Origin of the sequence: Actinomyces haliotis (genome assembly GCF_015355765.1) — a bacterium.
In the GTDB taxonomy this organism is placed as follows: domain Bacteria; phylum Actinomycetota; class Actinomycetes; order Actinomycetales; family Actinomycetaceae; genus Actinomyces; species Actinomyces haliotis.
The window spans coordinates 57,672-105,363 of record NZ_JACWNA010000013.1 but is presented as its reverse complement, the minus strand read 5'-3'; the positions used below and the strand labels follow the sequence as shown (position 1 = coordinate 105,363).

At 72.6% G+C, this 47,692-nt stretch carries 37 protein-coding genes and 1 tRNA gene; 28 read left to right on the top strand and 10 right to left on the bottom strand.

What is annotated here, in order from left to right; translation table 11 throughout:
• Window positions 1-469: 469 nt before the first annotated feature.
• Window positions 470-1,366, bottom strand: a complete 897-nt coding sequence (locus tag IXW69_RS07535) for a RecB family exonuclease (protein WP_323745230.1) — start codon at window positions 1,364-1,366, stop codon at window positions 470-472.
• Window positions 1,367-1,468: 102 nt separating this feature from the next.
• Between IXW69_RS07535 and IXW69_RS07530 the strand changes: the two genes are divergently transcribed.
• The 9 genes from IXW69_RS07530 to IXW69_RS07495 all read left to right on the top strand — a co-directional run bounded on the left by IXW69_RS07530 (window position 1,469) and on the right by IXW69_RS07495 (window position 10,915).
• On the top strand, window positions 1,469-2,575 hold the full coding sequence (locus IXW69_RS07530; RefSeq protein ID WP_194785729.1) for a site-2 protease family protein: 1,107 nt from the start codon (window positions 1,469-1,471) through the stop codon (window positions 2,573-2,575).
• Between the two features lie 180 nt (window positions 2,576-2,755).
• Window positions 2,756-3,124, top strand: a complete 369-nt coding sequence (locus IXW69_RS11660) for an MFS transporter (RefSeq protein WP_228525064.1) — start codon at window positions 2,756-2,758, stop codon at window positions 3,122-3,124.
• Window positions 3,040-3,597, top strand: a complete 558-nt coding sequence (locus IXW69_RS07525) for an MFS transporter (protein WP_228525031.1) — start codon at window positions 3,040-3,042, stop codon at window positions 3,595-3,597. The genes IXW69_RS11660 and IXW69_RS07525 overlap by 85 nt, the downstream gene beginning before the upstream one ends.
• Before the next feature lie 67 nt (window positions 3,598-3,664).
• Entirely contained in the window at window positions 3,665-4,582 is a 918-nt protein-coding gene (locus IXW69_RS07520) for a polysaccharide deacetylase family protein (protein WP_323745229.1), read from the top strand.
• Between the two features lie 45 nt (window positions 4,583-4,627).
• Window positions 4,628-6,412, top strand: coding sequence for an ATP-binding cassette domain-containing protein (locus tag IXW69_RS07515; protein WP_194785728.1), 1,785 nt, complete (start codon window positions 4,628-4,630; stop codon window positions 6,410-6,412).
• A 68-nt stretch (window positions 6,413-6,480) separates the two neighbouring features.
• Window positions 6,481-6,864 (top strand): hypothetical protein, encoded by a 384-nt coding sequence (locus IXW69_RS07510; protein ID WP_194785727.1) that lies wholly within the window; start codon window positions 6,481-6,483, stop codon window positions 6,862-6,864.
• A gap of 806 nt (window positions 6,865-7,670) precedes the next feature.
• Window positions 7,671-7,961, top strand: a complete 291-nt coding sequence (locus tag IXW69_RS07505; RefSeq protein ID WP_194785726.1) for a hypothetical protein — start codon at window positions 7,671-7,673, stop codon at window positions 7,959-7,961.
• Between the two features lie 3 nt (window positions 7,962-7,964).
• Window positions 7,965-9,236, top strand: a complete 1,272-nt coding sequence (locus tag IXW69_RS07500; protein WP_194785725.1) for an ATP-binding cassette domain-containing protein — start codon at window positions 7,965-7,967, stop codon at window positions 9,234-9,236.
• A complete protein-coding gene (locus tag IXW69_RS07495; RefSeq protein ID WP_194785724.1) occupies window positions 9,233-10,915 on the top strand; it encodes an ATP-binding cassette domain-containing protein in 1,683 nt (560 codons plus the stop codon). Before IXW69_RS07500 ends, IXW69_RS07495 begins: the two co-directional genes overlap by 4 nt.
• On the opposite strand, the gene IXW69_RS07490 is transcribed toward IXW69_RS07495, so the two are convergent.
• The 4 genes from IXW69_RS07490 to IXW69_RS07475 all read right to left on the bottom strand — a co-directional run bounded on the left by IXW69_RS07490 (window position 10,851) and on the right by IXW69_RS07475 (window position 13,722).
• Window positions 10,851-11,822 (bottom strand): GNAT family N-acetyltransferase, encoded by a 972-nt coding sequence (locus tag IXW69_RS07490; RefSeq protein ID WP_194785723.1) that lies wholly within the window; start codon window positions 11,820-11,822, stop codon window positions 10,851-10,853. The two genes, IXW69_RS07495 and IXW69_RS07490, sit on opposite strands and share 65 nt — an antisense overlap.
• A 344-nt stretch (window positions 11,823-12,166) precedes the next feature.
• Entirely contained in the window at window positions 12,167-13,219 is a 1,053-nt protein-coding gene (locus tag IXW69_RS07485; protein ID WP_194785722.1) for a GNAT family N-acetyltransferase, read from the bottom strand.
• A 20-nt stretch (window positions 13,220-13,239) separates the two neighbouring features.
• Complete coding sequence (locus IXW69_RS07480) at window positions 13,240-13,461, bottom strand: hypothetical protein (RefSeq protein WP_194785721.1); 222 nt, start codon at window positions 13,459-13,461, stop codon at window positions 13,240-13,242.
• 111 nt (window positions 13,462-13,572) lie between these two features.
• Window positions 13,573-13,722, bottom strand: coding sequence for a hypothetical protein (locus IXW69_RS07475; RefSeq protein ID WP_194785720.1), 150 nt, complete (start codon window positions 13,720-13,722; stop codon window positions 13,573-13,575).
• 77 nt (window positions 13,723-13,799) lie between these two features.
• Here IXW69_RS07475 and IXW69_RS07470 point away from each other — a divergent pair, with 77 nt between their 5' ends.
• The 6 genes from IXW69_RS07470 to IXW69_RS07445 all read left to right on the top strand — a co-directional run bounded on the left by IXW69_RS07470 (window position 13,800) and on the right by IXW69_RS07445 (window position 21,685).
• Window positions 13,800-14,978: a tRNA (adenine-N1)-methyltransferase gene (locus IXW69_RS07470; RefSeq protein ID WP_407646550.1), complete on the top strand. Its 1,179-nt coding sequence runs from the start codon at window positions 13,800-13,802 to the stop codon at window positions 14,976-14,978.
• Window positions 14,971-16,812 (top strand): proteasome ATPase, encoded by a 1,842-nt coding sequence (gene arc, locus IXW69_RS07465; RefSeq protein ID WP_194785719.1) that lies wholly within the window; start codon window positions 14,971-14,973, stop codon window positions 16,810-16,812. The genes IXW69_RS07470 and arc overlap by 8 nt, the downstream gene beginning before the upstream one ends.
• Entirely contained in the window at window positions 16,809-18,710 is a 1,902-nt protein-coding gene (locus IXW69_RS07460) for a proteasome accessory factor PafA2 family protein (protein WP_194785718.1), read from the top strand. The genes arc and IXW69_RS07460 overlap by 4 nt, the downstream gene beginning before the upstream one ends.
• 4 nt (window positions 18,711-18,714) lie before the next feature.
• A complete protein-coding gene (locus IXW69_RS07455; RefSeq protein ID WP_194785717.1) occupies window positions 18,715-18,903 on the top strand; it encodes a ubiquitin-like protein Pup in 189 nt (62 codons plus the stop codon).
• A 1-nt stretch (window position 18,904) separates the two neighbouring features.
• Window positions 18,905-20,365: a Pup--protein ligase gene (gene pafA / locus IXW69_RS07450; RefSeq protein WP_194785716.1), complete on the top strand. Its 1,461-nt coding sequence runs from the start codon at window positions 18,905-18,907 to the stop codon at window positions 20,363-20,365.
• A gap of 81 nt (window positions 20,366-20,446) precedes the next feature.
• On the top strand, window positions 20,447-21,685 hold the full coding sequence (locus tag IXW69_RS07445) for an FKBP-type peptidyl-prolyl cis-trans isomerase (RefSeq protein ID WP_194785715.1): 1,239 nt from the start codon (window positions 20,447-20,449) through the stop codon (window positions 21,683-21,685).
• A 10-nt stretch (window positions 21,686-21,695) separates the two neighbouring features.
• Here the strand turns inward: IXW69_RS07445 and IXW69_RS07440 are convergent, their stop codons facing one another.
• From IXW69_RS07440 to IXW69_RS07430, 3 genes are all read right to left on the bottom strand, one after another.
• The gene (locus IXW69_RS07440) at window positions 21,696-22,199 is read right to left on the bottom strand and encodes a nucleoside/nucleotide kinase family protein (RefSeq protein ID WP_194785714.1); all 504 of its coding nucleotides are present in this window, start codon (window positions 22,197-22,199) and stop codon (window positions 21,696-21,698) included.
• 128 nt (window positions 22,200-22,327) lie between these two features.
• Window positions 22,328-23,650, bottom strand: a complete 1,323-nt coding sequence (locus IXW69_RS07435; protein ID WP_194785713.1) for an NAD(P)/FAD-dependent oxidoreductase — start codon at window positions 23,648-23,650, stop codon at window positions 22,328-22,330.
• A gap of 50 nt (window positions 23,651-23,700) precedes the next feature.
• On the bottom strand, window positions 23,701-24,201 hold the full coding sequence (locus IXW69_RS07430) for a pyridoxamine 5'-phosphate oxidase family protein (protein WP_228525029.1): 501 nt from the start codon (window positions 24,199-24,201) through the stop codon (window positions 23,701-23,703).
• A gap of 225 nt (window positions 24,202-24,426) precedes the next feature.
• Between IXW69_RS07430 and hisF the strand changes: the two genes are divergently transcribed.
• From hisF to pyk, 8 genes are all read left to right on the top strand, one after another.
• The gene (hisF, locus tag IXW69_RS07425) at window positions 24,427-25,197 is read left to right on the top strand and encodes an imidazole glycerol phosphate synthase subunit HisF (protein WP_194785711.1); all 771 of its coding nucleotides are present in this window, start codon (window positions 24,427-24,429) and stop codon (window positions 25,195-25,197) included.
• Window positions 25,198-25,413: 216 nt separating this feature from the next.
• The gene (gene hisI, locus IXW69_RS07420; RefSeq protein ID WP_194785710.1) at window positions 25,414-25,824 is read left to right on the top strand and encodes a phosphoribosyl-AMP cyclohydrolase; all 411 of its coding nucleotides are present in this window, start codon (window positions 25,414-25,416) and stop codon (window positions 25,822-25,824) included.
• A 166-nt stretch (window positions 25,825-25,990) separates the two neighbouring features.
• The gene (locus IXW69_RS07415) at window positions 25,991-27,997 is read left to right on the top strand and encodes an OPT family oligopeptide transporter (RefSeq protein ID WP_194785709.1); all 2,007 of its coding nucleotides are present in this window, start codon (window positions 25,991-25,993) and stop codon (window positions 27,995-27,997) included.
• Window positions 27,998-28,205: 208 nt separating this feature from the next.
• Window positions 28,206-29,030: an indole-3-glycerol phosphate synthase TrpC gene (locus IXW69_RS07410; RefSeq protein WP_194785708.1), complete on the top strand. Its 825-nt coding sequence runs from the start codon at window positions 28,206-28,208 to the stop codon at window positions 29,028-29,030.
• The gene (lgt, locus tag IXW69_RS07405) at window positions 29,031-29,957 is read left to right on the top strand and encodes a prolipoprotein diacylglyceryl transferase (RefSeq protein ID WP_194785707.1); all 927 of its coding nucleotides are present in this window, start codon (window positions 29,031-29,033) and stop codon (window positions 29,955-29,957) included.
• 92 nt (window positions 29,958-30,049) lie between these two features.
• On the top strand, window positions 30,050-34,621 hold the full coding sequence (gene gltB, locus IXW69_RS07400; protein WP_194785706.1) for a glutamate synthase large subunit: 4,572 nt from the start codon (window positions 30,050-30,052) through the stop codon (window positions 34,619-34,621).
• Complete coding sequence (locus tag IXW69_RS07395) at window positions 34,614-36,074, top strand: glutamate synthase subunit beta (protein ID WP_194785705.1); 1,461 nt, start codon at window positions 34,614-34,616, stop codon at window positions 36,072-36,074. The genes gltB and IXW69_RS07395 overlap by 8 nt, the downstream gene beginning before the upstream one ends.
• 256 nt (window positions 36,075-36,330) lie before the next feature.
• Complete coding sequence (pyk, locus tag IXW69_RS07390) at window positions 36,331-37,770, top strand: pyruvate kinase (RefSeq protein ID WP_194785704.1); 1,440 nt, start codon at window positions 36,331-36,333, stop codon at window positions 37,768-37,770.
• A 139-nt stretch (window positions 37,771-37,909) separates the two neighbouring features.
• Here the strand turns inward: pyk and IXW69_RS07385 are convergent.
• A tRNA-Leu gene (locus IXW69_RS07385) sits at window positions 37,910-37,983 on the bottom strand.
• A gap of 82 nt (window positions 37,984-38,065) precedes the next feature.
• Here IXW69_RS07385 and IXW69_RS07380 point away from each other — a divergent pair.
• Complete coding sequence (locus IXW69_RS07380) at window positions 38,066-38,674, top strand: ANTAR domain-containing response regulator (RefSeq protein WP_194785703.1); 609 nt, start codon at window positions 38,066-38,068, stop codon at window positions 38,672-38,674.
• 68 nt (window positions 38,675-38,742) lie between these two features.
• Here IXW69_RS07380 and IXW69_RS07375 read toward each other — a convergent pair whose 3' ends face one another.
• The gene (locus tag IXW69_RS07375; RefSeq protein WP_194785702.1) at window positions 38,743-39,300 is read right to left on the bottom strand and encodes a thioesterase, FlK family; all 558 of its coding nucleotides are present in this window, start codon (window positions 39,298-39,300) and stop codon (window positions 38,743-38,745) included.
• Between the two features lie 17 nt (window positions 39,301-39,317).
• Between IXW69_RS07375 and polA the strand changes: the two genes are divergently transcribed.
• The 4 genes from polA to uvrB all read left to right on the top strand — a co-directional run bounded on the left by polA (window position 39,318) and on the right by uvrB (window position 47,673).
• Entirely contained in the window at window positions 39,318-42,170 is a 2,853-nt protein-coding gene (gene polA, locus IXW69_RS07370) for a DNA polymerase I (RefSeq protein WP_194785701.1), read from the top strand.
• 340 nt (window positions 42,171-42,510) lie between these two features.
• Window positions 42,511-43,962, top strand: coding sequence for a 30S ribosomal protein S1 (gene rpsA, locus IXW69_RS07365; RefSeq protein ID WP_194785700.1), 1,452 nt, complete (start codon window positions 42,511-42,513; stop codon window positions 43,960-43,962).
• A gap of 303 nt (window positions 43,963-44,265) precedes the next feature.
• The gene (coaE, locus tag IXW69_RS12060) at window positions 44,266-45,513 is read left to right on the top strand and encodes a dephospho-CoA kinase (protein ID WP_323745228.1); all 1,248 of its coding nucleotides are present in this window, start codon (window positions 44,266-44,268) and stop codon (window positions 45,511-45,513) included.
• A gap of 63 nt (window positions 45,514-45,576) precedes the next feature.
• Window positions 45,577-47,673, top strand: coding sequence for an excinuclease ABC subunit UvrB (gene uvrB, locus IXW69_RS07355; RefSeq protein ID WP_194785698.1), 2,097 nt, complete (start codon window positions 45,577-45,579; stop codon window positions 47,671-47,673).
• Window positions 47,674-47,692: the final 19 nt, after the last annotated feature.

Below are 47,692 nucleotides of genomic sequence, written 5' to 3'. Positions count from 1 at the left end.
GGGCGCGCCGCCGGCGGGCCCCGCCCCTCCCCGGCGCGAACGGGGTGGGGTGGGGATTCGCCTGGCCGGGCGTGGACGTGCGGCGTCGTCGACCCGTGCGGGTCGACGCCGACGTCCGGGGGGGGGAGCTGCTCTGTCTCGCTCCGCCTCAGATCGCCCGGACCAGGCGGCGCATACAGCGACACGCTCCGCGCGGTGCGCGCTGCGTGGCGGTGCCGGCCTGGTACGAGGTCATGAGGTGCTCTCCGTGGTGGGGGCGACGGCGGTGCTGCCGTCAGCTGTGCGGCTCGTGAGCCGCTGGGTGCTCGTAACCTAACCGTGACCGGTTGGCGGTGGCGAGAGGCGCTCTCGCGGTGAGACGAGCCTCACGACCTCGCCGTTGACGTCGGCGTGGGCATCGGCCGCGGGATCGCGCTCCTGCCCGGGGGATGCGCGCTGCGCGACCAGCGAGGCGGCCGGTCCTGCGTCCCTACGCCGTCGGCGTCTGACGGGCCGTGAGGAGCTGCTCGAGCCCGTCGGCCGGGATCTCCGGCGTCGTGCCGCCGAAGATGGGGCACTGCGCCTGGAAGGCGCACCAGTCGCACAGGCGCGTGCGGTGCGGCGCGAAGTCACCAGAGGCCGCGCAGTCCTCCACCTCGTCCCAGATCCGCTCGAGCTTCGTCTCCACGGTCTCGAGCTCGGGCAGGCGCGGGTCGTGCGTGAGCGTGCGACCGTCCTTGAGGTAGACGAGCTGGAGACGGCGCGGAGCCTCGCCGCGCAGGCGCCACAGGACCAGCCCGTAGAAGCGCATCTGGAACAGGGCGTCCTCGACGAAGCGAGGGCTCGGCGACCGCCCCGTCTTGTAGTCGACGACCCGCATCGCGCCGTCCGGAGCGACGTCGAGGCGGTCCACGAAGCCGCGCAGGAGCAGCCCGCCGGCCGTCTCCGTCTGCACGAAGAGCTCGCGCTCGGCGGGCTCGAGGCGCATGGGGTTCTCCATCTGGAAGTACGCCTTGATGAGCTCGCGGGCCTCGTCAAGCCAGGGCTCGATGCGGGACTCGTCCTCGAACAGTGTGAGCACCTCCGGGCTCTTGGCCTGGTGCGCCTCCCACTGGGCGGGGAGCATCGCGATAGCGGCCTCCCTCGTCCGCTCGCGCGCCGGTAGGTCGTAGAGGCGCTCGAGGACACCGTGGACGATCGTTCCCTTGTGCGTGGCGAGGGAGCCCGGCTCCGGCAGGTGGTCCACGGTGCGCAGCCGGAAGAGCAGCGGGCACTGCTGGAAGTCCTTCGCGCGCGACGGCGAGAGCGCCGCCCGCTTGCGCGAGCCCTTGCGACGTGGCGTGCTCGCGCCGGGGCCGGTGGGCCGGATGGTCTCGTTCTCACTCACGTGCCGGAACCTATCGCGGGGGTACGACACCGTGCCGAAGGTCTCCACAGGGGAGGCGCCCCGGCACAGGGGACGGACAGCGGCGCCGGATAGGCTCCCCGCATGCCATCGAGGAACGCGCAGCAGGGCTGGGTCCTGGGGAGGATCGGCGGGGCTCCCGTCGTCGTCGCGCCCACGTCCGCCGTCCTGGGCCTCATCATCGCCGCGAGCTGGTTCCCTCTCGTCCGCTCCAGCCTCATCGGCGCCGGGATGGTCACCATCCTGATCGTCGTGCTCGGCACGGTGCTCGGCGTCGCCGCGAGCGTCATGCTCCACGAGCTCGCGCACGGCCTGGCAGGAACGGCCCTGGGGCGCCGGCCCGTCCGCTACGAGCTCTACCTCTGGGGCGGCCAGACCACCTTCGGGGAGGCGCGCGCGTGGCGGCCCTGGAAGGACGTCATCACCTCGCTCGCCGGCCCCGCGACGAACCTCCTGCTCTGGTTCCTGCTCCAACAGCTCCTCGACTCCTCCGCCACGATGCCGTACGAGGCGGCCTTCACGGTGTGGGCGGTCGGCTGGGTCAACCTCGCGCTCGCCGTCTTCAACGCCCTGCCCGGTCTTCCGCTCGACGGCGGCCACGCCCTCGCCGCGCTCGTCGAGCAGGTGACCGGCCGGGCCGACTGGGGGCGGCGCACCGCCGCGGTCGGAGGACTGCTCGTCGTCATCGCCGTCGCCTGGCGCTGGGTGCTCGAGCCGCTCGTCGTCTCCGGGCAGCGGCCCGACGGCTTCGGCCTCATCCTCGCGGTCATGGTCGCTTGGCCCATCGCGCAGACCTCCTGGCGGGTGCTCGGGCTCGGAAGCGGGTCGCGCGCTGCGCGCCGCCTCGACCTCACGACCCTCATGCGGCCCGTCGCGGTGCTCCCCTCGGCCGCCCCGCTCACTGCCGTCCGGGAGCGGCTCGACGGCGGGGCCGCCCTCGTCCTCGTCGTCGACGGCGAGCGCCTCCTCGGCACCGTCGACGAGGCCGGTCTCGGTGAGCTCGGCTCCCTCGACGAGTCGGCGGTCAGCGCCGGCGCCGTGTGCACCGTCCTGCCGCAGGCCGCCGTGAGTGCCGCGACGCAGGGCGAGGCCGCGGCCGAGGCGATGCGCCGCGCCCGAGCCGTCTCACGCTGGCTCGTCGTCCTCCAGGGCGGCCGGGCCGTCGGCGCTGTCCCCACCGGCGCCCGCTGAGCGCAGCGGGCCGTGGCCCGCCCGGCTCGGTCGGCGCACTCGTCACGTGGCCCCCGCCTCCCACCACCCCGTCCCGACAGGAGAACAGTGAGCCTCCGCCGCCGTCCCGAGCCTGTCGTCACCGCCGGGCTCATCGTCGCCCTCGCCGTGCAGAACGCCGTACCGCCCTTCGCCACGGACATGTACTCACCGGCCTTCCCACAGGTGACCGCTGACCTGCGGACCTCGGCGAGCGCCGTGGGCCTCACCCTCACCGCCTTCTTCATCGGTATGGCGCTCGGGCAGCTCGTCGGAGGGGCGGTGTCCGACCAGCGCGGACGGCGCGGCCCGATGATCCTCGGTGGTCTCGTGTGCACCCTCGGCGCCCTCGTGTGCGCCTTCGCGCCGAGCATCGGCGTCCTCATGCTCGGGCGCGTCCTCCAGGGCTTCGGCGGCGGGGCGGCGAGCGCGCCTACCTCGGCTACATGCTCACGAGCGCCTTCTCCGGCTTCGCGATGTTCGCCTACATCTCCTCCTCGTCCTTCGTCCTCCAGGGGATCAAGGGCCTGAGCCCCCTCGCGTACTCGCTCTTCTTCGGTGCGACGGCGGGCTGCCAGATGCTGCTCAGCGTGCTCAACGCGCGGCTGGTCCGCCACCACCGGCCGCGCTCCCTCATGGCGGTCGGGCTCACCGGCTCCGCCGTCGGCGCCGCCGTCGTGACCGTGAGCGTGCTCGCGCTCGACGTCGCGCTCGTGCCGCTGTGCCTCGGCTTCGTCCTCGTCATGGGTTCCCACGCCTTCGTCTTCGGCAACTCCTCCGCGATGGCGCTGTCCGAGGTGGTGCACGTGGCGGGTGTCGCGAGCGCCTTCCTCGGCGTTGCTCAGGCCGTCGCGAATGGCGCCTCGGTGCCGTTGGCCTCCTCGGGTGGATCCAGCACGGCCGTGCCGATGGTCGCGGTCATGGTGGTCGGCGTCGTCGGCGCCTGGGCGAGCTACCTGCTCGTCGGCCGTGTGCACGAGGGGCGTCACCTGCCCGAGTCGTAGGAGGACCGGGACCGTGATCCGTCTCAGGGAGGATCCCGCGGCACGGCGCGCTTCCTAGCCTGGGGGTGTGCACGAGTCCCAGTCTGCCGACCTCACCGTCGGCGCCTCCTCGGTCGACGGCGTCCCAGAGCCGGTCGGCGTCGTTGACGTTCCTGGCCCCAGCGACGGAGGAGCGTCGGCGCTCACGGGGCGGCGCTCCGTGCTCCGGAACGGCCTCGCCGGAGCAGCCCTCGCGGCGGCCGGACTCGTCGTCGGCGGGGGAGCGGGCGCTGAGACGGTCCACCACCTCGACACACACCTGTCACCCACGGCACGCGTCGCACCGCAGCCAACGGGGCTCGGCCACCTGGGTGCCTGTGTGCTCTTCCAGGCGGACCCGTCCACCGGTCTCGCCGCCGTCACCTTCGACGACGGCCCGGACCGGCGCTGGACCCCGATGGCGCTGCGGATGCTCGACGCCGTCGACGTGCCCGCGACCTTCTTCGTCCTCGGCTCGGCGGTCGCCGTGAATCCCGAGCTCGTGCGGAGCGAGGTCGCCGCCGGGCACGAGGTCGGTGTCCACAACTGGGAGCACACCGACGTGTACGGAGTCGACGCTGACGAGCTGCGCGGGTCCGTGCGCCGGACGGTGAGCGCCATCGAGCACGCCGGAGCCCCGACGCCGACGCTCTGGCGCCCGCCCTACGGCCGGATCGACGCGCCCGCGCTCATGGTGGCCGGTGAGCTCGGGCTCGACGTCCTCCTGTGGAGCCGTCACGCACCGAGCGCCGCCGACGCCGCCGCGCTGGCCGGCACCGTGCGTGCCGGCGCCGTCGTCCTGTGCCACGACGGCCGCAGTCAGCCGAACGCCGCGATCTTCCAGGCGCTCGGCCGGTCGATCGCCGCCCTCAAGGCCGAGGGACTGCGCTTCGTCACCGGCTCCCAGCTCCTCGCCGCGGACGAGCGAGTGCGCGCGAGCGCCGCGCACGCTGGCGCTGCGGTCTAGCCTGGCAGGTGGAGGCGTCCCGACCTCCCCCCCGGAGGCTTCCTCATGAACGTCCTACGCACCTCGTGGTGGTCCGTCCGCCTGGCGTGGCGCGCCGCCCCGTTCCTCGTGCTCGCGCAGCTCGCCGCCGTCGTCCTCGACGCCGCGGGCCCCGCCCTCCAGGTGGTTCTCATCGACCGCCTCGTCGACGCCGGGCTGAGGTCTGGGGGCCGGCTCACGGGTGGTGTCGTCGCCGTGCTGGTCGTCGCGGCTCTCGTCTTCGGCCTCAACCGCGCCGTCAACCAGCTCGCCATGACGACGAGCCAGGTGCTCACGCGCCGCGTGCGGCAGGCCTGCGAGACGGACCTCGCCCACGCCATGGCCCACGCAACGCCGGTCGAGCTTATGGACGCCGAGCTCGCCTCCCAGGCGCGGACGGCCTCGGAGTCGATCCGCGCCTACGTGAGCATCCAGGCGCCCTACGTCATCAACTCCCTGCGGGCCCTCCTGTCAGCGCTCTTCCTGCTCATCGCCCTCGCCCCGTACTCCGTGCCTGCGGCCCTGCTCATCGCCCTCGCCTCCCTGCCCGTGCTCGGCGCCTACACGAAGGTCGCCGCCATCGAGGAGAAGGGCTTCCCGGCGTCGTCCGAGCACAACCGCTACGCCTCGTACTACCTCGAGCAGCTCACCTACGAGCGACCCGCCTCCGAGCTCGCGGCGCTCGGCACCGGCTGGAAGATGGCCGACCTCGCCGCAGGACGGGTGCGCGCCGCGGCCGACTCCTTCGTGCGAGTGCTCGTGGACGGCGCGTGGTGGATCACCGGTGCGGGCGTCGTCTCCGCCCTCATGCTCGCCGGCGCACTCGCGCTCCTCGTCACCAGCCCGGCGGCCTCGGCGGGAACGCTGGCCGCGGGAGCCGTCGCGATCCTCTCCGGGATGGCTGCCACCTCCGACGCCGCGTACACGATGGGCGTCGTCATCTCCTCCACGCCCGCGATCCGCGTCTACCGGGAGTTCGTCGAGACTCGCCTGAGCCGGGAAGGTTCGACGGCGACGGTCGGAGCGGTTGCCGCCCCCGCCGGCCGCGTCGACGTCCTCACCGGCGAGGGGCTTACGGTGACCTATCCGCGGGGGAGCCGTCCCGCCGTCGACGGCGTGAGCGTGACGCTCCGGCGGGGCGAGATGGTCGGCGTCGTCGGCGCGAACGGGGCGGGGAAGACGACGCTCGTGCGTCTCCTCATGGGCGTCCTGCGTCCGGACGCCGGAGCCGTCACGGTCGACGGTCAGCCTCTCGACGTGCTGCCAGGACCCGAGCGGCTGGCGCTCTTCGGCGCTCTCTCTCAGGAGTTCGGTCGGTACGAGCTCACCGTCCGCCAGGCCGTCGGCCTGGGGAGCCCCGCGGCCGAGGTCCCCGACGCGAGGATCTGGGCGGCCCTCGACGTCGCCCGCCTGCGGGAGGTCGTCGAGGCCATGCCCGAGGGCCTCGGCACACAGCTCGGTGCCCAGTTCGGAGGGGTCGGGCTCTCCGGTGGCCAGTGGCAGCGCCTCGCCCTCGCGCGCATCGCGCTGCGCGACGCACCGATCTGGGTGCTCGACGAGCCGACGAGCGCCGTCGACGCAGAGACGGAGCGTGAGATCCTCGACGATCTCGGGCGCGACCGGGCCGAGCGGATCACCCTCGTCGTCTCGCACCGCGCCTCGAGCCTGCGGGCGACCGATCGGATCCTCGTCCTCGATGACGGACGCCTCGTCCAGGAGGGCGGCTACGCCGAGCTGCTCGCGACGCAGGGCCGCTTCCGCGAGATCTTCGCGGAGGATGCGTCGGAGGCCGACGGGATGGCGCCCCAGTGAGCATGTGGGAGCGACAATGAGGGTGTACCCGGCGGGGACGCAGGGTTCATGATTAGGAGGAGTGGCTCGTGATGACACGGCTCATGTGGGCGCAGCTGGTGTGCTTCCTCGTGGTCACGGTATGCGGCGTGGTTGGTGCGGTGGGCGGCAGCTCGACGGGCGTGACGACGGCGTTGGTCGGGGTCCTCGGCGCGTTGTGCGTCCTTGGTCGCGCGTGGTGGGGACGCTCCGTGCGCCGCGGAGGCTCCACGCAGGGGCCGGGGCGGTCGCTGTGGTCCTCGCGCCTCGTCAGCGGCTTCCTCGCCGGTCTCATGGCGGCGGGCTTCTACCTCCTCATCGACCAGCTCTGGCTCGGGACGAGTCGCGCGGTTCCGGGTGCCGTCATCGTCGGGGTCGTGGTCGGGCTCGTCCTCGGGTTCCTCGGTCCGGACCAGCCTGCTCGCAGCACGTAGGTCGCGCGACGGGGCACGGGCCCAGTTCTAGGGACTGCTGCGCTGCTCCTGAGGGCGGTGACCGCGGTCGTCGCGACCCTGGTGCCCTCTCCGGCCCTGTCTGGACTACCTAGCGGAGTCCGGACCACCTGAGCCAGTGTCTGCGGTGGTCCACATCCTGTGAGGTGGTCCAAAGAACGGGGTGAGGCCGCCGTGGATGGCGCCCTGCCCCTGAGGACGAGGACGGGCCCTCGGGCCGGGTTGTCTCTCCCGGCCCGAGGGCCTTCGTCGTCGAGGCGGCTCCACGCTCCGGGCTCCCGATCAGACCCGGCAGGTGCCAGCCTCCTTCGTCAGAGCGAACCGTTCGGGCTCCCTAAGACCCTCACGGCTCTCGGAGACCGGCAGGTCATCGGGTTCCCCAACCCTCGCTGCCCGCTCCGTCCGGCGGCAGGAACTATGTAACCCACCGACCCTGGGAGGGCACCGGGACGGAGCCTGTGAAACACCTAGGAACGGGGGGCGGCAGGTGCGGGCGGTCGGCCAACCTCGGTGCGCGGATCGACCGACGTCGGTGCGCGGGCTGACCCCGCGCCCTCGCTCGTGCTCGCATCCATCGCGCGCCGTCGCACCCTCTGCTCGCCCTTGCAACGTCTCCAAGGCGAGCACAGGGTGCGAGCTGGCGCGAACGATGCCAGCTGACCCAGGTGGCGCTGGGCCACGGGTCGTCGCGGCCGTAGGACCATCGCCCCCCCCCGGCGCTGCCACGTCACTACCATGCTCAGTGGTCGCGGTTCCCCGCCGCGAGCCGGATCCCGGGAGGCCCAGGCATGGAGGACGAAGGCGCGCGCTCGCTTCTCCCGTGCGCCACCATACGTCGGGCCGGCCTCGCGTCGGCGACCCTCGCCGCGCTCTCCACTGGCACGCCGCTCCTCCTGGCGGCCCTCTCGGACCGGCTCGTCGCCGTCGCCCAGGCCGATGACCGTCCCGCCTCCTGGGTGCTCCTCGGTGCGACGCTCGTCCTCGTCGTCGTGAGTCTCCTTGCCAGCGTCCTCGTCCAGGCCCGCGCGGAGCGCCGCCGACAGGACGTCCTCGTCGACGCCCAGACCACCGCCACGTAGCGAATGCTGAGCCTGCCCCGCACCACCCCAGCCGGGACCATCAAGGAGCGGCTCGTCGACGACCTCACCGACGTCGTCACCATGCGCGTCCAGACCCTCCCGCAGCTGGCCGTCGCTGCTGTCGTCGCCCTCGTCTCGCTCGTGTGGGTCGCACGGATCAGCCCCTGGGCCCTTGCCTGGGCCGTGGTCGGCTCGCTCGTCACCACTCTGCCCGCCTGGGCCGTCAAGCAGTGGGCCGAGCGCGCCTACGAGGAGACGACCGACGTCGAGGCCGCCATCGACTCCGAGTACTTCCAGGCCCGCGACAGCCTCGACCTCATTCGCACCGAGCGCCTCCAGGACTACGTCCGCGCCCGCGTGCGCCGCCTCGACGACCAGCACCTCAGGGTCGGCACCATGGCCGAGGCGACCGGAGCCGCCGAGTGGGGCCTGTCCAACCTCGTTCAGGCCACCGCCCTGTACGGCTCCCTCCTTCTCGTCCTCTGGCTGGTGGCCACCGGACGCGTCCCGTTCACGGAGGCGGCCGGAGCCGTCATCGTCCTGCGCTCCTTCTTCAGCCTCGTCGGCTCGGGCGCGAGCTCGCTCACCGACCTCTGGGTCAACCGCCGCAAGGAGTCCCGCCTCGCCGGCCTCCTCCGCCCCGAGCCTGAGCAGCTGATGGAGCCCGACGACGCCGCACTCGCCGTCCGCGACCTCGCCGTCCGCGCAGGTGGCGCGGTCCGCTCCCGAGTCCCGTCGCTGCGCCTGGGGGCGGGGGAGTCCCTGCACGTCGTCGGCCCGAACGGGGCCGGCAAGTCCCTCATGCTGCGCGGCGTCGTCGGCCTCGCCGACGCCGACGGCACCGTCGCCTCCGCCCTGCCTGCGGCCGACCTGCGGGCCGGCTACCTGGCGCAGCACGACCCGGTCCTCACGCTCACCCCCTCCGAGCTGCTCGACGACGTCGCCGCGACCGGTGGGGACGCCGCACGCGCCCGGGCCGCCCTCGTCGAGATCCTGGGCCCCGAGGAGGCTGAGCGGATCGCCGACGTCCCGATCGCGGACCTGTCCGGCGGACAGCGCAAGGCCGTCCTCATCGGCGAGGCCATCGGCTCCTTTCGCGGGGTCCTCCTCCTCGACGAGCCGGACGCGCACCTCTCCGCCGACGCCGCCGCCCGCCTCGCCGGCGTCCTGGCGCGTTCCGACGACGCCATCCTCGCCGTCGCCCACACCCCGCACTTCGGGCAGGCCTGGCACGCGCCCGAGCTCCGCGTCGAGCGACCGGAGGAGGACCGATGAGCACCGCCGACAGCGCCCCGGACGCCAGCGTCACGGCGGCCACCGAGCTGGCAGCCGACAGCCCCGTCCTGCCCGCCGCCCGCAGGGTCCTGCGCCGCGACTACTGGCGCACCATGTGGCGCTCCAGCGCCCTGCAGGGTGTCTACCAGCTGCTCTCACGCGGCATCCAGGTCGTCCTCGCGACGACGACCGCGGGCCTCATCGAGGACGCGCTCGGGCGCACGCTCACCGCCTCCCAGGTCCTGCCGGCGGTGCTCGTCATCGTCGCCTCGGCGCTCGTGGAGCCTGCCGCGCTCCTGGGCCGCAATCGGATCCTCCTCGCGGACAGCTATGACCACGAGCTCGCCCTCCTGGACCGCTACCTCCGTCTGCGCCCGTCCCGTGCCGCGCTCCTGTGCACCGGGCAGGTACCGGACCGGCTCATGATCGACCTCGTCCGCTACCGCCTCGACACCCTCGACGTCATCGGCGCTCCTGTCGCCGTCGCCATCGGGGTGTGGGCGGCCGTTGTCGCCGGTGCGTGGAGCCAGTGGTCCCTCCTGCTCGTGGCCCTCGCGGTGGCGCTCCCGATCGCCCTCACCGCCGCCGTCAGCCGGCGCGGCTCGGCCGCCGACGACGCCCTGCGCCGCCAGACGATGTCCCGCACCGCCATGATCCAGGAGGTCGCCGACGCCCACGACCTGTACTGGGCGCGAGGACGAGCCTCCCGCGGCGCCGCCCGGGTCCGCACCGACTGGGACAGCTTCACGGCCGGTCCGGCCCGGCGCACCCTCCGCGACTGGGCCACCCAGCAGCAGGTCGCCACCACCGGCCCCCTGCTCGGCTCGACGATCGTCCTGGCCGGCGGAGCGGTCCTGGCTGCGCACGGGCTCATGGACGCCGGCAGTGTCGTCGGCGCCGCGGTCCTCGTCGCACCCGTGCAGGCCGCGCTCGAGGCCGTCACCACCGCGATCGGCTCCTGGCGCGCTCGCGAGATCGTGTCGCGGCGGCTGGGCTGGCTCGTCGTCGACGAGGACGGCACGCCGGTCGGCGGCACCACCGTGGCGGAGCACTACGCCGTGGACGACGGTGCGGCGATTGAGTCGCTCGAGCTGGGCGGTGTCTCCACGCTCCTTCCCAACGGCCGCCGGACGACGCCGGTATCCGCGTCCCTCGCGCGCGGCGACGTCCTGTGGCTGCGCGGCGACGTCGGCACCGGCAAGACGAGCCTCGTGCGCGCGCTCATCGGACTCGGAGCGGACCTCGACGGCGAGCTCCTCATCGACGGCGCTGCCGGCGAGCTCACCCCGGGGCGGGTGCTCCTCATGCCGCAGGCTCCGTCCTTCCTGTCCGGCACGGTCACCGAGAACATCACCCTGGACCGGCCCGACCTGGAGGCCGCAGCCCGGGGCCGGCTCGCCGTAGCCGGGATGGAGCGCCTCGCGGACCAGGCGCTCGAGCCTGGCGGGCCGAGCCTGTCCGGCGGGGAGAGGCACGTCGTCGCCTGGCTGCGACATCTGCGCCGGACCGGGGGAGTGCGCGTCCTCGATGAGCCCCTCAACGGCCTGTCAGCCGAGGCCGCGGCTGGCGTCATGGGCGAGATCGAGGCCAGCCGCTCCGACTGGATCACCATCCTCATCTCCCACGACGACCGCCCGGCCCGGATGCCCGGGGCCCAGGTCGTCCTGCTCGATGGCTGACACCGCCAGGACGGGGCAGGAACTCGCTCCGGCTCCTCGACGAGCTCGTGGACGCACGTGCTCGCTGTCGGCCGGTAGCCGAGCCGCTCGTACAGGCTGAGGGCGCCGCGCGGGTTCTCCGCGTCGACGCCGAGGCAGGCCGCGTCCATGCCGTCGGCGGCGAAGCGACGCATCTGCTCCGCGAGCAGCGCCGAGGCGAGGCCGTGGCCGCGGTGCTCGCCTCGAGCTGGTCGCGCCACATCTCCGGGGTGGCGTCGACGTGACCCCAGGGGTCTCGGAAGGCGGCGGTGATCGCGGTGCGCACCTGCTCGGATCGGGCCGCGTCCCGGTCCACGAGGTGTACGCCGTCAGGAACGGGGCACGTGGGCAGGTCGCCCAGCGGACGCTCCCTCTTGTAGAAGTACCGTGCCACCGGCAGGCCCGCGCGCTCAGCGAGGTGCCGGGCGTCCACCTGGTCGGCGGTCGCCATGAGACGGAGCCTCATCGGCCCGAAGCCGCGCTCGCGCGTCGCCGCGTCCCAGCAGCGGCCGTGCGCGAGCTCCCACGCGAGGACAGCACGCCCGAGGCCCCGGCCCCGGTGGTCCGGATGGACCGCGCCGCCGAGGAACACGCTGCGCACCTCGGTGAGGGGCCGGTTGCAGCCCGCCCAGGCCGTCGCGATGATCTGCCCGTCCCGGTCCCGGCCAACGAGCGTGTCCTCCTCGGGGACGGAGCGCGGCGAGTCCACGTAGTCGACGAGCTCGGCGAGGGAGGTGCGCTCAGGATTGGCTTCATGCTCCTCGACGACGGCGTAGAAGGCGGCGACCTCGGGCGGCGCCTCACGGGTGAAGGGCGTCCAGGTGAGTCCGTCGAGCGCGTCGAGCGCAGCTCGGGCCGCGGTCTCGCTCAGGGCTGCGGGATCAGTCATGGGAGTGAGTCGAGCACGGGCGCCGCACGGTGGTTAATGGACGGGGTCTCGTGCAGGCGTGGGGGAGCAATGGGAGTCGTGCGCCGGAGACGTGGTCACTTCTCGTGACTTTCGGCGTAAAGCAGGACGGAGCCCAGTGGAGAACCCCGTCATTCCAACGATTGACGTGCGACGCGTGCGGCGTTGCGGACGGAAGTCACGAGAACTGACCAGCTCGGCGCGTCGTCGCCGGTCACGGAACCCGAGACGGCGACCTCTTGCGGATCCCGACCAACCCGGACCGCCTCCTGAAGCGTCTGCGCCACGTGCCGGCCGGGCCTCGTCATCCTGCAGGCGCGGTTCCACTACGAGTGAGCGGGCAGGGTCACCCCGTCCGTATGAGCCAGGACGTCCGAACGGAAGCCCTCGAGATCCGCCACGAGGGCGTCGGTGCGGAAGCCGAGAGCCCGGTTGATCGCCAACATGTGGGTGTTCGAGTCGTCCGTGCTCGTCCAGACGCTCCGCTGCGGGAGGTCGAGCTCGAGGGCTCGACGCTCGACGGCGCACTTGAGCACGAGTCCCAGGCGGTGCCCGCGGTGCTCCGGGAGGACGAGCGTGCCGCCCACCTCGATCGAGGCTCCGGGGCTCGCCGGCACGTCGAGCGAGCTGTAGCCCGCCACCGCGCCACTCGGAGTGAGCGCCACGGCCTCGATTCGATGACCGCCCCCGGCGAGGAGGTCCTCGAGCGCCGTCGTGTACTCCGCGGCCGAGCGCTCCACCGGGTGCACGACGCGATCACCAGTCGGCGCCTCGGCGACCACCATCCCACTGAGCCGACCCATCTGGTCACGCAGGCCTTCGGGGACGCCGTCGACGAAGCACTGGACGCCGTAGCCGGCGGACACCTCCGGATCGAGCTCATCCAGGACGCGCCCGTCGACCGGCCAGTCCTGGACGAGGTCGTGGGCCATCGAGGTCACCCGCATGCCGCGGCGCTCGGCCCAGTGCCGTGCGGGATGGTCCGACGAGAGCGCCCCCGGCGTGATGATGTTGCCCCAAGCCCTCGTGGCGCGGGCGGGCGCCAGCTCGAGAGCGTGGCGCAGCAGCGCGGTCCCGGTGCCCGCGCACCTGTGCCGGGCGTCAACGAAGACGTCGACGCTCACGACGTCGTCGTTGCCGCGCGTGGTCTCCCAGGTGACGGTGGCGACGCCGACCGTGGACCCGGCGTCGGCGGGGCCGCGGACCGCGAGCGCGTACACGAACTCGCGGCCAGGAACTCGGTGACGGAGCCGGCTCACCTCAGCAGCGGAGTCCAGGGCCGCCTCGACTCCCACGTTCTCGACGACCTCCGCGTGACGCAGCCGTGCGACGGCCGTCGCCTGCGCGTCATCGCCCAGGTCGACGTCGATGATCCTCATGCTCCGAGGGTATCGCCGGGTCAGAAGACCCAGCGCGCCACCATCGCGTCGTAGGGGCCGGCCTTGGAGGACGGGTCACCCTGGGGCAGCATCCCGAGCGCTGGCTCCGGCACCACGTTGCGCATGACCATGGTGGCCTCGGCATCACCCAACGTGACCTCCACCTGCCAGCCCCACACCTCGAGGTAGGTCGCCTCGAGCCGGGCACCGCCGTCCTCGGTGCGCTGACCGGTCAGCGTCATGGAGCCCGGGTGCTGGTGCCACGTGTCGAAGAGCGTCGCGGTGACTGGCCCGTCCTCCGGCTTCCCGGAGACGAGGAGGACGCCCTCCTGCTCGCCGTCGTCGGGGTGGACTCACGTGTAGTGCAGGAGGAGTGCCTCCCCGATGGCGGAGACGGCAGCGCTCGACGGGCCCTCGGCGAGCGCGTCGGCGGGCATGAGGCGGAACCCGCAGGTCCCGGTGGGGCGGCGGGCGCCCAGCTCGGTGCTCGGGTTGGAACTCATGGCAGGACGTTGTGCGAGCTCCCCGCAGGACGGACGACGACGGGCCTTGCGGTCCGTCCTCACTACACTCTCCAGTGATGTCTGAGCAGATGACCGAGCCGATCCCCGAGCACCGCCCCGCGCGTCCGGAGGAAGGGACTGCCCCCATCCCCTCGGGTCCCTCCCGGTTCGACGAGAATGACCCCGCCGAGCCGCGCCAGGCCATGCCCAAGCTCCCGCCGCGCACCGTCACCCAGGAGGTCCTCGGCCAGGCGGGGCGACGCGGCCCCTTCCGCTACGGGGAGCGCGTCCAGGTCACCGACGCCAAGGGCGCCAAGCACACCTTCCAGCTCGACGCCAAGGGCTACTTCCAGTCCCAGCGCGGCAGCTTCTACCACCGCAACGTCGTCGGGCTGCCCGAGGGCACCGTCCTCCAGACCGAGTCGGGCCACGAGCTCCTCCTCCTGCGGCCGCTCCTCGCCGACTACGTCCTGTCCATGCCGCGCGGCGCGCAGGTCGTCTACGCGAAGGACTCCGGCCAGGTCATCGCCCTCGGCGACATCTTCCCGGGCGCCCGCGTCCTCGAGGCCGGCGTCGGCTCCGGCGCCCTCACCATGAACCTTCTGTCGGCCGTCGGGGAGACTGGGCACCTGCTCTCCATCGAGCGCCGCACCGACTTCGCCCAGATCGCCGCCTCCAACGTCGACTCCTGGTTCGGACGCCACCACCCCGCCTGGGAGCTGCGCACCGGCGACTTCGCCGAGGTCACCGCGAACCACGTCGAGGACGCCAGCGTCGACCGCATCGTCCTCGACATGCTCGCCCCCTGGGAGAACATCGAGGAGGGCGCCCGCGTCCTCGTCCCCGGCGGCCTCTTCCTCGCCTACGTCGCGACCACCACCCAGCTGTCCCGCACCGTCGAGGCGCTGCGCCACTCGGGCCTCTATACCGAGCCCGAGTCCTGGGAGTCGATGGTCCGCACCTGGAACGTCGACGGCCTGTCCGTGCGTCCCGACCACACGATGGTCGCGCACACGGGCTTCCTCCTCACCGCGCGGCGCCTCGCGGCGGGATCGAGCCCGCTCACCCGCAAGCGCCCGCCCGCGCGTGGCGCCTACGACGACGGCGGCTACTGGATCCCCGAGGACGTCAAGGAGCGCACGAGCACGGACCGCAAGGTCAGGCGCGTCCTGCGCGACTGCCTCGCCAAGCAGCCTGAGGACCGCACCCCCGTGCTCCCCGGAACACCCCAGAAGGAGGCGGACCAGGATGCCTGAGCCGCTCGGAGTACCCGCCCGCAGCTTCGCGGACCACCAGCTGCGCGAGGCCCGTGCGGAGGCCATGAGCCTCGCCTCGAAGAACGAGCGCCTCGTCAAGGCCCTCACCGTCGCGCGTGAGCGCATCGCCGAGCTCGGCGAGCAGCTGGATGCCGTCACCCTCCCGCCCGTGTCCTTCGGCGTGCTCACCGGGATCCCGGGCGCACCGTCCCGCCCGGACACAGATCCTGAGACCGGGCGCGCCGTCCACGCCGGAGCGATCCGCCTGGGCGGCCCTAACGACGCCGCCGCCCGCGAGCGCGCGCACGGGGCCCACGAGCACGCCGCCTCCCACGCCTACCCGCACGTGGGCGCACCCGCCACGGCGCGCCCGCGGGAGGCCGACGTCCTCCTCGGCGGCCGCCCCATGCGCCTCGGCGTGCACCCGGCGGTCGACCTGGACGCGCTCGCCGTCGGCCAGCTCGTGGCCGTCAACGACCAGCTGCTCGTCGTCGACGCCCTCCCGCCCGCGGACACCGGTGAGGCCGTCACCCTCGACGAGATCCTCCCCGGCGCTTCCGACGCCCCGGGCTCTCGTGACCGTGAGCCGGTCCGCGCCCTCGTCACCACCGGCGGCGGCGCCACCCGCGTCGTCACCCTCGCGGGCATCATCGACGTGGACGCGCTCCAGCCCGGAGACACGCTCACCGCGGACCTGCGCGCCAACGTCGCCACCGCCGTCGTCGAGCGCACGAGCGTCGAGCAGCTCGTCGTCACCGAGACGCCGGACGTGTCATGGGAGGACGTCGGCGGCCTCGGCCCGCAGATCGACGAGATCCGCGACGCCCTTGAGCTGCCCTTCACCCACCCCGAGCTGTACCGCTGCTACGGCCTCCGGGCCCCCAAGGGCATGCTCCTCTACGGGCCTCCCGGTTGCGGCAAGACCCTCATCGCCAAGGCCGTCGCCAGCTCGCTGGCGGCCTCCGCGGCCTCGGCCACGGCCGACGACGGCGCCGTCCAGCCCCGGTCCGCCGCCTTCCTCAACATCAAGGGCCCCGAGCTCCTGTCCAAGTTCGTCGGCGAGACCGAGCGGCAGATCCGCGCGATCTTCGAGCAGGCCCGCAAGGTCGCCGCCGAGGACCGTCCCGTCGTCATCTTCTTCGACGAGATGGAGGCCCTCTTCCGCACCCGCGGCACCGGCGTCTCCTCCGACGTCGAGACGATGATCGTCCCGCAGGTCCTCGCCGAGATCGACGGCGTCGAGTCCCTGCGCAACGTCGTCATCATCGGCGCCTCCAACCGCGAGGACATGATCGACCCGGCGATCCTGCGCCCGGGCAGACTTGACGTGAAGATCCGCATCGACCGTCCCGACGCGGCCGGCGCCCTCGAGGTACTCGCCAAGCACCTCACGGCCGACCTGCCTCTCGACCCCGCCGAGCTCGCAGCCCACGACGACGACCGCGAGGCCACGGCCGAGGACATGCGCGGCGCCGTCGTCGAGTCGCTCTACGCGCGCAGCCCGCAGCGCGCCGTCCTCGAGGTCACCTACGTGACCGCGGTGCAGGAGACGCTCTACCTGGCCGACCTCGTCTCCGGCGCCATGCTCGCCGCGGTCGTCGCCCGCGCGAAGACGGCCGCGATCAAGGACGAGCTCGCCGGGGGGCCAGGTGGTCTGTCGACGCCGCGGCTCCTGGCTGCCGTCGACGTCGAGGCCCGTCAGAACGAGGAGATCACCGGCGCGGCCAACCCCGAGGGCTGGTCGCGCGTCGTCGGGCACCGTGGCGAGGCGATCCGCTCCGTCCGCCGACTCACCGCCGAGGCCAGGACCGAGACCCAGGAGGAGCGCGCATGAGCCAGCAGCCCGCAGCAGGTTCGACGGCGGCGCAGGCCGGGACAGCGGGGGAGCGCCGGCCCGCTCGCGCCGCCCTCGGCCCCGTCACCCGGCCGGTCGGCCTGGAGACCGAGCTCGGCGTCCTCCAGCCCGGCAACCCCTACGCCAACCCGGTGGCCATGGCCAGCCGCATCGTCCAGGCCTACGGCGGCGTCTCCCGCAAGGGCCTCCTGGGCGCCGAGGGCGCGCCCGCGCCCGCCGTGCGCTGGGACTATGAGGGGGAGGACCCGCTGGCCGACCTGCGCGGCGGGCACCTCGACCGGGCGGCCGCCCACCCGAGCCAGCTCACGGATGACCCCGCCCGCCCGGCGCCCTCCGGCGACGCGCCCGGCCCGGTTCCGGCGCCCTCCCTCGACCTCCCGACGGACACCGCCGCCGGCAGCCCGGCCTCCACGCCGGCCACGTCGCCCTCCACGCCCGCACCCGCCAACGACGTTGAGCTCCCGCCCGCCCCCTGGGGCACCCGCCCCCGCCCGAGCGCCGCCGAGGCCGCCCTCCCGCGTGCCACGACCGCAGTCCTGCCCAACGGTGCCCGCCTCTACGTCGACCACGCGCACCCCGAGTACTCCAGCCCCGAGGTCCTCACCCCGCGCGACGCCGTCACCTGGGACCGCGCCGGCGAGGTCGTCGCCCGGCGCGCCATGGTGGCGCTCGCCGCCGGCGAGGGCGGCACCGTCGCCGACGACGTCGTCCTCTACAAGAACAACGTCGACGGCAAGGGCGCCGCCTACGGCTCGCACGAGAACTTCCTCGTGCGCCGCGACCTCGACGTCAACGTCCTCTCCGCCGCCCTCATCCCCTTCCTCGTGACCCGCCCCGTCCTCGTGGGCGCCGGGCGCGTCGGCATCGGGCAGCGCAGCGAGCACGCCGGCTTCCAGGTCGCCCAGCGCTCCGACTACGTCGAGAACGACATCGGCCTGCAGACCACCTTCAACCGGCCCATCGTCAACACCCGCGACGAGCCCCACGCGGACGCGACCCGCTTCCGCCGCCTCCACGTCATCAACGGCGACGCCAACCGCTTCGAGGTCCCCATCTACCTCAAGGTCGCCACGACCGACCTGCTCCTGTGGTACCTCGAGCGGGCCCACGACCGCGGCGAGGGCCTCGACGACCTCGTCGGCATGCGGATCACCGCGGACCCCGTCGAGGAGCTGTGGGCCATGTCCCACGACGTCACGCTCTCCTACGAGCTCAGCACCGCCTCCGGGCCGATGACTGCCCTCGCGATCCAGCGCGCCCACCTCGTGGCCATCGCCGACGCCGTCACCGCCGACCTCGGCGGCACGGACGCCGAGCACGCGGGCACGGAGACGGCCGAGGCCCTGGCCCTGTGGGACGAGGTCCTCACCGAGCTCGAGGCCTACGCCGCCGCGGCCGCCTCCGGCGACGCCGCCGCCCTGGCTCAGGCCACGAGCACCGCCGCACGCGACGTCGAGTGGCTCGCCAAGATGCAGCTGTGCGAGGGGCTGCGCGCCCGCGGCGGACTCGCCTGGGACGACCCTCGCCTCGCGGCCCTCGACATCCAGTGGGCGGACCTGCGCCCCGGCAAGGGCCTGGCCGAGAAGGTCATCGCCGCCGGCCGCACCCGCCGCCTCACCACCGACGACGCCATCGAGACCGCTGCCGACGCCGCACCGCACGGCACCCGCGCCCGCCTGCGCGGCGAGGCCGTCGCCACCGTCCGGCAGGTCGTCGGAGCCTCCTGGACGAGCCTCGTCCTCGACGTTCCCACCCGGGCCGGCCTCCTGCGCCTCGCGCTGCCCGAGGACGTCGTCCTCGACGACGACGGCGCCGACCGGCTCCTCACCGCGATCCGGGACGCGGCCACGACCACCACCGCACCTGAGGGACACTGAGCACATGAGCGTGAACTCCCAGATCCAGCCCACCGGCGGCCCCGACGACAGTGAGGACGCTGGCACCGCAGCCTCGACGACGGGCCAGACCCAGGTCTCCGGCGTCGACGACATCCTCGACGAGATCGACTCCGTCCTCGAGACGAACGCCGCCGCCTTCGTCCAGGGCTTCGTCCAGAAGGGCGGCGAGTGAGGTGACGCAGCCGCCGGGGAGTGCCGCGTCGACACCAGCTCGCCGCATCATCGGCGTCGAGACCGAGTACGGCCTCACCTGCGCCTCCACGACCGGCGGCCAGCCGCCGCTCGACGCCGACCACGCCGCCCGGGAGCTCTTCGCGCCCGTCGTCGAGCGCGGTCGCTCCTCCAACGTGTTCACCCGCGGCGGCGCCCGCCTCTACCTCGACGTCGGCTCCCACCCCGAGTTCGCCACGGCCGAGTGCGACCGCCTCGAGGACCTCCTGGCCCAGGACCGGGCCGGCGAGCTCACCATGGCCGACCTCGCCGCCACCGCCAACGAGCGCCTCGCGGCCAAGGAGGTTCCGGGCCGCATCCACCTTCTCAAGAACAACCTCGACGCCGAGGGAACCGGCTTCGGCTGCCACGAGAACTACCTCGTCCGCCGCCGCGGGGACTTCTGGAACGACGCGCGCACGCTCGTCCCGCACCTCGTCACCCGGCAGCTGCTCGTCGGCGCCGGCCACGTCCTGCCGCCCGCACCAGGCTCCCCGGCCGGCAGCCCGGCACGCTTCGTCTTCTCCCAGCGCGCCGACCAGATGGAGGACGCCGTCTCCTCGGCGACGACCCGCTCGCGCCCGCTCATCAACACCCGCGACGAGCCCCACGCCGACGCCGAGCTCTACCGCCGCATGCACGTCATCGTCGGCGACTCCAACGTCGCCCAGGGCTCTACGCTCCTCAAGGTCGGCGTCATGGACCTCCTCCTCGACTACCTCGAGGAGGGTGGCTCCCTGGCGGACCTCCGGCTCGCGAACCCTATGACGGCGATCCGGGACACCTGTCACGACCTCACGGGCACCGTCCCGCTCGAGCTCGCCGACGGGCGCACCATCACCCCGCTCGACCTCCAGACCGAGCACCTCTCCCGCGTCCGCGCCCACACCGCCGGCATGGACCTCACCGGCCTCCAGCGCCAGGCCCTCGACCTGTGGGAGCGGGGCCTCGACGCCGTCCGGGCCGGCCGTCCGCAGGACGTCGCCACCGAGCTGGACTGGGCCGCCAAGCACCAGCTGCTCACCCGCTACGCCGAGCGCGCCGGCGCGGGCCTCGACGACCCGCGCATCTCCCGCCTCACCCTCGCCTACCACGACGTCAGCCCCACCGACGGACTGCGCCTCAAGCTCGAGAAGGCCGGCCTCCTGCGCCGCTACGTCGACGACGACGCCGCCCGCGCCGCGGTCACGACCCCGCCGGCCACGACCCGCGCGCACCTGCGCGGCACCGTCATCGGCCGCGCCGAGGACCTTCGCCGGGACCTCACCGCCGACTGGGTCAATCTCAAGCTCGACGACGGCCGCACCCCCGCCGTCGCCCTGCGCAACCCCTTCGCCACCCAGGACGAGCGGGTCGACGAGCTCCTCGCCCACATGGAGGAGCCGCTCGAGGGCTTCGCCTTGGAGCTGCCTTCCGGCGTCTGAGGGAACGAGCAGCACCCCGTCCACAGGCTCACGCGGGAGGCCCCCGCGGGAGCATGGCGCTCTGCGATACTCCACCCACCGATGAGCACTCCCGACACCCCTCCCACGGAGCACGATGACGCGCCCCGCACGGATCCTGCCTCGCAGCCCGCGCCCGGCAGGCCCGCCGAGCCCGCCCCGGTCACCGGCGCCCAGCGCGCGATCGGCCGCGCCCTCGGGCGCCCCCGTCCTCGCGGCCCGATCGCGATCGGGCTCGCGGCCCTGGCCGCCGTCGCGATCGTCCTCGTGCCCGTCGGGATCGCGGGCCTGCTCGGGGGATCGGCGTCGGGCGACGCGACGGGCGCGGCGAGCGCCACGCCGACCTCCGTCTCGGCGGACGGTCCCGTCGGATCCGTGCTCAGCGTCTCCGGACGCGTCGGCGCCGTCCCCGTGCTCACGCTGCGCGGCCCGCTCGAGGCCGCGACCACCGTCCACTCCGACGTCCTCACTCAGGGCGACGGACGAGAGGTCACCACCGGCGACGCCGTCCTGCTCTCCGTCGCGACCTTCTCCGGCCTCACCGGGGAGAACACGACCGGCACCGAGTCCGGCACCCGCCTCTACCGCGGCCTCCTCGAGGAGAAGGACCTTGGCTCCGCCCTCGCCCGTGCCCTCGATGGCACCGCAGAGGGCTCCCGCGTGGTCCTGCGCGCCCCCGCCGCCTCCACCGACGGCTCCGCCTCGACCGAGATCACCGTCGTCGACGTGCTCCCCACGCTCGCTCAGGGCGACGAGCGCGACGCCCCCAAGGGCGCCCCGAAGGTCTCCGTCGACGGCGCCGGTGTCATGAGCATCGACGTCTCCGGCACCAAGGCGCCGAGCTCCTCGACGGCCGCCACCCTCATCGAGGGCACCGGTCGCCAGGTCACGGCCGCGGACCGCGTCATCGCCCGCTACGCCTCGGCCGGCTGGGACGGGCACCTGCGCTCGTCGACCTACGGGGACACGGTGGTCCCGGGCGTCATCGACATGCGGTCGACGCTGGACGGCATCGCGCGGTCCCTCGTCGACGTGCCCGTGGGCTCGCGCGTCCTCCTGCGGCTCACGGCTGACCAGGCGCGGGGCGACGCGCCCGTCACCGTCGTCATCGACGTCCTCGGGGTGGCCGACGACGACCAGCTTCCGGCCGCGACGGCCACCCCGAGCGGCGAGGTGACGAGCGCACCGACCGCCGACGCGGTCGTCGTCGTCACGCCGCGCCGGGCCGCCACCGGCGGCACCGCGTTCCCGACGCCGAGGAGCGGCTCGCCCACCGCGTCGCCGAGCCCCGCGCGTCCCTGACCCGACGTCCTCAGCCCTGCCGCACCACGACGTCCGGCCCCCAGCCGGGACGTCCCCGGCCGGCCGGGGGTCGCCACGCGCGGTTCACCTCGCGCTCCTGCTCCTGCCACGCGTCGACGTCCCAGTCGTAGACGTCCCGCGCCGCGATCCGCGCCAGCCGCAGGGAAGCAGGGGCGGTGACGAGGACCCGCAGGACCGCGAGGTGCGGCAGCGGCCGCGCCGCGGCGGCGAGCGCGCCGCAGCCCTCCATGACCAGGCATCCGCCCTCGAGAGGTGGGAGCGCCAGGGGACGTCCCGGCGCACCGGTCTCCCAGTCCCATGTCGCGAGCGTCGCACCGTGACCGCGGTCAAGGGCCGCCAGCGCCCCACCGCAGCGCCGGGCCCCCTCGGCGAGCCCCGACCACCCGGGCACGTGCTCCTCGACGGCGAGCAGCCTCGCGCGGGGAGCGCGACGAAGGACGCCTCGTGCGAGCCAGGACTTTCCCGAGCCCGTCAGGCCGTCGACGACGAGCACACGGCCCCTGCAGGCCCTCGTGCGGTGCGGGGCCGGCACCTCACCCGCCCAGTCGCTGAGCCGGTGCTCGGCGGCGCCCGGTGTCAGGAAGACGGTTCGGCGCGCGGCCGGGCTCCTCAGCGCCCGCATCAGCCGGGACAGCCCCACGCGCCGTCACGAAGCGCGATGCGCACGACCTCCGCCGCCCGCAGTCCCGAGCCGATCGCTCCGTCCGTCGAGCCGGCTCCCAGCTGGTCCCCGCACCGGACCACCTTCCCGTCCGGCACGGCCCTCGGGCGCAGGTCCTCCCCGGGAACCACGGCAGGAAGCGTGTCGGGCACGTCATGGACCGCCAGGAGCTGCCAGCCGGTGGAGTCGGCGCCGTAGACCTCCCCCAGGTGCCGGCGCACGTCCTCCTCGGCGGGGTCGGAGTCATCGGTCAGGGTGAGTGCGCCCACGAGGTGCTTCCCATCGGGCGCGTACTCGGCCGCGAGGTTGCTCACGACGCTGGTCGTGGCGACCGGCCCGTCCTCAGGGGACAGACCGCGTCCGTCGACGTGGATCGCCGAGGTGTCACTGGGCGCCTGCGCGGTGGCGAACCAGAAGGTTCGGGTGCCGTGCGTCGTCGGGGTCGGCGTGCGCGTGAGCGACTCCGTCTCCCCGAGCCCGGCGGCGACGACGACCGCGTCTGCCCGCAGGACGCGCTCTGCGACGCGCACCGTCCCGCACCGTGGGTCGACGTCCGTCACCCGCGCACCGAGGCGCACGTCCAGCCCCTCGGCCATGACGCGCGGCAAGGTGCGTGCGCCGCCGCTGGGAAGACCGGGCGTACCGGCGGCGAAGAGGGCCAGCAGCCAGAGCGTGTGCCGCAGTGACGTCGAACCGTCGCGCTCGCACACGACCCCGGAGAGGAAGGGCTCGACCACCCGATGTCGCAGCGGGCCCGTGAAGCCGGCGGAGTCGAGGCCCTCGCGACGCGTCCTGTCCGCGCCGACCGCTCGGGCCAGGACGCGCACCGCGGTCAGGTCCCGGCGGGTGACGAGCCCGGACCGGAGGGTGGCGGGCAGGGTCCAGGGCCTGCGGCTCGGGTCGCTCAGGGTGACGAGGCCGTCCGAGGTGCGCACGCGCACGTCCCGTGGGAAGCGACGCAGACCGAGGCGCTCGACGTCCACGGCGCGGCGCAGGTTGCGGTAGGCCGGGTTGAGCACCTGGAACCCGCGGTCGAGGAGGAAGCCGTCGACCTCGTCGGTCTGGATCCTGCCTCCGACCCGGTCGGCGGCCTCCAGGACGAGGACCCGGCGCCCCTCGTTGGAGAGGGCACGGGCCGCAGCGAGCCCGGCGACGCCGGCTCCGACGACGATCACGTCCGCGTCGGGCTCTCCGTGGGGTCGCGCGGTCGTGGGAACGCGGCAGGACGCGTCGGTCGCGGGCCGGGGCTGTTGCCGCGTCCCGGTGCTCGTGCTCGTTGTCATGCCTGTGTCCTCCTGGGGTGGTCGTGGGCCATCGTGCGGTTCGGAACGCGTCACAGCTCGACGGTGCCGGCGTGTCCACCAGGCTGACCGCCCGTGACCGCGGCGCGGAGAAGCCCGACGGCCAGCGCCGGCCCCGAGGGGGACTTCCAGTACTGGGCGGTGTCCGCGTGGACGACCAGGGCCACCTTGCTGGAGCTCTCCTCGCCCTCGACGCGCTCGACCAGCTCGCTGGTGACGCTGCTCCACAGGTCCTCGACGACGGCGGGGTCGCGCAGGACGCGCCCCCGTCCGGCGACGGAGACGAAGGACGTGCCGTCACGGAAGCCGAGGTTCACCTCCTGGCCGTCCGCCTCCTGGGCCGCGTCACCGCCGCTCGGGACGATGAAGCTGACGTCCCCGTCCTCGCTCACGTCCTGGACCGTGAGCGGACGGGACACGAGGGACCCCGTGGAGTCACGGGTGGTGAGCATCGCGAAGCGCGCCTGGCGCATGAGGTCGCGGACGAGCTCCTGCTCCTCAGCGCGGCGAGCGGTGCTGTGTGGAGTGGACATCATGAGATCCTTCCGGCTGGCGGGGCGACGTCCCCGATGAGACGCCCTTCACGTCAAGATGCCACACTCGCGGGCACCCCGCGAGGCGGTGGCACGTCGGCACGGTGTTCCCGGGCCTCCGGAGCGCGGACCGCGCCGCCGCTCGGGGGCGGTACGGTCCAGGTGGGCGGTCGCAGCGCGCGCTACGCTCGCGGTGCCGCCGCCCCCACGACACCAGGAGTCCCCATGAGCGTCGCAGTCCGCGTCATCCCCTGCCTCGACGTCAAGGACGGGCGCGTGGTCAAGGGCGTCAACTTCCAGGGCCTGCGCGACGCCGGTGACCCCGTCGAGCTCGCCACGCGGTACGACGCCGAGGGGGCCGACGAGATCACCTTCCTCGACGTCTCCGCCTCCTCCGAGGGTCGCACCACCATGCTCGACGTCGTCTCCTCCACGGCTGAGCAGGTCTTCGTGCCCCTCACCGTGGGCGGCGGGGTGCGCGGCGTGGAGGACGTGGACGTCCTCCTGCGCGCCGGCGCCGACAAGGTCGGGATCAACACGGCCGCCATCGCTCGCCCCGAGCTCCTCACCGAGGTCGCCACCCGCTTCGGCAACCAGGTCATCGTGCTGTCCGTCGACGCCCGCCGCTGCCCCGCCGGCGTCACCACTCCCTCCGGCTACGAGGTCACCACCCACGGCGGCACCCGCTCGACCGGTATCGACGCCGTCGACTGGGCCGTGCGCGCCGCGGGCCTGGGCGCCGGCGAGATCCTCCTCAACTCCATGGACGCCGACGGCGTCACCGGCGGCTTCGACCTCGAGATGATCGACGACGTCCGCGCCCGCGTCGACGTGCCCCTCATCGCCTCGGGCGGTGCGGGCAGGGCCTCGGACTTCGCCACCGCCGCCGACCACGGTGCCGACGCAGTCCTCGCGGCCAGCGTCTTCCACTACGGCACCCTCACCATCAGTGAGGCCAAGGACGCGCTGCGCGCGGCCGGGCACCCGGTGCGGTGAGCCCTCGCGCCGGGGGCGGGGCGCGCCGGCCGACGGGCCCTGCTCCGCGCCGCCCTCTCCGGTCTCACGCACAGGGCGCGTCCGCGCCCGGCGCGGGAAGTGCCCCGAGGTCTCACCCACCGCGGGCATAGCACCGGACACGGTGCTGATCGCCCTCGTCGGCGCCTGGACGGGCCCGTCGAGCCGGGGCCCGGGGCCGTGGCACAATCACGGCCCGTGACCACCAGTGAGACCGCCCGTGCCGACTCCCCGCTGCCCGACGAGCTCGCCGACCGGCTCAAGCGCGACCCCAAGGGGCTCATCGCCGCCGTCGTCCAGCAGCACGACACCCGCGAGGTCCTCATGGTCGGGTGGATGAACGACGAGGCGCTCCGCCGGACCCTCACCGAGGGCCGCGTCACCTTCTGGTCACGCTCCCGCCAGGAGTACTGGCGCAAGGGCGACACCTCAGGCAACTACCAGTACGTCAAGGCCGTCTCCCTCGACTGCGACGGCGACGCCCTCCTCGTCGAGGTCGACCAGGTCGGCGCGGCCTGCCACACGGGTGCCCGTTCCTGCTTCCAGGCAGGGGGCGACCTCGGCGCCGCCGTCGGAGAGCGTCCCGAGGCCCTCCGCGAGGAGGCCTGAGCCCGGACCGGACACCGAGGCGGGCTGCGCCCTGGAGGCGCTCTCCACCGAGCTCCTGTCCCGGCGGCCGCGGCGCCCGCGACGCGCGGTGCTACCGTGCGACCTGTTTGCCCGGGCCCCACGATGGCGCGGGCTTGCTCACGCATCCCCAACCTGAGAGCGCACCATGTCCTCATCAGCCACACCGGCGGGCACGGAGGCCCGCCGGCCGGCCGCCGCCAGCAGCCGCGGCGCCGTCAAGGAGCTCACCCTCCGCGGCGTCATCATCGGCGGCGTCATCACCATCGTGTTCACCGCCGCCAACGTCTACCTCGGGCTCAAGGTCGGCCTGACCTTCGCGACCTCCATCCCCGCCGCCGTCATCTCGATGGCGATCCTGCGCCGGTTCAAGGACCACACGGTCCAGGAGAACAACATCGTCCAGACGATCGCGTCCGCGGCGGGGACGCTCTCCGCGATCATCTTCGTCCTGCCCGGCCTCATCATCGTGGGCTGGTGGAACCACTTCCCGTACTGGACGACCGTCGCCGTCATCGCCCTCGGCGGCGTCCTCGGCGTCATGTACTCCATCCCGCTGCGCCGCGCCCTCGTGACCCACTCCGACCTCCCGTACCCCGAGGGGGTCGCGGGGGCGGAGGTCCTCAAGGTCGGCGACACCCACGAGGGAGCCGAGGAGTCCGCCCGGGGCCTGCGCGTCATCATCTGGGGCGCCGTCTGCTCCGCCGGCTACGTCATCCTCAACGCCCTCAAGGCCATCGGCACCGAGGTCTCCACGACCTTCCGCCTCGGCGCCGGCGCCACGACCCTGGGCACGTCCCTGTCGCTCGCCATCATCGGCGTCGGCCACCTCGTCGGTCTCGGGGTCGGCGTCGCCATGCTCGTGGGTCTCGGCATCTCCTACGGGATCCTGCTGCCGCTGCGCACCTCCGGCCACGTCGCCGGGCTCCACGGCACGGACCTCTCCGACCTCGTCTCGACGACCTTCGCCTCCGACGTCCGCTTCGTCGGCGCCGGCACGATCGCCATCGCCGCCGTGTGGACCTTCATCAAGATCCTCGGCCCCATCGTCTCCGGCATCCGCGAGTCCCTCGCCGCCTCCGCCCGTCGGGGCAAGGGCGAGGAGCTTCCCGTCACGGAGCAGGACCTGTCCATGCGCGTCGTCGTCATCACGACCCTGGCCTGCATGCTGCCCGTCGGCGCCCTCCTGTGGCTCTTCGTCCACGGCACCGCCATCGCCTCGAGCGCGCTCGGCCTGGTCCTCATCTCGGTCATCTTCATCCTCCTGACCGGTCTCGCCGTCGCCTCCGTGTGCGGCTACATGGCCGGCCTCATCGGCGCCTCCAACTCGCCGATCTCCGGCGTCGGCATCCTCGTCGCGATCCTCGCCGCCCTCGTCGTCAAGCTCGTCTTCGGCGCCTCGAACGACTCCCAGACGACGTCGCTGGTCGCCTACACGCTCTTCACCTCCGCCGTCGTCTTCGGCATCGCGACGATCTCCAACGACAACCTCCAGGACCTCAAGACGGGCCAGCTCGTCGACTCCACCCCCTGGAAGCAGCAGGTCGCCCTGCTCATCGGCGTCCTCTTCGGAGCGATCGTCATCCCGCCGGTCCTCGATCTCATGCAGACCGCCTTCGGCTTCGTCGGCGCACCCGGCGCCGGCGAGAACGCTCTCGCCGCCCCGCAGGCCAGCCTCATCTCCTCCCTCGTCACGGGCGTCTTCGGCGGCTCCATCGACTGGGGGCTCCTCGGTCTCGGCGCCCTCATCGGCGTCGTCGTCATCATCATCGACGAGATCCTCACCCGCACGACCAGGCGCATGTCCCTGCCGACCATCGCCGTCGGCATGGGCATGTACCTGCCCAGCGCCGTGACCGTCCTCATCCCGCTCGGCGCCGTCCTCGGGGTCATCCACAACCGCGCCGGCGAGCGCTCCGCCCACCCCGAGCGGGTCAAGCGCATGGGCACGCTCATGGCGACCGGCCTCATCGTCGGAGAGTCGCTCTGGGGCGTCGTCTTCGCCGCGATCGTCGGCGCCACCGGCAACGAGGCGCCCCTGGTCGTCTTCCCGGACGGGTGGGCCACCGGTGGCACCTGGCTCGGTGTCGTCGTGTTCATCGCGATGCTGATCGGCCTCTACCGCATGGCGCGGCGCGAGGGCGCCCGCGACTGAGGCGCACGCCGTCCCCTGTCACCGGCTCGGGCGCCGGACCCCGCCCCGGGGTCCGGCGCCCGAGCCGATTTGCCCCGTAACACGGGGGCGTGGACCATGAGTGCCGCACGACCATCCGCGCGAGGCCGCACGGGACCGTGCCGGCGCCCGCCCAACGGCGGCCGACCGACCGACGACCGACCGGCTCCCCGCGGAAAGGTGGTGGCGCGTGATCCGCTTCGACGAGCTCGCCGACGCCTCGCGCGCCCAGGTCGCCCTCCGGCAGGAGCGCGTCCCCCTCGGCACCCTCCGCGAGGCCGTCCGCCTCGCCCCGGGAGCCCTCGACGCCGGTGCCGTCCTGCGGCAGCCCGGCCGCGCCGTGTCCGTCATCGCCGAGGTCAAGCGCGCCACCGCCACCTTCGCCGACCTCTCCGGCGTCGGCGACCCCGCCGTCCTGGCCCGCTTCTACGAGGCCGGGGGAGCGGCGAGCGTCTCGGTCGTCACCGAGCCCGCCCGATCCCACGGCGCGCTGGCGGACCTCGACGCCGTGCGCACGGCGGTCGAGGTCCCCGTGCTCGTCAACGACGTCGTCGTCACCCCCTACCAGGTGCACGAGGCCCGTGCCCACGGCGCCGACATGCTCACCCTCGACGCCCGCCTCGAGGGCCTCGTCCTCGAGGCCCTCGTGGAGCGCACGCACTCGCTCGGCATGCTCGCCGTCGTCGAGGCGCACTCCCGCCGCGAGGCGCTCTCCGCGGTGGAGGTCGGGGCGCGCTGCGTCGCCGTCGACGCGCGCGACCCGGAGACCCTCGACGTCGACCGCTCCCTCTTCGAGCAGGTGGCGGAGGTCCTGCCCAGCACCACCATCCGCGTCGCCGAGGGCGGCGTCGCGGGTCCGCACGACGTCATGACCTACGCCCGCGCCGGCGCCGACGTCGTCCTCGTCGGCGAGGCCGTCATCCGCTCGGCCGACCCCCAACAGATGGTGGCCGAGCTCGTCGCCGCCGGCTCCCACCCCGCCCTGCTCCGCACCACCCACCGAGAGGCCCTCTGAATGCACGCCGCCACGACCGCCATCGAGGGGCTGGCGAGCCTGCCGGCCGCGATCCCGAGTCCCTCCCGGGGCGTCTGGTACATCGGGCCGATCCCGCTGCGCGCCTACGCCCTGTGCATCCTCACCGGCGTCTTCATCGCGGTCTGGCTGGCTGACCGCCGTTACCGCGAGCGCGGGGGCGACCAGGACGTCGCCCTCGACGTCGCCATCCTCGCCGTGCCCGTCGGCATCGTCGGAGCCAGGCTGTACCACGTCATGACCTCCCCGGAGGCCTACTTCGGCCCCGACGGCGACCTGGCCCTCATCCCGCAGGTCTGGCACGGAGGCCTGGGCATCTGGGGCGGCGTCGCCGCGGGCGTCGCCGCCGGCGCCTGGCTCCTCCACCACCGTGGACTGCGACTGGCGCCCATGGCGGACGCCGTCGCTCCCGCCCTCCTCATCGCCCAGGCCGTCGGGCGGGTCGGCAACTACTTCAACCAGGAGCTCTTCGGACGGGCCACCACCCTGCCGTGGGGTCTCGAGATCGACGACGCCCACCTGCCCGCCGGCTACGCGCCCGGGACGCTGTTCCACCCGACGTTCCTCTACGAGCTCCTCTGGAACCTCGCCGGCGCCGCCTTCCTCCTCTGGCTCGACGGCCGGCTGCGACGGCGCGACGGTGCCACCGGCGGACGCCTCATCTGGGCCTACCTCATGGTCTACACGGCGGGCCGCGGCTGGATCGAGGCCCTGCGGATCGACGACGCCCAGCACTTCCTCGGCATGCGTCTCAACGACTGGACCTCGCTCATCGTGTTCCTCACCGGTCTGGTGGGCTACGTCGTGGCCACACGTCGTCACGCTCCCGACACGATCAGGCGCGATAGTGGCGGTGGCACCGATGTGCCAGCGGATTCGCAAGACGCCGATCATGAAATAGAGGCGTAACCCGTCGCTGGAAGCGTCGGCGTTGACGAGACACGGTTGTCCCGCATCTCGGTCACGAGCGCGGGCGCCGACCTACAGAGAGGACGGGCTCCATGCAGCAGACCGCTCAGTCGGCCGCCGGGACGGCGGCATCCCAGAGGCAGGGGCTTTACGACCCCGCCTATGAGCACGACGCCTGCGGCATGGGTTTCGTGGCGCGCCTCGACGGCGCCCCGGCTCACTCCGTCGTCTCCGACGCCCTCCACGTCCTCGCCCGCCTCGACCACCGCGGTGCCGTCGGCGCCGAGGAGAACACGGGCGACGGCGCCGGCATCCTCATGGCCGTCCCGGACGCCTTCTTCCGCGAGGAGGTCGCCTCGCTGCCCAAGGCGGGCGCCTACGCCGTCGGCCTCGTCTTCCTCCCTGGCCCGCACGAGGGCGCCCAGGCCCGTTCGCAGGCCGTCGCCGCCATCGAGCGCCTAGCGCGCGAGGAAGGGCTGCGCGTCGTCGGCTGGCGCGACGTCCCCACCGACGACTCGATGATCGGCCCGACCGCCCGCGGCGCCATGCCCGAGTTCCGTCACCTCGTCGTCACGGACCGCGCCGGCCGCGCCAGCGGCGTCGCCCTGGACCGCCTCGCCTACCGCCTGCGCCGCCGCGCGCAGAAGGAGGCCGGCGTCTACATGGCCTCCCTCTCGTCCCGCACCCTCGTCTACAAGGGCATGCTCACTACCGAGCAGCTCGCGCCCTTCTTCCCGGACCTCACCGACGAGCGCGTCGCCACCCGCGTGGCCCTCGTGCACTCCCGCTTCTCCACGAACACCTTCCCGTCGTGGCCCCTGGCTCAGCCCTTCCGCATGATCGCCCACAACGGCGAGATCAACACCGTGCGCGGCAACCGCAACTGGATGGCCGCCCGCGAGGGCCTCATGAGCTCCGAGCTCCTCGGCGACCTCGAGCCGCTCCTCCCCGTGTGCACCGAGGGCGGCTCCGACTCCGCCTCTTTCGACGAGGTCTTCGAGCTCCTCACCCTCGCCGGCCGGTCCATGCCGCACGCCATGGCGATGCTCGTGCCCGAGGCCTGGGAGAAGAACACGACGATGGACCCCAGGGTCCGCGCCTTCTACGAGTACAGCGCCAACATCGTCGAGCCCTGGGACGGCCCCGCCGCCATGGTGTTCACCGACGGCACCCAGGTCGGTGCCGTCATGGACCGCAACGGTCTTCGCCCCGGCCGCTGGACCGCCACCAAGGACGGCACCATCGTCCTGGCCTCGGAGACGGGCGTCCTGCCCATCGACGAGTCGAACATCGCCGCCCGTGGCCGGCTCGAGCCCGGCACCATGTTCCTCGTCGACCTCGACTCGGGCCGCATCGTCCCCGACGCGGAGATCAAGGCCGGCCTCGCCGCCGAGGCCCCCTACGACGAGTGGCTCGCCGAGAACATGGTCAGCCTCGAGGACCTCCCGCCCCGCGAGCACGTCGGCCACTCCGCCTCCTCCGTCCTGCGCCGCCAGCAGACCTTCGGCTACACGCACGAGGAGCTCTCCATGCTGCTCACGCCGATGGCCGTCAACGGCGCCGAGGCCATCGGCTCCATGGGCACGGACACGCCCATCGCGGTGCTCTCGAGCCGCCCCCGCCTCGTCTTCGACTACTTCAGCCAGCTCTTCGCCCAGGTGACCAACCCGCCGCTGGACTCCTACCGCGAGGAGCTCGTCACCTCGATGTCCGCCGCGATCGGCCCCGAGCCGAACTTCCTCGCGGACACCCCGGAGCACGCGCGCAAGCTCGTCATCCCCTTCCCGGTCCTCACCTCGGACCAGCTCGCTCAGCTCGCCCACATCGGGCGCGCGAAGGCCGCCAAGGGGTTCACCGCCACGAAGATCAAGGGCCTGTTCCGCGTCAGCGGGGGAGAGGCCGCCCTGCGCGAGCGCCTCGAGGAGATCTTCGCCGAGGTCGACGCCGCGGCCGAGGCCGGCACGAGCTTCATCATCCTGTCGGACCGCGAGTCCACCGCGGAGATGGCCCCCATCCCGTCGCTGCTCCTCACGAGCGCCGTCCACCACCACCTGCTGCGCAGGCACACGCGCACCCAGGTCGGTCTCGTCGTCGAGGCCGGCGACGTCCGTGAGGTCCACCACGTCGCCCTCCTCATCGGCTACGGGGCCGCGGCCGTCTGCCCCTACCTCGCCATGGAGTCCGTCGAGGCCCTGGCCCGCTCCGGGGCTATCAAGGTCGATCCGGACACCGCCGTCGAGAACCTCGTCCACGCGCTCGGGCACGGAGTCCTCAAGGTCATGTCCAAGATGGGCATCTCCACCGTCGCCTCCTACCGGGGCGCCCAGGTCTTCCAGGCCGTCGGCCTCTCCGAGGACCTCGTCGACGAGTACTTCACCGGCACCCCCACCCCGCTGGGCGGCATCGGCCTCGACGTCATCGCCGAGGAGGTCCTCGCTCGGCACCTGCAGGCCTACCCGCCGTCGGGCATCTCGCCGGCGCACCGCACCCTGCAGACCGGCGGCGACTACCAGTGGCGCCGTGAGGGCGAGGACCACCTCTTCAACCCCGCGACCATCTCCCGTCTCCAGTACGCGACGCGGACCGAGCAGCGCGAGGTCTTCCGCCGCTACACCGACGAGATCAACGACCAGTCCGAGCAGCTCATGACGCTGCGCGGCCTCATGCGCCTGCGCACCGAGGACGTCGAGCCCGTCCCGCTCGAGGAGGTCGAGCCGGTCGAGGAGATCGTCAAGCGCTTCGCCACCGGCGCGATGAGCTACGGCTCCATCTCCCGTGAGGCGCACGAGACCCTCGCCATCGCCATGAACCGCCTCGGCGGCAAGTCCAACACCGGTGAGGGCGGCGAGTCCCGCGAGCGCCTGCACGACCCGGAGCGCTGCTCCAAGATCAAGCAGGTCGCCTCCGGCCGCTTCGGCGTCACGGCCGAGTACCTCACCTTCGCCGAGGACATCCAGATCAAGATGGCCCAGGGCGCCAAGCCCGGTGAGGGCGGCCAGCTCCCGGCCCACAAGGTCTACCCGTGGGTCGCCGAGGTCCGCCGCTCGACCCCTGGCGTCGGCCTCGTCTCGCCGCCGCCGCACCACGACATCTACTCCATCGAGGACCTAGCCCAGCTCATCAGCGACCTCAAGAACGCCAACGAGGAGGCGCGCGTCCACGTCAAGCTCGTCTCCGAGATCGGCGTCGGCACCGTCGCCGCGGGCGTGTCCAAGGCGAAGGCGGACGTCGTCCTCATCTCGGGCTTCGACGGCGGCACCGGCGCGGCCCCGCTCACCAGCGTCAAGCACGCCGGCGCCCCGTGGGAGATCGGCCTGGCCGAGGCCCAGCAGACCCTCGTCCTCAACGACCTGCGCGACCGCATCGTCGTGCAGTGCGACGGTCAGCTCAAGACCGGCCGCGACGTCGTCATCGCCGCGCTCCTGGGCGCCGAGGAGTTCGGCTTCGCGACGACGGCGCTCGTCGTCTCCGGCTGCATCATGATGCGCAAGTGCCACCTCGACACCTGCCCGGTGGGCGTCGCCACGCAGAACCCCGTCCTGCGCCAGCGCTTCTCCGGCCGTCCGGAGTTCCTCGTCACGTTCTTCCGGTACATCGCCGAGGAGGTCCGCGAGATCCTCGCCAGCCTGGGCCTGCGCACCATCGAGGAGGCCGTCGGCCGCGCGGACCTGCTCGACACCGAGAAGGCCGTCGCCCACTGGAAGTCCGAGGGCCTCGACCTCACGCCGATCCTCACGATGGCGCAGCCGGCCCCCGGCTCGTCGCTCCACCACGTCAAGGGCCAGGAGCACGGCCTCGAGTCCGTCCTGGACCGCACGCTCATCAAGCTGGCGGCCCCCGCGCTCAGCCGTGCCGAGCACGTCTCCATCACCCAGCCGATCCAGAACACGGACCGCACGGTGGGCACGATGCTCGGGCACGAGATCGCCAAGAAGTACGGCGACGAGGGGCTCGCTGACGGCACGATCGAGATCAACCTGTCCGGCTCCGCCGGCCAGTCGCTCGGCGCATTCCTCCCGCACGGCGTCACGGTCCGGCTCACGGGCGACGCGAACGACTACGTCGGCAAGTCCCTGTGCGGCGGCCGCGTGGCCGTCCACCCCAGCAAGGGCGCGTCCTTCGTCGCCGAGGAGCAGGTCATCGCCGGAAACGTCATCGGCTACGGCGCGACCGCGGGCGAGCTCTTCATCCGCGGCCGCGTCGGCGAGCGCTTCGCCGTCCGCAACTCCGGTGCCACGCTCGTCGCCGAGGGCGCGGGCGACCACGCCCTGGAGTACATGACCGGCGGTACGGCCGTCGTCCTCGGCGCCACCGGCCGGAACGTCGCCGCGGGCATGTCCGGCGGGACCGGCTACCTCCTCGACCTCGACCGCGCGAGGATGAACGCGGAGGCCGTCGCCAGCGGCGCCGTCGAGCTCTCCGAGCTCGACGACTCCGACGTCGACGTCCTCACCACCATCCTGCGCGAGCACGTCGAGGAGACCGGCTCGGCGGTCGCCCAGCGTCTGCTGGACGAGCCCGAGCAGCTCCGGTCGCGCTTCACGCGCGTCCTCCCGCGCCAGTACGCGGCCGTGCGCCGCGTCCTCGCCGACGCCGAGGCGTCCGGCCTCACCCCGTCCGACCCCACCGTGTGGGACAGCATCCTGGAGGTGTCCCGTGGCTGACCCCCGCGGCTTCCTGAAGATCACCGAGCGCGAGCTGCCGAAGTACCGCCCTGTCGAGGTCCGCATCCTCGACTTCAAGGAGGTCGAGGATCGCAAGACCCAGGACGAGGCCCAGCTGCGCCGACAGGCCTCCCGCTGCATGAACTGCGGCATTCCCTTCTGCCACCAGGGCTGCCCGCTCGGGAACCTCATCCCCGAGTGGAACGACCTGACCTGGAAGGGCGACACGGCCGCCGCCGTCGAGCGCCTCCACGCCACCAACAACTTCCCGGACTTCACCGGGCGGCTGTGCCCGGCGCCCTGCGAGTTCGCCTGCACGCTCGGCATCAACCAGCCGGCCATCACCATCAAGAACATCGAGCACTCGATCGCCGACGCCGGCTTCGACGAGGACCTCATCAAGCCGCAGGTCCCTGCCTTCCTCACCGGCTCGACGGTCGCCGTCATCGGCTCCGGCCCCGCCGGCCTCGCGGCGGCGCAGCAGCTGACCCGCGCCGGGCACACCGTCGCCGTCTTCGAGAAGGACGACAAGCCGGGCGGTCTCCTGCGCTACGGCATCCCGGAGTTCAAGCTCGAGAAGTCGGTCCTCGACCGCCGCCTCGCCCAGATGGAGGCGGAGGGCACCCGCTTCCGCAACTCGGTCGACGTTGGCAACGAGCTCACCGGCCAGGAGCTCCTCGAGTCCTTCGACGCCGTCGTCCTCGCCATGGGCACCCCGAAGCGCCGCGACCTGCGCGTCCCGGGCCGCGAGCTCGAGGGCACCTACCAGGCGCTCGAGTACCTCACCGCCGCGACCCGCGAGGTCCACGGCGAGGGCCCGACGCCGATCTCCGCCGAGGGCAAGGACGTCATCATCATCGGTGGCGGCGACACCGGAGCCGACTGCCTCGGTACCGCGATCCGCCAGGGCGCCAGGTCCGTGACCTCCATCGAGATCATGCCCGCGCCGCCCACGGAGCGCCCCGCCAACCAGCCCTGGCCGACGTACCCGCGGCTCTACAAGGTCGCCTCCGCGCACGAGGAGGGCGGCGACCGCGTCTGGGCGACCTCCACCGTCGAGATGCTCGACGACGGCGAGGGCCGCGTCGGGTCGCTGCGCATCACCGAGGTCGCCTTCGAGGGCGGACGCCCGGTCCCCGTCGAGGGCACCGAGCGGGTCATCCCGGCCCAGCTCGTCCTTCTCGCGATGGGCTTCACCGGCGTCCCGGAGACGGGCCTCGTCGAGCAGCTCGGCCTGTCCCTGGACGCGCGGGGTCGCATCGAGCGCGACGAGGACTGGAACGCGGGCGTGCCCGGCGTCTTCGTCGCCGGCGACTCCGGCCGCGGTCAGAGCCTCATCGTGTGGGCGATCGCGGAGGGCCGCTCGGCGGCCGCCAGCGTGGACCGCTACCTGCGGGGCACGACGGAGCTGCCGAGCCCGATCACCCCGACCGAGGTCTCCTACCAGCCGTGATCCCGGCGGGCGGGGGAGCGGCATCCTCCCCGGCCCGGCCCGGCCGGGTCATCCGTGCGCCCGTCCCGTGGACGGGCGGGCGCACGGCGTACTCAGGGGCAGCAGGAACCCTCGGAGCACGAGCACGCGGACTCCGAGCCGCGTGAGGTGGACCCGGCGCTCGAGGCGGTGAACACCGCGTGACCCTCCTCCCAACAGGTCGTCATCCCCCCGTGGGGCCTCGTCCGGGGCCGGAGCATCCCGTAAGATCCGGGCCATGCGAAGAGCGAAGATCGTCTGCACACTGGGACCCGCCACTGAATCTCCTGAGCAGGTTCAGGCGCTGATCGACGCGGGCATGAACGTGGCCCGTATCAACCGTTCCCACGGGCGCGCCGAGGACCAGGAAGTCGTCATCGAGCGCATCCGCGAGGCCTCGGCCGCGTCCGGCCGTCCGGTCGCCATCCTCGTCGACCTCCAGGGTCCGAAGATCCGCCTCGGCAACTTCGTCAACGACCAGAAGGTCATGCTCAACAAGGGCGACGAGTTCACGATCACGACGGACGACGTCCTCGGCACGGTCAAGCGCGTCGGCACCACCTTCAAGGGTCTGCCGGGCGACTGCCGCCCCGGTGACCGCCTCCTCATCGACGACGGCAACGTCGCGGTGCGGGTCACGGCCGTCACCGACACGGACGTCGTCACCAAGGTCGAGGTCCCGGGCTACGTGTCCAACCACAAGGGCCTCAACCTCCCCGGCGTCGCCGTCTCCGTCCCGGCCCTGTCCGAGAAGGACCGCGAGGACCTGCGCTGGGCGTGCCGCATCGGCGCCGACCTCATCGCCCTGTCCTTCGTCCGCGACTCCAAGGACATCGAGGACGTCCACCAGATCATGGACGAGGAGGGCGTGCGCATCCCGGTCATCGCGAAGATCGAGAAGCCGCAGGCCGTCGACAACCTCTTCGACATCGTCTCCGCCTTTGACGGGATCATGGTCGCGCGCGGCGACCTCGGCGTCGAGATGCCGCTCGAGTCCGTGCCGCTCGTCCAGAAGCGCGCCATCGAGCTCGCCCGCCGCCAGGCCAAGCCGGTCATCGTCGCGACCCAGGTGCTCGAGTCGATGATCCAGAACCCTCGCCCGACCCGCGCCGAGGCCTCCGACTGCGCCAACGCCATCCTCGACGGCGCTGACGCGGTCATGCTCTCCGGCGAGACCTCGGTCGGCGCCTACCCGATCGAGTGCGTGCGCACGATGGCGCGCATCATCGAGAACGTCGAGGAGAACGGCGGCGAGCGCATCGCCGAGCTCGGCTCCTACCCGCAGACCCGCGGCGGCGTGCTCACCCGCGCCGCGGCCGAGATGGGCGAACAGCTCGACGCCACCTACCTCGTCACCTTCACGCAGTCCGGTGACACGGCCCGCCGCCTGTCCCGCCTGCGCTCCGCCATTCCGCTGCTGGCCTTCACCCCGCTCGAGTCGACCCGCCGTCAGCTGGCCGTCTCCTGGGGCGTGAGCACCTACACCGTGCCCGATGTCCGTCACACCGACGAGATGGTCGCCCAGGTCGACGAGATCCTCCAGGCCAAGCAGCTCGCGCAGCCCGGAGACTCCGTCATCATCGTCGCCGGCATGCCGCCGGGCACGCCCGGCTCCACCAACTCGATCCGCGTCCACACCGTCGGTGAGGAGATCGACTACAAGGCCGTCCGCGCCTGAGCCGAACCTCCGCCCGAGGACGTGAGGAAGGGGCTCCGCACCAGCTGGTGCGGAGCCCCTTCGTCGTCTCGTCCCTGCGGTCGTCGGCGTCGGGCACGCGACCACGGCCGACCGACGGGGACGAGACGCCATCGCCTCGTACCTCCGGTGGGACTCGAACCCACAACACTCCGATTTTGAGTCGGATGCCTCTGCCAGTTGGGCTACGGAGGCGGATGCCGCGCAGTGCCCGGGCGTGAGTCTCGCGACGCCGCCCCGGTGCTCGCGACCGCGCTGAGCATACTAGGATCGGCTCGTGAGCAACGAGTCTTCCACCTCCTCCCGCCGAGTCCTCGTCGCCGAGGACGAGACCCTCATCCGCCTCGACATCGTCGAGACCCTCACCGACGCCGGCTTCGAGGTCGTCGCCGAGGCCGCCGACGGCGAGGAGGCCGTCCGCCTCGCTGAGGAGCACGAGCCGGACCTGTGCGTCATGGACGTCAAGATGCCCGTCATGGACGGCATCACCGCCGCCGAGCAGATCGTCGAGAAGGTCGGCGCCGCCGTCGTCATGCTGACGGCCTTCTCCCAGACCGAGCTCGTCGGGCGGGCGAGCGCCGCCGGCGCGATGGCGTACGTCGTCAAGCCCTTCACCCCGGCGGACCTCATCCCCGCCGTCGAGATCGCGCTGTCCCGCCACGAGGAGATCCAGTCCCTCGAGAACGAGATCAGCGACCTCCAGGAGCGCTTCGAGACCCGCAAGCGCGTGGACCGCGCCAAGGGCCTCCTCATGGAGAAGATGGGGCTCAGCGAGCCCGAGGCCTTCCGCTGGCTCCAGAAGACGTCCATGAACCGGCGGCTCACCATGCGTGAGGTCGCCGACGCCGTCATCGAGCAGGTCGGAGCCTCCAAGAAGGAGGACTGAGGCCCTCACCGGGCGGGGTGGCCGATGCTGCGCCCCGTGCCGGAGGGGCCAGGAGCGGGTGCCTGCGGTCAGCCCCGGTCCGTGAACAGGCTGCGCAGCGTCCCGCGCGCGACCTGACGACCCTTCTCGTCGAGGACCGACACCTCGTAGACGGCGGTGCGCCGCCCCCGGTGAACGGGGGTGGCCACCGCCGTCGCCCGCCCCTCCGTCGCCGGCCTCAGGTGGCTGACCTGCAGCTCAGCGCCGACCGCCACCGTGCCCTCCGGCGCGGCCTGGCGCGCCGCCACGGAGGCAGCCGTCTCGATGAGCGCGGCGGAGGCACCACCGTGGAGGATGCCGATCACCTGGCGGGCGCCCTCGACCGGCATCGTCACGACGGTCCGGTCCGCGGATCGCTCCAGCACCTCCATGCCGAGTGTCGCCATGAGAGTGCCCTGCTCCCAGTCCTCAAGCCCGCCCGGCACCGGGGGAGCGACTGGGGCGGAGACCGCCGAGCCGGCGGGGTGCGTGTCCGGGAAGGCGCGCGCCCGCGGCGCCGGGAAGCCGACCGGTGCGTCCGCGGTCCGCGCGGTCGGGCCGGGCTGGGGGACGCCGTCGGGGGGCGTGGAGGGGTGCTGGTCGCTCATGCCCGTAGGCTGGCACGGTGAGCACCACGGATTCCAGCACCCCCGCCAGCACGTCCCCGTCCGGCAGCGCCTCCGTCACCCCGGCCGACGACGGCGCCAGGCTCCTGCTCATCGACGGCCACTCCATGGCCTTCCGCGCGTTCTTCGCGCTCCCGGTGGACTCCTTCACGACCTCGACCGGTCAGGCGACGAACGCCGTCCACGGCTTCACCTCGATGTTCCTCTCGCTCCTGGAGCAGGAGCAGCCGACGCACGTCGCCGTCGCCTTCGACCTGCCCGGGGGGACCTTCCGGACCGAGGAGTACTCCGACTACAAGGGCACCCGCGACGAGACCCCCCGCCCCTTCGTCGGGCAGGTCGAGCTCATCGAGGAGCTCCTCGCCGCCATGGGCGTGCGGACCCTCACCGCTCCCGGCTATGAGGCTGACGACATCCTCGCGACCCTCGCCCGCCGCGGCCAGGATGCCGGCATGGAGATCCTCGTCTGCTCGGGGGACCGCGACTCCTTCCAGACCGTCACCGACCGCTGCACGGTGCTCTACCCGATCAAGGGCGTCTCCACGCTGCGCCGCATGACGCCCGACGAGGTCCAGGAGCGCTACGGCGTCCCGCCGGAGCGCTACCCGCACCTCGCCGCCCTCGTCGGCGAGACGAGCGACAACCTGCCCGGCGTGCCCGGGGTGGGCCCCAAGACGGCCGCCAAGTGGATCAACCTCTATGACGGCCTCGAGGGCGTCATCGCCCACGCCGACGAGATCAAGGGCAAGGCCGGCCAGTCCCTGCGCGACCACCTCGACGACGTCGTCCGCAACCGTCGCCTCAACCGGCTCCTCACGGACCTCGACCTCGGCGTCCAGCCCGCCACGGACCTCCGCCTCGTCGGGGCGGACCGCCGCGAGCTCGCCCGCGTCATGGAGGCCCTCGAGTTCCGAACCCTGCACCAGCGAGCCCTGCGCACGCTCACCTTCGCCGACACCTCCGACGGCGTCGAGGCGCGAGAGGAGTCGGAGCTGGGCGACGACTCGCCACTGGCGCGCCTCGAGGTCCTCGACGTCGCCGTCCTCGGCCACGGCGTCGAGCCCGGGTCACTCACGGCCTGGCTCGACGAGCACCTCCGCGCCACGGGCGACGATGAGGAGACCCGTCTGCTCGGCCTCGACGTCGTCGGCGACCTGCGGCCCGGTCGCGGATCCGCCGAGCTCATCTCCGTCTCAGACGGCGAGCACGCCGTCGCCGTGGACACGGCTCTCGTCTCCCCGGACGACGAGGCGGCCCTCGCCGCGCTCCTCGCCGACCCCGCCCGGCCCAAGGTCGTCGCCGACGCCAAGGGCGCCTGGCACGCCCTGACGGGACGCGGCCTGGACCTCGACGGCGTCGTCGCCGACCCGTCACTGGCCGGGTACCTGTGCCGCCCCGAGCAGCGGGACTACGGCACCGACGCCCTGGCCGAGCGCTGGCTCGGCCTCGACCTCGCCTCCCTCACCGTCACCGACGAGCCCGCCGAGGCGCAGTCCGCCTTCGACCTGGACGCCCTCGGTGGGGGTGGGGACGCCGTCCCGACGGCGGCCCTCGCCTCGGCGCGCCGAGCCGCCGCCCTCCTCCCGCTCCAGGAGGCCCTCGAGGCCCAGATGGACCAGCGCGGGGCCACGGAGCTCTTCACCCACCTCGAGATGCCCGTGGCCGCCACGCTCGCGGAGATGGAGCACGCCGGCATCGCCGTCGACGAGGACGTGCTGCGGGAGCGGGAGACCGAGCTCGACGCCCGCGTCACCCACGCCGCCGAGGGCGCCTACGACGCTGCCGGGCACGAGCTCAACCTCTCGAGTCCCAAGCAGCTCCAGACGGTGCTCTTCGACGAGCTCGGCATGCCGCACACGCGGAGGACCAAGACCGGCTACACGACCGACGCGGGCGCCCTGGCCGAGCTCTACGCGAAGACGGGCCACCCCTTCCTCGAGAACCTTCTCGAGCACCGCGACGCCATCAAGCTCCGCCAGACCGTCGAGGGCCTGCGCAAGGCCGTCCTGCCCGACGGCCGCATCCGGACCACCTTCCAACAGACGGTCGCCGCGACCGGGCGCCTGTCCTCGATCGACCCGAACCTCCAGAACATCCCTGCGCGCACCGAGGAGGGCCGTCGCATCCGCGAGGCCTTCACGACCGGCGAGGGCTACGAGTGCCTCGTCACCGCCGACTACTCCCAGATCGAGATGCGCATCATGGCGCACCTGTCCGGCGACGAGGCCCTCATCGACGCCTTCCGCTCGGGGGAGGACCTGCACCGCTACGTCGCCGCGCTCGTCCACGGCATCGACGTCGAGGACGTCACCGCGGAGCAGCGCAGCCACGTCAAGGCCATGAGCTACGGCCTCGCCTACGGGCTGTCAACCTTCGGCCTGGCCAAGCAGCTCGGCATCGACAACGCCGACGCCGCCGCCCTCCGGGACGCCTACTTCGCACGCTTCGGCCGCGTCCACGACTACCTCGAGGCCGTCGTCGAGCAGGCCCGCCGCGACGGCTACACGGAGACCATGTTCGGGCGCCGCCGCTACCTCCCGGACCTGACGAGCGACAACCGCCAGCGCCGCGAGATGGCCGAGCGCGCCGCCCTCAACGCCCCGATCCAGGGCAGCGCCGCCGACATCGTCAAGAAGGCCATGATCGACGTCGCGGAGGGCCTGGCCGAGGCGGGGCTCTCCTCGCGGGTGCTGCTCCAGATCCACGACGAGCTCCTCGTCGAGGTCGCCCCCGGCGAGGCCGGCGCGGTCGAGGACTTCCTGCGCGAGCGCATGGGAGGGGCCGCCGAGCTCTCCGTCCCGCTCGACGTCTCGGTCGGTCGCGGGACCACCTGGCGCGACGCCGCGCACTGAGCGATCGGCTGCGGGGAAGCGCCGCGGCCGTCGTCAGGGCGACCGGCGGGGCGCCGACGCCGGCCCGTGCCACAGGCGGACGTGAGCGATTCCACGGCTCCGCACCGGGTTCTCCGTGACCTTCCACAGGTCACGAACTGGGCACGTCCTGGTAGAGTCCCAAGAGTGCGCTCATGGGTGCCGACGTCGAGCCGCTCCTGAGACAGTTCCCGAACTGCTTCTCGGCGGAAACGGCTGTCGCGCTCGCCGCGCCGGGGCCAGTCCGGGCTGGTCGTCGGGGCGTGGGACGCACGGACTCTATCCACCCGACCCATCTGTCCACTTTCGGAGCAACCACTCAATGACCACCACCACGCCCAGCCCCGCCCCGGTCGCCGTCAACGACATCGGCTCGACCGAGGAGATCCTCGCCGCCGTCGACGAGACCATCAAGTACTTCGACGACGGCGACATCGTCGAGGGCACCGTCGTCAAGGTGGACCGCGACGAGGTCCTTCTTGACATCGGCTACAAGACCGAGGGCGTCATCCTCGCTCGTGAGCTGTCCATCAAGCACGACGTCGACCCCGACGAGATCGTCTCCGTCGGCGACGAGATCGAGGCCCTTGTTCTCCAGAAGGAGGACAAGGAGGGTCGTCTGCTCCTGAGCAAGAAGCGCGCCCAGTACGAGCGCGCGTGGGGCACCATCGAGCGCGTCAAGGAGGAGGACGGCGTCGTCACGGGCACCGTCATCGAGGTCGTCAAGGGCGGTCTCATCCTCGACATCGGCCTTCGCGGCTTCCTCCCCGCCTCCCTCGTCGAGATGCGTCGCGTCCGCGACCTCCAGCCCTACGTGGGCCGCGAGCTCGAGGCAAAGATCATCGAGCTGGACAAGAACCGCAACAACGTGGTCCTCTCCCGCCGCGCCTGGCTCGAGCAGACCCAGTCCGAGGTCCGCACCAACTTCCTGCAGACCCTGCAGAAGGGCCAGGTCCGCACCGGCGTCGTCTCCTCGATCGTCAACTTCGGTGCCTTCGTGGACCTCGGCGGCGTCGACGGCCTCGTCCACGTCTCCGAGCTCTCCTGGAAGCACATCGACCACCCGTCCGAGGTCGTCGAGGTCGGTCAGGAGGTCACCGTCGAGGTCCTCGACGTCGACTTCGACCGCGAGCGCGTCTCCCTGTCGCTCAAGGCGACGCAGGAGGACCCGTGGCAGGCCTTCGCCCGCACGCACGCCATCGGCCAGGTCGTCCCCGGCAAGGTCACCAAGCTCGTCCCCTTCGGCGCCTTCGTCCGTGTCGAGGACGGCATCGAGGGCCTCGTCCACATCTCCGAGCTGGCCCAGCGTCACGTCGAGGTGCCCGAGCAGGTCGTCAAGGTCGGCGAGGAGGTCTTCGTCAAGGTCATCGACATCGACCTCGAGCGTCGCCGCATCTCGCTGTCCCTCAAGCAGGCCAACGAGGGCGTCGACCCGGCCTCCGAGGACTTCGACCCCTCGCTCTACGGCATGGCCGCGGAGTACGACGAGAACGGTAACTACAAGTACCCCGAGGGCTTCGACCCGGAGACCAACGAGTGGCTCGAGGGCTACGACGCCCAGCGCGAGGCCTGGGAGGCCGAGTACGCGGCCGCCCACGCCCGCTGGGAGGCCCACAAGGCCCAGGTCGCCAAGGCGCTCGAGGAGGACACGGAGACCGGCGACGCCAGCGCCGCCCAGTCCACCTCGTACTCCTCGGCCCCGGCCGAGGCCACCGGCACCCTCGCCTCCGACGAGGCTCTTGCCGCCCTCCGCGAGAAGCTGACCGGCAACTGAGCCTGACAGCCTGATCCGCTCCTGACGGCGCCCCGACCACCTCGTGCGGTCGGGGCGCCGTCGTGCTCCCAGCCCGTACACCGGTGTGGGGCCGGTGCGGGACGTGGCGGTCCGCCACAGGCACTGGCAGTCCGTGCGTCCTAGCGACCGCGTGAGCGGCGCCGGAGTGGCCCTGGCAGCACGCTCAGCACGGCGGCGACGACGGCTGCCCCCGCACTGGGGTCGCGGTGGGCAAAGTGCGGTACTAACCTGCCGGGTATGCAGTCTCAGTCGCCGGCGCGGTCCCGGTTGGTGCCTGACCGAGTGACCGTCCTCGTCACAGGCTTCGCGCCCTTCGGCGGCGAGAGCGTCAACGCCTCCTGGGAGGCCGTGAGCCGCCTGCCGCACCAGGTCCCCCTCGCCGGCGGCACCGCGGAACTCACCACGGAGGAGCTCCCGGTCACCTTCACCGGGGCCGCGGCCCGCTCCCGCGAGCTCATCGAGACTCTCCGGCCCGACGTCGTCCTGCACGTGGGCGTCAGCGCCGCGGCCGGTGCTGTTCGGCTCGAGACGACCGCGCGCAACGTCGCCGACGCCCGCATCCCCGACAACGCGGGCAGGCAGCCCGCTGGTGAGCAGCTCACCCCCGGCGGGGCCGAGTCCCTGCGGTCCACGTGGCTCGTTGGCGCTCTCGTCGGTCGGCTCCGGGCCGCAGGGCTCCCGGTCGAGGCCTCCGACGACGCAGGACGCTACGTCTGCAACGCCACTCTCTACTCGGCGCTCGAGACCGCCGCGGGAATGAGCGAGGACGCACCCTACGTCGGCTTCGTCCACGTCCCGTCGCTCGACACGCTCGACGTCGAGGTGACGACGGAGGTCCTCAGGAGGCTCGTCGTCGAGCTGTCGGACCAGGTCCGTCGCCGATCCGCGGCCCGGAGCGGGCTCGGCCGACTCGCCGTCCCGCGGCCCGGGAGACCCCTCCGCCTCGGGCTCACCGGTGGGATCGGCTCGGGCAAGTCCTCCGTCGCGAGGCTGCTGGCGAGCCACGGCGCGACCGTCGTCGACGCCGACGGCCTGGCCCGCGAGGTGGTCGAGCCCGGCACGCCGGGGCTCGCCGCCATCGCGGACGCCTTCGGGCCCACCGTCCTCACCGCCGACGGCGCGCTCGACCGCCAGGCACTGGCCGGCGTCGTCTTCGCGGACCGTGACGCCCGGACGCAGCTCGAGTCGATCACGCTGCCGCTCATCGCGGCGACCGCGGCCGAGCGCATGGACCGTGTCGCCGCCGGCGCGGTCGCCGTCTACGACGTCCCGCTCCTGGCCGAGGGACGGATGGCCGATCTGTTCGACGCTGTCATCGTCGTCGAGACCCCGTTGCCCCTCCGCCTTGAGCGGCTCGAGGGACGCGGCCTCGCGCGGGACGAGGCACGCGCCCGCATGGCGAACCAGGCGAGCGACGAGGAGCGCCGCGCCCTCGCGGACGTCCTCCTCCTCAACAACGGCACGGAGCCGGACCTCGCCGACGGCGTCGACTGGGTGTGGAAGAACAGGATCGCCCGAGCCCTTCCCTGACGGCGCAACGGCCTGTGATGCGTGCCCTGCGAGCGCGTCGTGCGTGCCGCGTAGCCTGGCGCCATGCGCCCCGTCACCGACCTCCGCCGTGCCGAGAAGCCCTTCGAGGTCATCAGCCCGTACCAGCCCAGCGGTGACCAGCCCACCGCCATCAAGGAGCTGACGGAGCGGCTCAACGCGGGGGAGAAGGACATCGTCCTGCTCGGCGCCACCGGTACGGGAAAGTCGGCGACGACGGCCTGGCTCGTCGAGCAGGTCCAGCGCCCCACCCTCATCCTCGAGCCCAACAAGACGCTCGCCGCCCAGATGGCTGCGGAGTTCCGCGAGCTCCTGCCCAACAACGCCGTCGAGTACTTCGTCTCCTACTACGACTACTACCAGCCGGAGGCCTACGTCCCGCAGACGGACACCTTCATCGAGAAGGACTCCTCCATCAACGACGAGGTCGAGCGCCTGCGGCACAGCGCGACGAACAACCTCCTCACGCGGCGCGACGTCGTCGTCGTCTCCTCGGTGTCCTGCATCTACGGACTGGGCACGCCGCAGGAGTACGTCGACCGCATGACCCCGCTGTCCGTGGGGGAGCAGATCGACCGTGACGACCTCCTGCGTCGCTTCGTCGGCATGCAGTACACGCGCAACGACATCGACTTCACGCGCGGCACCTTCCGCGTGCGCGGGGACACGGTCGAGATCATCCCCATGTACGAGGAGCTCGCGATCCGCATCGAGTTCTTCGGCGACGAGATCGAGTCCCTCGCCACCCTCCACCCCGTCACCGGCGACGTCATCGACACGGTGGACCAGGTCTTCATCTTCCCGGCCTCCCACTACGTCGCCGGCCCCGAGCGCCTCGGCCGCGCCATCGAGGGCATCGAGGACGAGCTCGCCGAGCGCCTCCAGGTCCTCGAGCGCGACGGCAAGCTCCTCGAGGCCCAGCGGCTGCGCATGCGCACCACCTACGACCTCGAGATGCTCAAGCAGATCGGCACCTGCTCCGGCGTCGAGAACTACTCGATGCACATCGACGGCCGCTCGCCGGGCACCCCGCCGAACACCCTCCTCGACTACTTCCCGGAGGACTTCCTCCTCGTCATCGACGAGTCCCACGTGACCGTCCCGCAGATCGGCGCCATGCACGAGGGCGACGCCTCCCGCAAGCGCACGCTGGTCGACCACGGCTTCCGCCTGCCCTCGGCGCTCGACAACCGCCCCCTCACCTTCGGCGAGTTCGAGGACCGCATCGGCCAGACCGTCTACCTGTCCGCCACGCCCGGCGACTACGAGATGAACCTGTCCGACGGCGTCGTCGAGCAGATCATCCGACCCACCGGCCTCGTCGACCCAAAGATCGTCGTCAAGCCGACCGAGGGCCAGATCGACGACCTCCTCGAGGAGGTCCGCCGCCGCACCGACAAGGACGAGCGGGTGCTCGTCACGACCCTCACCAAGCGCATGGCGGAGGACCTCACCACCTACCTCGCCGACCGGGGCGTGCGCGTCGAGTACCTCCACTCCGACGTCGACACGCTGCGCCGCGTCGAGCTCCTGCGTGAGCTGCGGCTCGGCCAGTTCGACGTCCTCGTCGGCATCAACCTCCTGCGCGAGGGGCTCGACCTGCCCGAGGTCTCCCTCGTCTCCATCCTCGACGCGGACAAGGAGGGCTTCCTGCGCTCCACCCGCTCCCTCATCCAGACGATCGGACGCGCGGCCCGCAACGTCTCGGGCGAGGTGCACATGTACGCGGACAAGATCACGCCCGCCATGGCCGAGGCCATCGAGGAGACCGAGCGCCGCCGCACGAAGCAGCTCGCCTACAACACCGAGCACGGCATCGACCCGCAGCCCCTCCGCAAGAAGATCGCCGACGTCACCGACATGCTCGCCCGCGAGGACGTCGACACCGAGGAGCTCCTCGCCGGCGGCTACCGCGGCCACGAGGAGGCCGCCGTCAAGTCCCGGCGTAAGAAGGCCGCGGAGACCACCGTCCGCGAGAAGCTCGCCGGCGCGGCCGAGTCGGACCTCGTCCAGCTCATCGGCGACCTCACCGACCAGATGCACCAGGCCGCCGAGGACCTCCAGTTCGAGCTCGCCGCCCGCTTGCGCGACGAGATCCAGGACCTCAAGAAGGAGCTGCGCGACATGCGCGCGACCTCCTGAGGCGACGGCCAGCGGTCTC

What these genes read in the sequence shown, in the direction of transcription:
- IXW69_RS07530 (WP_194785729.1), top strand. Translation starts at nt 1,469, where the DNA reads ATGCCATCGAGGAACGCGCAGCAGGGCTGGGTCCTGGGGAGGATCGGC.
- IXW69_RS11660 (WP_228525064.1), top strand. Translation starts at nt 2,756, where the DNA reads ATGTACTCACCGGCCTTCCCACAGGTGACCGCTGACCTGCGGACCTCG.
- IXW69_RS07525 (WP_228525031.1), top strand. Translation starts at nt 3,040, where the DNA reads ATGCTCACGAGCGCCTTCTCCGGCTTCGCGATGTTCGCCTACATCTCC.
- IXW69_RS07515 (WP_194785728.1), top strand. Translation starts at nt 4,628, where the DNA reads ATGAACGTCCTACGCACCTCGTGGTGGTCCGTCCGCCTGGCGTGGCGC.
- IXW69_RS07505 (WP_194785726.1), top strand. Translation starts at nt 7,671, where the DNA reads ATGGAGGACGAAGGCGCGCGCTCGCTTCTCCCGTGCGCCACCATACGT.
- IXW69_RS07500 (WP_194785725.1), top strand. Translation starts at nt 7,965, where the DNA reads ATGCTGAGCCTGCCCCGCACCACCCCAGCCGGGACCATCAAGGAGCGG.
- IXW69_RS07495 (WP_194785724.1), top strand. Translation starts at nt 9,233, where the DNA reads ATGAGCACCGCCGACAGCGCCCCGGACGCCAGCGTCACGGCGGCCACC.
- IXW69_RS07490 (WP_194785723.1), bottom strand. Translation starts at nt 11,822, where the DNA reads ATGACTGATCCCGCAGCCCTGAGCGAGACCGCGGCCCGAGCTGCGCTC.
- IXW69_RS07485 (WP_194785722.1), bottom strand. Translation starts at nt 13,219, where the DNA reads ATGAGGATCATCGACGTCGACCTGGGCGATGACGCGCAGGCGACGGCC.
- IXW69_RS07480 (WP_194785721.1), bottom strand. Translation starts at nt 13,461, where the DNA reads ATGACGCTGACCGGTCAGCGCACCGAGGACGGCGGTGCCCGGCTCGAG.
- IXW69_RS07475 (WP_194785720.1), bottom strand. Translation starts at nt 13,722, where the DNA reads ATGAGTTCCAACCCGAGCACCGAGCTGGGCGCCCGCCGCCCCACCGGG.
- IXW69_RS07470 (WP_407646550.1), top strand. Translation starts at nt 13,800, where the DNA reads ATGTCTGAGCAGATGACCGAGCCGATCCCCGAGCACCGCCCCGCGCGT.
- arc (WP_194785719.1), top strand. Translation starts at nt 14,971, where the DNA reads ATGCCTGAGCCGCTCGGAGTACCCGCCCGCAGCTTCGCGGACCACCAG.
- IXW69_RS07460 (WP_194785718.1), top strand. Translation starts at nt 16,809, where the DNA reads ATGAGCCAGCAGCCCGCAGCAGGTTCGACGGCGGCGCAGGCCGGGACA.
- IXW69_RS07455 (WP_194785717.1), top strand. Translation starts at nt 18,715, where the DNA reads ATGAGCGTGAACTCCCAGATCCAGCCCACCGGCGGCCCCGACGACAGT.
- IXW69_RS07445 (WP_194785715.1), top strand. Translation starts at nt 20,447, where the DNA reads ATGAGCACTCCCGACACCCCTCCCACGGAGCACGATGACGCGCCCCGC.
- IXW69_RS07435 (WP_194785713.1), bottom strand. Translation starts at nt 23,650, where the DNA reads ATGACAACGAGCACGAGCACCGGGACGCGGCAACAGCCCCGGCCCGCG.
- IXW69_RS07430 (WP_228525029.1), bottom strand. Translation starts at nt 24,201, where the DNA reads ATGTCCACTCCACACAGCACCGCTCGCCGCGCTGAGGAGCAGGAGCTC.
- hisF (WP_194785711.1), top strand. Translation starts at nt 24,427, where the DNA reads ATGAGCGTCGCAGTCCGCGTCATCCCCTGCCTCGACGTCAAGGACGGG.
- IXW69_RS07415 (WP_194785709.1), top strand. Translation starts at nt 25,991, where the DNA reads ATGTCCTCATCAGCCACACCGGCGGGCACGGAGGCCCGCCGGCCGGCC.
- lgt (WP_194785707.1), top strand. Translation starts at nt 29,031, where the DNA reads ATGCACGCCGCCACGACCGCCATCGAGGGGCTGGCGAGCCTGCCGGCC.
- gltB (WP_194785706.1), top strand. Translation starts at nt 30,050, where the DNA reads ATGCAGCAGACCGCTCAGTCGGCCGCCGGGACGGCGGCATCCCAGAGG.
- pyk (WP_194785704.1), top strand. Translation starts at nt 36,331, where the DNA reads ATGCGAAGAGCGAAGATCGTCTGCACACTGGGACCCGCCACTGAATCT.
- IXW69_RS07375 (WP_194785702.1), bottom strand. Translation starts at nt 39,300, where the DNA reads ATGAGCGACCAGCACCCCTCCACGCCCCCCGACGGCGTCCCCCAGCCC.
- rpsA (WP_194785700.1), top strand. Translation starts at nt 42,511, where the DNA reads ATGACCACCACCACGCCCAGCCCCGCCCCGGTCGCCGTCAACGACATC.
- uvrB (WP_194785698.1), top strand. Translation starts at nt 45,577, where the DNA reads ATGCGCCCCGTCACCGACCTCCGCCGTGCCGAGAAGCCCTTCGAGGTC.